The sequence below is a fragment of the Collinsella sp. AM16-21 genome, assembly GCF_003471905.1.
Classification (GTDB): domain Bacteria; phylum Actinomycetota; class Coriobacteriia; order Coriobacteriales; family Coriobacteriaceae; genus Collinsella.
The window spans coordinates 1-57,671 of sequence record NZ_QRKJ01000014.1 but is presented as its reverse complement, the minus strand read 5'-3'; the positions used below and the strand labels follow the sequence as shown (position 1 = coordinate 57,671).

Below are 57,671 nucleotides of genomic sequence, written 5' to 3'. Positions count from 1 at the left end.
CTTGGCGATGGCCACGGCGGTGTCGATGTGGTCGCCCGTGATCATGACGGTGCGAATGCCAGCGTCGTGGGCCTCGCGGATGGCTTCGGCGACCTCGGGGCGGACCGGGTCGATCATGCCGGACAGGCCGCAGAAGACCAAGTCGTGCTCGAGCGCAGCGGGGCTGCAGTCGCTCGGGACCTCGGTGTAGGTGCGGCTTGCCAGCGCCAGCACGCGCAGAGCCTCGTCGGCCATGGCCTTGTTGGCGGCCACGAGCTCGGCGCGACGCTCCTCGGTCAGCGGGACGACCTTTTCGCCCTCGTAGATATGGGTGCACAGGCCGATCACCACGTCGGGCGCGCCCTTGGTGTACTGCTCGTACTCGCCATCCAAGGTCTCGACGATCACGGACATCATCTTGCGGCCCGAGTCGAACGGGGCCTCGCCCACGCGCGGATGCTCGGCAGTCAGGCCGGTGAGGCCAGCCTTGCCGGCGTCGTTGACGAGCGCGCACTCGGTCGGCTCGCCCACGGCCTCGCCCAGCTCCTCGTCCCACTGAGCATCGGAGCACAGCGCCATGCCGGCCAGGAACTTCTCCTTGGGCGCAGCGAGCTCGTGCTTGACGACGGTCATCTTGTTCTGGGTAAGGGTACCGGTCTTGTCGGAGCAGATGGTCTGTGTGCAGCCAAGGGTCTCGACAGCAGAGAGCTTGCGGATAATCGCCTGGCGCTTGGCCATCTTGGTCACGCCAAGCGAAAGGACGATGGTCACGACGGCAACAAGGCCCTCGGGGATGGCGGCGACGGCGAGCGAGACGGCGACCATAAAGGTGTCGAGCAGGGCAGTCGGATCGGTAAGGACGTTGCCCACGCCGTGGCGGAGGATGTCAACGCCAAAGATGACGACGCAGATGACGATCACCATGATGGTGAGGATGCGGCTGAGCTCGGCGAGCTTCACCTGCAGCGGCGTGAGCTCTTCCTTGGCCTCGGCCAGGGCGCCGGCGATCTTGCCCATCTCGGTGTTCATGCCGGTGCCGACCACGACGGCGCGACCACGGCCGTACACGACGGTGGAGCCCATATAGCACATGTTCTTACGGTCGCCGAGCGGCACGTCGTCGGTGCCGGCGGCGAGCTCGATCACGTTGGCATGCTTCTCGACGGGCACGGACTCGCCGGTGAGCGCGGCCTCTTCGATCTTCATCGTGGCGCTCTCGAGCACGCGGCAGTCGGCCGGGACGGAGTCGCCCGCCTCGAGCATGATCACGTCGCCGGGCACGAGCTCGGCGCTCGGCAGGTGCACGAGCTTGCCGTCGCGTAGCACCTTGGACTGCGCCGCACTCATCTCCTGCAGGGCCTCGAGGGCCTCCTCGCTCTTGGCTTCCTGGACCACGCCCAGCACCGAGTTGACGATAACGACGAACATGATGATGGCAACATCGGCAAAGTCGGGCTCGCCCTTGACCATGCCCGTGAGCGCACTGATGACGGCGGCAACGATCAGCATGATGACCATGGGGTCGGCCATCTGCTCAAAGAAACGCTTCCACAGCGGCGTCTTCTCGGCTTCCTCGAGCTTGTTAGGGCCTGTCTTGGCGAGGCGCGAAGACGCCTCGTCGTTGCTCAGGCCGAGGTTCTCATCGACACCTTGGTCGCTGAGCACCTCCGCCGCGGCGGACAGGTATTCCTTTTGCATATAGAGTCCCCTCCTGGGATTCGGGCCACTCAGCAGATTGATGCCCGATCATAATTCCCAGGAGAAGGGCAAGGGCTCATCAAGGCTGCCGTGCTGAGCGGCAGTTGATAGTGGAGCTATGGTACCCCAAAGAGACGCGTCTAGCCAAAACAATCGGTTTGGAAATATGGTCCGCACGCAACGGTGCAGACCGTGTGATGCTCAACATTGGTAAAACGTTTTTTCTTCGGCACATCGCCAAACTGACATATCGCCCAGATAGCAGCGGTTGGAGTGGTTGGTAAAGATTTTTCATATACCGTTTTTCCCGCAAAAAATGAACTTCCATTTCGGCATACGGTCGATTTTTTGGGGTATTCGGTCGGCATTTCGTTATAATCATCTCGGTTTTATTTCTTATGGTTTATCTATCAGCGCAAGACGATGTCAGATGGAGGTCTGAATGTACAAGCGCACTAAGATTGTATGCACCATGGGTCCCGCCTGCGATAGCGACGAGACCATCCGCGAGATGATCAAGGCGGGCATGAACGTCGCCCGTTTTAACTTCTCGCACGGCTCCTACGACGAGCACCACGGTCGCATCGAGCGCGTCCGCCGTATTTCCAAGGAGCTCGGTCTGCCTGTCGGCATCCTGCTCGACACCAAGGGCCCCGAGGTCCGCACCGGCCTCCTGGTCGACGGCAAGAAGGTTGCCGTCAAGACCGGCGATAAGATCGTCGTCACCGCTCAGCCCACGTCCGAGGATTTCCACGGCACCGCTGAGCACATCTCCCTCGACTACCTGGCTCTGCCTTCCGAGGTCGAGAAGGGCTCCCTCATCCTGATCGATGACGGCCTGGTTGCCCTCGAGGTCGAGTCCGTCAGTGGCCAGGACATGACCTGCGTCGTTAAGAACGACGGCCTGATCGGCGAGCGCAAGGGCGTCAACATGCCCAACGTCAACATCTCGCTGCCCGCCATCACCGAGCGCGATCGTCAGGACATCCTCTTTGGCCTGACCGAGAACATCGACTACATCGCCGCTTCCTTCATCCGTGACGGCGAGTCCGTCCGCGGCATCCGCGAGCTTTGCCGCGAGAACGGCGGCGAGCACGTGACGATCTTCCCGAAGATCGAGTGCGCCTTGGGCGTCGAGAACTTCGACGAGATTCTCGAGGCTTCCGACGGCATCATGGTCGCCCGTGGCGACCTGGGCATCGAGATCAAGCCCGAGCTCGTTCCGCACATCCAGAAGGAGATCATCGCCAAGTGCAACGCGGCCTACAAGCCCGTTATCACCGCTACGCAGATGCTCGACTCCATGCAGCAGAACCCGCGCCCGACGCGCGCCGAGGTTGCCGACGTTGCTAACGCCATCTACGACGGCACCGACGCCGTTATGCTCTCTGGCGAGTCCGCTGCCGGTAAGTACCCGGTCGAGGCCGTTAAGATGCAGGCCAGCATTGCTCTCGAGACCGAGAAGTACCTCCCGGCTCACGCTCCGCTCGAGGTTCCGGCCGATGCTCACGGCACCCGCGTCGTCAACAACGTTGTGGGTATGTCCGCTGTGAACATGGCCACCACCGTTGGCGCCAAGTGCATCACCGTGCCGACGACCACCGGTCGTACCGCTCGCTTGATCTCGCACTTCCGTCCCAACATGCCGATCTGCGCGTTCTCCCGCCACGAGTGGGCCGTCCAGCAGATGATCATGTACTGGGGCGTTATCCCGCATCAGGCCGAGATTACCCAGGGCACCGTCAACGGCACGATCGTCAAGGCGATCGAGACCGCTAAGGAGCTCGGCTACGTCGAGGCCGGCGATCTGACCGTCGCCACCGCCGGCGATCCCCGCATGAGCGTCCAGCTCGAGGACAAGGTCTCCTCGACCAACGTCGCTTACGTCGCTCAGGTCCGCTAAATCGTACTTGCAAGCATGTTTGCATTGCAAAGGGCCTGGAAGGCTTCGCCTTCCGGGCCCTTTTTCTGTGTCAATGCCGGCACACGGCAAAACACGCACCCATTTCTTTACCAAAAGCGCGAAATCCACCTTTCGAGGCCCAAAAATAAAGTCCCAAGTGCTAAAAGTGTTCGCCCGATGGCGAAACCACACCTTACCTGACGCTGCTAAATCGTTTTAGCAAGAGCCAGATCGACCGCGTTTTCGGAAGTATGCGGCAAATTCTGAGACCTCCGAGCACACCCCGTTTTTTCGCAACAAAATGCCTGATAAACTGGCATCAAAAGCCAGGTCTGCTCACAGGGTTCAGATTTTGCCGCATACTTCCGAATTGACGCTGGCATCGCACGGTCCAAAAGCACATTTCGACCAGGAGGATATCATGGACCTGACGCTATGCGGTCAATCCGCTTTTTACTATCACCGTATCCCGCCGCAGGTATTAGGGCTTTACCCCGCCATTAGCCTTGGCAATATGGATCGCAGATGTTGCGGCCTCGGAAGTCATGCAGTTGTAAAAGACCTGCTTCATGCACCGCTTCACAGGCTTGTATTCACTCGAGCACAATCCGGGTCGCGAAGCCTGTTTAAATCGCACCTCCTGACCCAAGAGCCGCCTCCCGGGTCGTTTAGGCAAACTGAACATGGATTTGATGTCACGTCGCCCGAGTTTACGCTGCTCAGCCTTGCTACGCAGGTCTCACGCAACCAGTTACTCATGGCTTGCCACGAGATGTGCGGCTCCTTTGCAGTGTTTAAGCCCTGCGAGCGAACGCAACAACAACTCGATGAAGCCATTTCGCTTAAGCTCATTCCACCCAACTGCGGTTGGGAGCGTGTTGTCGACACCAAGGGCAATGACACCAATTTGTGGAAGCGCCCGCCGCTCCTCAGCGCGGCGGATATCGCCGCGTTCGCCAAGCAGGCTGCAGGCCTGCGCGGCGTTAAACAACTGCGCTGGGCGGCCGAGCACATGACGGGGCAGACCGCCTCGCCCTTCGAAGTACAGACCTCCATACTTGTCTCGCTCCCCCGCAACGAGGGCGGCATGGGTATCAACATCGCAAACAACGTGCGCATCCCACTCAGCGACGCCGCGCGCTCACTGTATGACAAAACCTGCTGCTACGCCGATATCCTCATCGAGAGCAACACCGACAGCATGGGCGTCATCCTGGAATGCCAAGGCCGCTCCGCCCACGATGGCGAAGCCGCAAGTCTCTCCGATGCCGAGCGCACCACCGCCCTCACAAGCATGGGCTATGACGTTATCCAGATAACCTATGAGCAAATCAAAGACACGAAGAGCTTTAACAACATCGCCGAACTCATCCATAAAAAGGCAGGGCTCCCCTACATCCCAAAGACCGATCAGGAACGCACCACCGAAGATGCCCTGCGGCGGGAGCTATTGGTCGATTGGGATGAGCTGTTCGCCGTCAAGCCGGCCGGCTAGCAGCTAGCGATCAGGGGGACTGCGGGAACGTCAGAAGAGGCAACGCGAGTCGCAAAGCCCACCTCGGTCAGCTCGATGACCTCGGTAAACGTTGCATCGAAAAACTCCTCAGTTAGCAGGCGATACGGCGGATGATCGGGCTCGCCGGGGTTTTCGCGTACAATCTCGTGCATGACGCCGATGGTCTTGAGCACATACTCCTTATGGATGGGATACTGCCCAAAACGCGTCGCAGCGGTATACAGGCGATCGGTCGCACGCGGGATGGAAACAATGCCCAGCGTCTTGCCAAACCAGTCAAAGTCGCCTTGCTTTTTAATGCGGAACTCCTCGCACGGCTTGCCGCCGTGTGCTTCCAGATACTGGTTCACACGCGTGTTCCATACCGTGTCGGCCACCAGATGCGACCAGACGCCCAGCGTTAAATCGAGCAGTGACTGCGCCACATCTTCGGACGCAAGCGAGAACTCACAGGCGCTGGGACCGGCAACCGGCTCGGCATCCTTGTAGCGCTGGGGATAATGCACCCGATTGAGTCGCTCGCGCTCCTCGGCGATCGAGGTCGCGGCAGCCGGCGTACCAACAGGCGCCCCTTTGAGCAGCGGCGCCACATAGGTATCCCAGAACTCGTGCTCGCGCGGCTTAGGGATAGGCTCGGGCTTTGCAAAGTGCGTAATGCGGTACGGGATGGGATCGGCGATGCCAGGGACCATATAGCCCACGAAGATATCCGGAACCACGCAGCCAAACAAAAAGGCATTGCGGTCGCGCACGCTATTGGCAAGCGCACCGGTGCGCTCCAGCAAACGCTCCGTCTGAGCGATATGAATGTTCCAGCTTGGCATAGCCACCCCCATAAAAACCTGGATAACTATACCATCACGGCAAAGCCGCGCGGGCGGCTACGCACGCTCTACGCAGCAACTAGTCCGTAGCACCGCTTTCGGTCCCATACGACGGCGAAGGCGCCTCGACCACATGGTGATATCGATCGATATAGATTGCACGGGCACCCAGGCGTCGCACCAAATCCTGGTGATGTGTGCTCATCAAGACCGTCTTGCCCGCCGCGACGTAAGCCAGCAAGAAGTTAACCACGATGTCGCATGAATCCTCGTCGAGCCCATTGGTAGGCTCATCGAGCACTAGGATATCGGGGTTCATCGATACGACCGCCGCCAGCGCAACGCGTTTCTTTTGCCCGCCCGAAAGCTGATAGGGCGAGGCATCGACCAGATCGGCAACCTGGAACAGCTCCATGGCATCGCGGACGCAGCGCTCGAGCTCGTCTGTCGGCAGCCCCATCTGCGCGGGACCAAAAGCAACTTCCTCGCCCACCGTGGCACAGAACAGCTGGGCGTCGGCATTCTGGAACACAAAGCCCACGCGCTGATGAAAACGCTGAGCGGCTGCGGAATCCTTGAGATATGCCGCATCGACCACGCGCCCATCGAACAGGTACGCACCCGCGTCCGTAAGCTCAAGGCCGTTAATAAGGCGCATGATCGTCGTCTTGCCACAACCGTTAGGACCAAGCAGGGCAACGAGTTCACCACGATCGACCTGCAGCGAAACGCCGTCGACCACCGTATGCCCCGTATATGAGAACACCACGTTGCGCAGCTCGATGAGCGGCGCGGCCTCGCCGCCCGCACCGTTCGTGCCCGCCGCACTATTCATATCGATCGTCAAAACGTCGCCCTTCCCTATTTGCATCCCCAGCAAGAACCAGCAGCGCCTACAGCACGGCGCACAACACTGCCAGCAGTGCCACGCCGGCCGCATAGACCGCATCGCGCCAGCCAAACCCGGCGCGCGCGGGCGCCGGATACGCACCGGCAAAGCCACGGCAAAGCATAGCCTCGTCCATCGCGTGGCTACATTCCATCGCCTTGATGAACGTCATGCCCATGATACCCGCCAGCGAGTCGGTGCGCGAAAAACCCGCAGGCGCACGACCCACACTGCGCAGCATGACCGATTCGCACAGATCGTGCGCCGTGCGTCCCAGCACTTCGATATGCTTGAGCGTCATATCAAACGTAAAGATGACCTCGTCGGGCAGATGCAACGTCTTGAGCGCCGCCGACATGCGGCTCCAGGTAAGCGTCCATGAAACGCCCAGCACAAGCGACACATTAATGAACGTCTTGAGCGCGATCTTGAGCATGGCGCCCGCGGCAGAAGCGCCCAGCAGCAGGGCAGGCAGCGCCAAAACCACCGCGAGCCCCGCAGCGCCAAGTGCCGGCACAAAGGTTGCCCGCAGCCCGCGTACGGGGCGCACGGCAACGAGCACCAGCGCGATAGCCGCCATCAACATCAGATACAGCGGGCTTTGCGTCAGGCACACGCACAGAACGCAGACGAACATCCCCACCAGGCGCACCGGAGCCGAAACGCAAGAAAGGGCGCGGTCGACCATCGACCCGCCCTCGTGCGCGCCTCCACCCAGGCGAACCCGCTCAAGCAGGCTCGTCAGGTGCAGGACGTTCTTTTGCATCCCGCGATGCCGAGCCCCCGTGGGCTCGTAACGCTGCTCGACCGCAAGCCAACTAGGCAGCTCGGCTATTGCCATGAGCACCGCTTTCCTTGACCGTAAGCGAGACCAGACGGAATGCGATGGTGAGCACCGCCACGCCAATCACGCCGGAAAGGATATACATCGCGGCCTGGCCGGCAAAGCCAAGGCCCTGCTCCTCGGAATAGGCCTGCAGATAATCGCCCGTGGGCAGGGCATCGGCAAAGGTCGGGGTATCGAGGCCGACCGAAGCCTGCAGGCTGTCATCGCCAGCCTCCTGAACGGCGGTCGCGGCGCCCTCGGCGTCCCACTCACCCCAGGCGTCACCCGTGGCCAGCAGGCCCAGCGGCGTAGCTACGACAAGCACGGCGATCAGGATGAGCGTGGGGACCAGCGAGGTCTTCTTGGCAGCAGCGCCCTCGGCAGCAAGCTGGCCATCGGCGGCCTCGGGCCCGACGATAATGCTCGGCGCCGTCTTCTTAATGAAACCGTAGATGGCGGCCGTCGCCACGCCCTCGATCACGCCGGCAACCAGCATATGCGGGATCAACATGGCCGGAATAGCCACGGACAGCGGGAAGGGGCAGTACAGCGGCGCGCCCGAAGCGTTGGTGAAGAGCATCGGCTGAATACCAAACTCGATTGCCGCGCACAGGGCCGCCAGGCACAGGCCGACCCAGCCGCTCACGATGGCAGAAACCGAGGTGCCCCAGCTCTTGTCGTGCAGACGGCTGTTGAGCGCACGGAACACGATAGCAGCGACAAACGGCAGCACAAAGGCCATGTTAAAGCAGTTGGCGCCAAACGACAGAACGCCGCCGTCGCCAAACAGCAGCGCCTGCAGCGCCAGCGCGACCGAGACAGCGATAGCCGCGGCCTCGGGGCCCAGCAGCAGCGCGATGAGTGCGCCGCCGACAGCGTGGCCTGTGGTGCCGCCGGGCAGCGGAACGTTAAACATCATGAGCAAAAAGGAGAACGCAGCGCAAATACCCAGAAAGGCCATATGCTCGCGATCGAGCGTGGCGCGCACTTTCTTGATGCAGTGAACCCATACGGGCACCGTCGCCACCGCCATAACGGCATCGGTCTGCGGGGACAGATAATTATCGGGAATATGCATGAGCCCTCTCAATCAGAACGTTGCGTATTACGTTTCTAACAATCCGTAACACCGACTCTGCATACTAACAAAAAGGCGCCCCGCCCACAACGCAGCACGCCCTTGCAATACGTACGTTATTAACCCAGGCCCACGCACCGCCCAATAAAGGGCCCTTGCACTCCCAACTATCCGGTCACCCGGAAGAAGGTGCGGTCCGCTCGCAACAAGGTTAGCGCAGGAACCCGCCCCCGAGAGGGGTTTTCTAAGGCAACATCCCGCAGCCGCGAAGCGGCGAGGACGTTGCCGTGAAAACCCCGCAGGGGGCGGGTTCCGAACAGCAAAGATTACGAGCGGACCTCGCCGTTTACGCCCTTGCACACCTTGGTGACAATCTTCTGGTGCGCTTTCTCGACCTCTTCGCTGGTAAGCGTGTGGTCGTCGGAGCGATACGTAAGCGCAAAGGCCATGGACTTTTTGCCCGCTCCGATGCGGATGGGATCGCGGTAGACGTCGAACAGGCGCACGCCCTCGAGCAACTTACCGCCGGCGCTCGTAATGCGGCGCTCAAGATCCTCACAGGTCACGGAGTTGTCAACCACAATGGCAAGGTCGTGCTCAACGGCCGGGTACTGCGAGAACTCGCGATAGTTCTCCTGGTTGCGGGCGCCCTTGATCAGCTTGTCCAAGTCGAGCTCAAAGGCAACGACGACCTCATCGATGCCCATCGCCTCGCGCGCCTCGGGGTGAATCTCGCCGACCCAGCCCAGCACGGTTCCGCCGGACAGAACCTCGGCCGCACGACCCGGCTGCAAGAAAGCGTAGCCCTCGCCCTCGACGGGACGGAAGCGAACCTTCTCGATGCGCAGCTGGGCGAGCAGCTCCTCGACAATGCCCTTGCCAAAGAAGAAGCGCAGCTTACGGTACTTCATGTTCCAGGACTGCTCGCTCCACTGGCCCGAGAGCACACCCGCCACGGACTTGGTCTCCTTGGGCAGGCTGGCGTTCTCGCGACCGTGGAACAGGCTGCCGACCTCGTACAGGTGCACGTTGGGCGTACCGTGCGCCTCGTTGTAGGCCACGGACTGCAGCAGGCCCGGCAGCAGCGAACGACGCATCTCGGTCTGCTCGGCCACCAGCGGGTTCATGAGCACCACGGGGCAGCCGCGGCCTTCGGTGGACATGCCAATCTTCTCCAGGTCGCCCGGGGCGGCAAAGCCAAAGGTCGTGGTCTCGTTGAGGCCGCAGGCGCGCAGGATCTCGCCGACCTTGCGGGTGAGCTTCTGCTCGCGGGTCAGGCCGCCGATGTGGTTCTTGGCAGCCGGGATGGTCGCCGTCACACGGCCCATGCCCCATAGGCGCAGGATCTCCTCGATCAGGTCAATCTCGCGCGGCAGGTCGGGACGGAAGCTCGGCGGGGTAACCATAAAGTCCTCGCCGTCGCGCTCGACGGTGCAGCCCAGACGGGTAAGCGAACGCTCGATAAAGTCGGGCTCGATGTCGGCACCGCAGATGGCATGCACGCGGGCCAGGCGCAGCTTGATGCTGTCGATGGTCTTGGGCGCGGGGAAAACATCGACATAGCCGGGAGCAACCTCGCCGCCGGCGATCTCCTCGATGAGCGCGCAGGTAACGTTGGCGACATCCACGCAGCCAGTCTCGTCAACCTGGCGCTCAAAGCGAATGGAGGCGTCGGAGATCAGCGACAGATCGCGGCTGGTGTGCGAGGTGCGACCGGCGTTGAAGCAAGCGCTCTCGACCATCACGTCGACGGTGTCGTCCTCGATCTCGGAATCCATGCCGCCCATAACGCCGGCCAACGCCACGGGGCGCTCGCCGTCGGTGATAAGGCCCATGCCGGCGTCGAGCACGCGCTCTTCGCCATCGAGCGTCGTGAATTTCTCATCCTGCTGGGCGGCGCGAACCACCACGCGACGGTGGCCATCGCGCTCGGCAAAGGTGTCCAGGTCAAAGGCGTGCAGCGGCTGACCGGTGAGCATCATCACGTAGTTGGTGATGTCGACGATGTTGTTGTGCGGACGCACGCCCAGGGCGTTAAGGCGCTTGACCATCCAGTCGGGCGACGGGCCGACCTTCACGTTGCGCACGATGCGGGCGACATAGCGGTCGCACAGGCCCTCGTCGGCAATCTCGACGGAAAGCTCGTCGTCGGTCGCGCGGCCAGTCTCCGCCTTGATGACGGGCAACTCAACGTGGAAATCGCGATCGAAAATGGCGCCGGTCTCGCGGGCCATGCCGATCATGGACAGGCAGTCGGGGCGGTTGGGCGTGATCTCGCAGTCGAGCACAGTATCACTCGAGCCCACATACTCGGCAAACGGCATGCCGCAGGGCGTGTCCTCGGGCAGGATCATGATGCCGGAGTGGTCGCCGCCCAGGCCGAGTTCGCGCGCAGAGCAGTTCATGCCCATGGACACGACGCCGCGAAGCTTGCTCTTCTTGATCTTGACGTCGCCGGGCAGGACAGCGCCAATCATGGCCGTGACGATGTGGTTGCCGGCCTCGAAGTTCTGCGCGCCGCAGACGATCTGCAGCGGAGCGGGGTTACCGTCGGCGTCGAGATTCTTGTCGCCCACATCGACCGAGCACACATACATGTGGTCGCTATCGGGGTGAGGGGTCTTGGTGAGCACCTTGGCGGTCACCACGTGGTCGAAGGATTCTCCCACGGTGTCAATCGCCTCGACCTCGGTGCCGGTACGGATATATTCGTCCGAAAGGGTCTTGGGATCCTCCGGAATATCGATCATGGTCTTGAGCCAGTCGTAAGAAACACGCATTTAGCTCTCCTTTCATACTGAAAGCCTGCGAAGAGATGCAGGTGGAAACTTCAACTTTGTGAACATTCCTTACAAAGCGAGGGTTGTCCAAGTGCGGCAGATCGGCCCGAAAGAGGAGCGCCGCGTACTTTGGTACGCAAGCGACGAATGAGCGCCGAGGTGCCGTGCTTGGGCAAGCCGCAGCCTAGAACTGATTCAAGAAGCGCATATCGCCTGTCATGAGAGTTCTGAGGTCGGGCAGGTCGTAGCGCAGGGCCGCGACGCGCTCGGCGCCAATGCCAAAGGCGAAGCCGGTGTACTTCTCGGGGTCGATGCCGCAGTTGATCAGGACGTTGGGGTCGACCATGCCGCAGCCCAGGATCTCGATCCAACCGCTGTGCTTGCAGAAGTTGCAGCCCTTGCCGCCGCAGACGTGGCAGCTCACGTCCACCTCACAGCTGGGCTCGGTGAAGGGGAAGAAGTGCGGGCGGTAACGCGTCTTGCGATCCTCGCCAAACATGCACTTAACAAAGTAGTCGAGCGTGCCCTTAAGGTCGCCAAAGGTGATGCCCTCGTCAACGACCAGGCCCTCGATCTGGTTGAACTGCGGCAGGTGGCAGGCGTCGGCCGTGTCGGGACGATAGACGGTGCCCGGGCAGATCATGTAGATGGGCGGCTTCTGCGACTCCATAGTGTGGATCTGCACGCCCGAAGTCTGGGTGCGCAGCAGCACGTCGGACTCGCCGTGGGCGTGAGCCTCGGGGTGCGCGACGCTGCCGGGGTTGTTGTCGACCACGTAGAAGGTATCGCGGGCCGAGCGGCTCGGGTGATCCATGGGGGCGTTGAGCGCGGTGAAGTTGTAGTAGGAGGTGTCGACCATGGGGCCGGACTCGACGGTGTAGCCGATGCCGCAGAAGATGTCCTCGGCCTCCTCGATAATCTGCTTGATCAGGTGCTGATGGCCGATCTGCGGACGGATGCCCGGCAGCGTGATGTCGACGGCGTCGTGCTCCAGTGCGCGCTTGAGGGCGGCGGCCTTCATCTCGGTGTTGCGCTCGTCGAGCATGCCCTCAATCAGCTGGCGCATCTCGTTGGCGCGCTTGCCCATCACGGGACGATCCTCGGGGGCGAGCTTGCCCATCATGCGCATCAGGCCGGTGATGCGGCCCTTGCGGCCGAGCAGCTCAACGCGCGCAGCCTCGAGCTTGGCTGCGTCGTCGGCGCCTGCGACGAGCTCCTTGGCCTCTTCCTCGAGTTTGACCAGATCATCAATCAGACTCATGTCTTCCCTTTCGTCTCTCGCGCTCCCCGCTCGCCGGGACGACTGCCGCCGCCTGGCGTTGTGAAAACGCGGCCCGGTTCGGTAACAAAAAACCGCCCTCGGGCATGTACATTGCCCAAGGACGGTTGAATTCCGCGGTACCACCTTGTTTGACGCGGCGGATGTCTAGCCCGCCGTGCCCACTCTGCGCCCCTTATCGCGAGGCTCACGGCTTCCCTACTGGGGACATCGCCGCCGCTGGCCGCGTGCCCGTTGAGGTCGCTGCTCGGGAGTGAACGCTTGGCCCTTGTCACCGCAGGAAGGCTTGCAGCCCATGACCTTCCCTCTCTTGCCGGCGACGCGGCGGGCAAAACCCTCTCCGTCAACGCATTGGGCTACAGGATACCACATTGTGTGGGCGTATCGCCGCGTTCCGTTTTGTTCGTGCTGGGTACAAGGCAGGTAGCTGTGCAAACTGGCCGCGCGCCCACCCGAAGCGCTCGGCTCACGAGATCAAGGATATGGTATGGGAAAGAAACTCGATAAGAAGGCCAAGCCCGCAGCGGGCAAGATGCCCAAAGGCATGAAGGTCGATAAGGCCGTCAAAAAATTCCGTAAGCTCGAGGGCAAGCTGTGGACTCGCGAGTACCTGCTCAAGATTGCCGAGTTTGACGGCGCGACCATTGCCCCCGCCAACGGCGCCGCAGCGCGCGCCGATGCCATGGGCACCCTTGCCGGCGAGCACCATAAGCTCCTGACCAGTGAGAAGTCCGTTGAACTCGTGCGCTCGCTGGCACGCGAGACCGTCGCCGGCGGCAAGATCGACGACCCGCAGCTGCTCGACGAGATCCGCGTGCTCGGCCGCGACCAGCGCGAGGCAAGCGCCATCCCCACCGAGGAGGCCGCGGCCTGGACCAGGCTCACCTGCGAGGCCGACGCCGTGTGGCACAAGGCCAAGACGGCCAATGACTGGGCGAGTTTTGAGCCCTATGTGGATAGAATCGTCGCCCAACTTAAGCATCAGGCCGAGCTCATGGACCCCAAGCGCGACCCATACGACGTTTGGCTCGACCAGTACGAGCGCGGCCTTTCCACCAAGAGCTTCGACGCGTTTTGCGATGAGGTCAAGGCGACGGTCGTGCCGCTCGTGCACGCCATCGGCGAGCGCGGCCAGCAGCCCGCTGCCGACTTTTTGCACGCCCGCGTGCCCGAGGCCGCCCAGCGCGCCATGAGCTTCGACCTTATGAAGCTCGTCGGCCTGGACCTGAACGACACCACGCTTGCCTTTACCGAGCACCCGTTTAGCGAGGGCTTTGCCGTGGGCGACGCGCGCATCGCGACGCACATCTACGAGGACGACTGCATCTCCAACGTCTACAGCATCATCCACGAGGCGGGCCACGCCATGTACGAGCTGGGCGTCAATCCTGCCTATGCGCGCACCTGTCTTGAAGGTGGCACCTCCATGGGCATCCACGAGAGCCAGAGCCGCTTTTTCGAGAACACCGTGGGCCGCAGCCGCGCCTTTATGGGCCCGCTGCTTGAGGTACTGCGCCGCCACGCGCCCGAGGTCTACGGCGACGTTGACGAGGACACGCTCTACCGCGCCGTGAACATCGCGCAGCCATCGTTGATCCGCACCGAGGCCGACGAGCTCACCTACCCGCTGCATATTATGGTGCGCTACCAGATCGAGCGTATGCTGTTTGCCGGCGAGGCCACGGCCAAGGATATCCCCGCGCTTTGGAACCGCTTTATGGACGAATACCTGGGCATTCCCGTTCCTGACGACACGCGCGGCTGTCTGCAGGATACGCACTGGAGCGGCGGCTCGTTTGGCTACTTCCCCACGTATGCGCTGGGTAGCGCCTACGACGCCATGTTTGTGCCGGCCATGTGCCGCGACGGCGTCGACCTTACCGGTGCCTGCGCGAGCGGCGACTTGGCACCCGTCCGTGCCTGGCTGGGCGAGCACATTTGGCAGTGGGGCCGCGCCAAGGACGCGCCGGAACTCATCAAGGGCGCCTGCGGCATGGACTTTGACGCCCGCTACTACTGCAGCTACCTGCAGGACAAGTTCACCACGCTGTACGAGCTGTAAGGATTGACCAGCACGCCATCGCCAACGCCAACCATGTTGACGCCGATGTCTTGGCAACGTCAGCGAAAACGGCCCCAAGCGAGCAAGGTGACGTGAAATGAAAGGGCGCTGACCTTCTGGTCGCGCCCTTGAAATTGAGCGTCAGATTGCCGCTTGGGGCCGTTTGCAGCGTCGAGCAGCTACGCGGTTTGGTAAAACCGCGTAGCTATAAAGCCTCGAGCGCGTTGGCAATGCGCTTCATGGCGGCATCGGCGGATGCTTGGTCGGGCGCCTCGGCCAGCACGCGGATAACCGACTCGGTTCCACTCTTGCGTACGAGCACGCGGCCCTCGCCTGCCAGCGCAGCCTCGGCCTCGGCGATGGCGTTCTGCACGCCCATGTTCTCGAGCGCGGCGTCCTTGTCCGCCACGCGCACGGCCACCTGCGCCTGCGGCAGCAGCTTGCACGGAGCCGTGAGCTGCGAGAGCGTCTCGCGCTCGGCACGAATCACTTCCATCACGCGCAGCGAGGTCATAATGCCGTCGCCCGTGCGCTCGATATCGCCAAAGATCGTATGGCCCGTCTGCTCGCCGCCTAGGCTGTAACCGCCCTCGCGCATCTTGGCATACACGTGACGGTCGCCCACACCGCTGGTCACGGCACTTAGGCCGGCAAGCTCCAACGACTTGATCAGGCCAAAGTTGCTGGCAATCGTCGGAACCACGGTACCGCCCGAAAGGCGACCGTGCTTGTTCAGGTACACGCCGCACACGTACAGGATCTGGTCGCCATCGACCACGCGCCCGCGCTCGTCCACGGCCAGGCAGCGGTCGGCATCGCCGTCATAGGCAAAGCCCACGTCCAGGCCCTGCTCCACCACGTGGCGCTGCAGACGCTCCATATGCGTGGAGCCGCAGTCGACGTTGATGTTAAAACCATCGGGCGCGGCATTGATCACGCGCACGTCGGCGCCCAGCGCGTCGAACACCGGCTTGGCCACCGAGGACGCCGAGCCGTTGGCGCAGTCGATGCCGATCTTGACGCCCTGCAGCGAAAAGTTCGCGCTGGCGATGAGCGAGGCAATGTAGCGGTTGCGGCCCTGCATGTAGTCCACCGTGGCGCCGATGTGGTTGCCCGTGGCCAGCGGCACCTCGCTCTTGCCATCGACGTAGTCCTCGATGAGCTCCAGTACGTCCTCGTCCATCTTAAAACCGTCGCTATTGACGAGCTTAATGCCGTTATCGCAAAACGGGTTGTGGCTCGCGCTGATCATGATGCCGCAATCGAAGCAGCCTTCCACGGTCTGATGCGCTACGCCCGGCGTGGGGATCACGTGCAGCATATAGGCGTCCGCACCGCTCGCGACCAGGCCACTCACCAGCGCCGCCTCGAACATATAGCTCGAGCGACGCGTGTCCTTACCCACGATGACGCGCGCCTTGCGCTCGCGGTTGGCGCCGTAATACCAGCCCACAAAACGGCCAATCCTATAAGCGTGCTCTACCGTCAGCCCAACGTTAGCCTCACCGCGAAAGCCGTCGGTGCCAAAGTACTTCATGCGCTCTCCTTACAAAATAGGGGCGAACAGATTGCCTGTCCGCCCCAAAATGTTACTCGATTATCTGCGCTACCAGAAAAACCCTACGCCGACGCGCTGTCGCGAGCCGCCTGGCATGTAGGAGTCTGACGCAGCGTAAGCGGCTTGTCCCCCGCCTCGGCTGACGTGGTCAGCGTATATGTGATCGTCGTCGTCTCGCCAGCATGCAGGTCAACGGTGCCCGAATAGAAGGGGATTCCATGCCATGTAGCGGCGCCAAGACCAAACTGGGTGCCCTCGACGGTCAGGTCAGTAATGTTGCCGCCCGTCGGGGCAAACAACGAGACATTCAGACGCTCGTCGTCGCGCGCGGCATCAGGCGCGCTCGCCGCGACGTAGTCGGGCAGCTTGCCGGCCTCCTCCTGCGTCATGATGTTCGTCAGGGTAACGGTGATGCGATACGAGCATGTGCCGTCACCGTTCTTGATGCCCTGGCCAATCTGCGTATCGGCATTCAGGTACCAGTCGAGCTTGGAGAAGCTCAGGTTGTTAAAGTAGACACCAGCAACGGGATCTTCACTCGGGTCATCCGGATCGGGCAGCGAGGCGTCGATGTTCATCTCCTTGATAGCGTTCTGCTCGTCATCGTTTTTCATCCACGCGATCAGGCGGCCCTCTTCGGCACCGCGCTCAACGGCGCTGACAAGCTTCGTAACATCGACATCGCCGATACCGCCAAGGATCTTGTCGAAGGCAGCGCTGGCGACGGATGCAAAGATGCCGTCCGACTCCTCGACCGGATAGTTCCAGTACACATCGTGCATGAGGACCTTTGCGGCGTTGGTGCCGTCGACAACCGTTCCGTCGGGCAGCGACACGTTACCGACCAGGCCCAGTAGATACTGCAGGAACACCGGGTCGATACCCACGACGCCGTCAACGTCCTGGCCATATTGAGATTTCCACAGGGCTGCGACACGCTGCGAGTTGCGGGGCCAATCAGGCGAATAGGTATTGCCCGAGTTGTACAGGTTACTGTGGTTGCCGAACAGCGCCTCATCCTCTTCGTCGACGCTCTCGACTGCCTCATCCTCGCTGAGTCCAATGCGGGGGACAAACTCGCCAATCGACATCTGGCCGTCGGTGACCGAAATCAGGCCCTGCGAACCGCCAAAGCCGCCGCAGGCACGAATCTCGACGTTGTTCATGGCGTACACAAGATAGTTGCGCGTCTGGCCGTTGGCGCCGAGCATCTGGGGAAGGACGGGGGCGACCTTCTCCGCCGCGTCAACCGCGCCGTTGAGGGTGGCAAAGCCGTCCTTGGCCTTATCGACCAGCTCGGTCACCTGGGAAATATGAGTATCGCCAATGCCCTGGATCTTCTCGTTGGCGCTCTTGAACACCTTCGAGCTATCGGAGAGCGAATCGGCGACCGCCTGCAGCGCGGACACGTTGATAGTCCCATCCTGGAACAGCTTGCCGGGCGTGGCCTGCGAAAGGTTATCGGCCATGGGAACCAGCGCATTGCTCGAGACATCGGACAGGGCGTCGATCATGGTGCGGGCAGCATTGATGTCGCCGCCATACACCGGGATAAACGAAGCCGCCGTCCACAGCGGGCTCGAAGTCTCCGCCTTCATGCTGTCGCAGAGCTCGTCAATCTTCTTCGCGTCGTCAGGCAGCGTCGAAAAATCGCCCGACGTGACCTTGTCCTTAAGGCCACCGACGATCTCGACAGCCTCCTTCGCTTCGCTCTTTACGGTCTTTGCCGAGTTAAGCAGCATAAAGCCGCTTGCGCCAAGCGCAACGAGAAGCACCGCGACTACAGCGGCAATAATGGCGCCAGTGTGACGCTTTTTGCGCTCGCCCTTGCGATGGCGATGACGGACCAGACCGTCAGAGGTCGAACTCGACGAAGCGTCGCTACCGTAGTTCAAGCCAAAATCGTAATAATCTTCCTTGGAACCCGAGCCCGCAAACTGGGCACCGCCATCATCCAGGCGGGCGAACGTGCCAGTCTCGGAGGCGCCGGTGTAAATCGTGCCAAGGTTACCCGTAAGCCCCGCGCCACCGGCAGAGGGAGTATTGTTGGCGGCCTTGCTGGCATTAACGTCGCCGGCGGTATTCGCGGCGTTGGCAGCGCCTGCGTTGTTCGCAGGTGCCGAAGGAGCCCCGCTCGGCTGCGACGTAGAGGTTGCACCGCCCGCAAAGACATTCCCTCTTGCACGGCCGGTCTTTTTTGCCTTTTGAGACTGCTCGTACAGAGCGGTAAACATCGCCGTCTCGCCCGGGGACACGCGCTTACCGGAACCGCCCTGTCCAGCGCCGCCCGGCGTGCCGGCCTTACCAGCCCCGTTCGGGCGCGGCGGAACTGCAGGACGGCCGCTATCGCTGTCCTTAAAGTGATTACCAGCCATAAAGAAATCCTCGCAATTGAGTCGCAATGAAAAAGTCCATAACGTTACTAGTTTATGGCATTTTGGGCATCGACAGCTAAACTCCAGACACGGACATCAATTGGCGAAAATGTGGCACAACACCTTTTCCGTCTTGGCGCCAGCTACACCGTCAAAAACACCATCGCGATAATCATGGCAAAACCTGCCAGGTCGGTGGGCAAAAACACCGTTCCCAGCATAAGGGCGCTGGTGATGGTGGCCGAAACCGGCTCCATGGTTCCAAGAAGGCTCGCGCGCACCGAGCCAATCTCCTTAACGCCCTGCATGTAGAACATATAGGCGAAGAACGACCCCACCACAATAAATATCGCGAGCGCGCCGACACCCGAGGGGCCGAGCGCCGGCATGTGCGCCCACGGCTGGGTAAAGATACTCATCACGATTCCCGCCGAAAGCATGGCCGAGCCCGTGACGACCGAGCTGCCGTATTTGTTGAGGATTCCGGCAGGGATGATTGCTATGCAGGCACCGCCCACTGCGCACAAAAGGCCCGCGAGCAGGCCCATTGGCGAGATACTGAGCGTACTAGGGTCGCCGCCCGTGGCAATTAAAAACGTTCCGCCCAAGGCGAGCAAAATGCCAAGCGCCTCGCGCGTGCGCGGCAGTCGATGCGCGGTGACGCAGGCATACCCCATGACTACCACCAGCTGCAGACACTGAAAGACGGTCGCGGTGCCCGCGTTGGTCAGACGCACGGCTGACAGATAGCAAAGCTGGTTGAACAGCAGGCCAAAGATCGTAAATAGGATGAGCTGCTTGCGATCGGCAGGGGTGGTCCACAGCCTGACCAGGCGGTCGCGATCTTTTCTGAGCACGACGAACATAAAGAGCAGGCCAGCGATAACTTGGCGCACGCTCATCAGCCAAAATGTCTCGATATGGCACACGTCAAAGAGGTAGCTGGCACTGGTGCCAGAAAAACCCCAAAACGTACCGCCGGCAAACGCGGCGAGCGTGCCCAGGGCCATCTTGCGCGCCTGGGCGTCGTTGAGGCGGTCGCGCCATGCGCGGCGGGTGCTGCGGCTCAGCTCGTCAGTCCCCTCGGGCACGATAAAATCAGACGCCGCCGTCATCGGTACCGAAGCCCTTTCACGTGCACACTGCGCCGAGCGCTTCTGTTCCATCCCACTCCCCCGAAATCAATTGGCAATAAAGCGTCCAAACTGTAGCACGAATATTGGTATGAAATAGCAGATGATGCGGAGCATCTGCGAGCGTCCAAATTGCAGGGACGAAAGGCACCGATGAGCTATGCCGAGCGGTTGGAATCGCCTGGGGCGCCGGGATCGGCTTCCGCACTTTCATCGGTATGGCCACCGTCGGCATCGCCCTCGTCACCGGCGTCGCCCTGCTCCTCCTGCTCGCGGCGGCGCTTTTCGCGAATCTGCTCCACAGCCGCGCGCAGGGCAGCCTCGTCTTCAGCGCGCGCCACCTCTTGCGTGGTCTTGACCATATGGCGAATTTCGAGCACCAGCAGCACGATCAGCGGCACCACGATGAGCGGAAAGAACAGCAGCGGATTGGTGAGCAGCGACACCACAACGCCCAGGCCTGCCGAGACAAAGACCACGCGGCCCACCACGTCGGCGGCGGGCACGGGCGCGGCATCCTCGACCGGATTGGCATCGCCCTTGGTGCGGTAGATCGGGGCGCCGTCGGCGGCGGCCTCCACGGCAACGATGCGGTGCGTGTTGAGCGAACCCTCCAGCGCGTCATCGGACGAATGGAAGGTGATGATGTCGCCCACCTGATAGGCCTGGCCGTCGCCGGTATCAACGACGATAAACGAGTGCACGGGAATCGCCGGCTCCATCGAACCGGTCAGCGTGCGCATAAAGCCATAGCCCATGATGGTGGGGATCTCGCCGGCGGGCGTGAACACCGTGCGCAGCAACACCACAAAGGCGACCAGGATCACCACGGTCGCCAGCACGTTGATCACGCGGAGCACGTGCTTCATCACTTGTCGTCGTCCTTTGCGGAAGTCTCGGGGTCGGCAGCGACCTCGCCCTCGGTGGCATCCGCCGCAGAAGCGCCATCCTCGTCAGGCGCGGCGACCACGCCCTCGCCAGCCTCGCCGCGCAAGCGGGCCAGCAGATAGCGCGACAGGCTGTTGCCCTCGGCACGGCGCTCGGCACGCTCACGGTTGCGCTCGGCCCGCTCCAGCTCTTGCGCCAGCGCGTCCAGGCGCTGCTGCATCTCCGCGCGAGCAGCTTCGACCTCGCGCTCGCAAGCGGCACGGACGGCGGCGACTTCCTGCTCGATGCGCTCCCCTGCCGCAAGCTCGGCTGCGGCGGCACGCGCGTCGGCGTCGGCACGAGCCTCCTCGGCGGCACGCACGGCGGCATCGCGCTCGGCAGCGGCTGCGGCGACCTTCTCGCTGGCGTCCACCGTAGCCTGCTCGACGGCAGAATCGGCGGCCGCACGCGCGGCGTCGATCGCGGCATCGGCTGCCTGCTGAGCAGCGGAAACCTTCTCCTCGGCCGCGGCAACGGTGTCGGCGAGCTTCTGCTCCGCCTCGGCCGCGGCGACGTCGGCAGTCTCCTGCGCGGCACGGGCATCGCGCTCGGCCGCCAGCCGCACTTCCTCGATCTGCAGCTTGGCGGCGTCCAGCTTGGCATGCACCTCGGCGAGCTCCTTGGCAGACGCCTCGCGCACACCGGCAAGCTCGGCTGCGGCGGCGTCCTTGGCGGCCTGCAGCTCGGCGGCCTCGGCGGCCGTCTTGGCGGCCAGGGCTGCGGCGGACTCGCTCTTGACCCGCGCGACTTGCTCGGCAGCAGCCTGCTCGGCAGCCGCGACCCTAGCATCTGCGTCGGCGCGGGCGACTGAGACCTCGGCATCGGCCTCGGCGCGCATCCGCTCAAGCTGCGCCGCCGCGGTCGAGCGTGCCTCAACGGCAGCATCCTCGGCAGCCTTCTTGCCGGCCTCGACATCCTCCAGCGAGCCACGCAGCTCCTCGGCATCGGCCTCGGCAATCTGTGCGCGCTGCGTCAACGCCAGCTCACGCGTCTTTGCCTCGTCCAGCTCGTCGGCCAGGTCGTCGCGCTCGTCGGTCAGCGCGTGTGTCTGCACCTTCCAGGACTTCAGCTGCCCCTGCAGCTCCTCAATCTGCTCGCGAGCCTCGGCCAGCGCCTGCTCGGCGTCGAGCTGGGCCTGCGTGACCTCCTCCACAAACACGCGCCGGACCTCAACATCGGGCAGATCAGGACTATCGACCTGCTCTTCCTTAATCTCCTTAATAAACTTGGGCGCCACCGGCGCGTGTTGCACGCTCTCAAGCTCCTGCAGGTTGCGCTCGTCATCGGTCAGGCTCTTAAAGACGGTGTAGTTGTTGATGAGGTTGGTGTACATCTGCACCATGTACTCGTCATCGAACGCCAGCGCCTGCTGCTGCACGTCGATGTTGTATCCCACCTTGTCGTAGCGCTCCATAAACTGCCACAGCTGGTAGCACTTGCGGTAGTTGGGGTCCTTCATGATGAGGTTGGTGCGCTGAATGGGGCTGCGGACCGCGCTGCAGCCGTTCATGATCTGGCAGAACGACGCACCGCGCAGCGCCATGACCAGGCGGCGCACGCGGTCGATGCGCATAAAGACGTCCATGTTGTCGGCATCGTTCTCGGCAAAGCTCTGGTGGTTCTTGACCGTCATCTCGACGTTGTACTCGATCTCTTCGTACGCATCGTCGATCTTGCTGTGCATCTTAAAGCGGTTGCGGATCTCGTTGCCCGTCGACCAAAAGATCACGTCGGTGCGCTTGTCCACAAACGTCAGCAGGCGCTGAATCAGGTGGTAGATAAAGCGGTTCTCGTACAGGTCGTACGTCTCAACGGTATTGACGTTGAGGATGCGCGTTGGATGGACGCCGCCGTCCTCGCTCGGCGCCAGGAACTGCGTGTTCTGGCTCAGATGACGGACGCTGTCGGCGCTGATCTTTTTAGCGCGCGAGACCGGCACCACCTCTTCCTCGGTGGTGATAAAGCGGCGCGGCTTTTCAATGATGGTGTTGATGGCGTCGAGCGAGTCCTCGATCATGCTGATCCACTCCTCGTCCACCACCTTGACGAGCTCCTCGCGCTGCTGCTCGATCGTGGTGCCCGAGGCCTGCGCCATCTCAAACAGATAGCGGAAGTAGCGGCTGTCCTCCTGGATAGGCTCCATCTGCTCGGAGAAGCTGGTATAGAGGTCCTGAATGGTCTCGGACATGGGTTACTCCATAGGTTGGATCGATCGGAAAGGGGCGGGGCGACATCACGCCGCCCCGCACTTACGCCATTAGTAGAAGTTCTGGATCCGCTGCAGGTACATGACGGAATCGGGCAGGCCGCCCTCGCCAAAGGTCTTCTCGATATACTCGATCAGGCCCTTCATCTCGTCGCGCACAAAGCTCACGTTCATGGACTCAAACTTCTTAAGCACCTTGCGGGCGATGATGTAGTCCATGCCGCCCAGCTCGGTGCCGCCGCACGCCACGTACACGGGGATAAAGTCGTACATCTGCTTGATGATACGGTTGCCAAAGGCCAGCTTAAAGCGGGTCTGCAGGTACTGGTCCAGCTTGTGCATCTTCTGGAGCAGCTCGTTGTCGATCACGTACTCGACCTTGGCCTTTTGGAACAGATACTGCAGGTGGTCGGCCGTCACGTGCACGCGCTCGTGCGGCTCGCACTCAAACGCGTCGGCACGCTCGTTGAGCTCGATGGGGATCGCGCGGTCGTACACCTTGTCCGTGATGGTAAAGGTGGAGTCGTCGTTGTTGGCGGTGCCGATAAACCATAGGCTATCGGGGATGGTGAGCTTGCCGTCGTGCAGGCCCTTGGGGTCGGCGGCCCACTGGGTGGGCACCAGATCGAGCACCCACTCGTCGTGGCTGGGCATCTCGAGCACCGACAGGATCTCGGCAAAGTAGTACTCCACGCGGGCGAGGTTCATCTCGTCGAGCACGATCATGGACGGGTCCTGGCGAAGGCCCGCCTCGTACACGGCGCGGAGGAACTCGGTCTCGTTAAAGCGCTTGGAGAACTCGTTAAAGTAGCCGAGCACCTCGGTGCGGTCGCGGAAGCTCGGCTGCACCGACACGATGGTCGCGGGGTTGTCCAGGTAGCGGCTAAAGCTGTAGGGCAGCGAGGTCTTACCGGTACCCGAGATGCCTTCCAGGATCAGCAGTTTGGAGGCGGCCATGCCGGCCACAAAGCGGCGGATGATCTCGGGCGTGTAGTAGAGCTTCATCTGGCTGCAGGCGAACGCGCGGAAGCTGTCGACAAAGTCCTCCAGCGAGATGGCATCGTCGTAAACCGGCGATTCCCAGTCGCGGTACTTAAGGTCCACAAGGGACAGCTTGGGGAAGCGGTTGGCCTGGGCGATCTCTTTTTCCTCGGCAAGGGTCTTGGCCTCGACGGTGGCCTTGGCCATGGCGGCCGCGGCGTCCTTGACGCCCTCGCCATCGAGCGCGAGCGACGCGTTGCCCGACATGACGGCCGTCACCGCAGCGCCCTCGCCAGCAGCCGCACCGGCGCCCGCAGCGGCGCCCACCACGTTGCCCACCGTGGGCAGGTGGTCGTCGGCCAGGGCCGAGGCACCCACGTACGGAATCTGCTTGGTGCCGCCCATGGCGTTGACCTTGAGCGCCAGCAGCTTGTTCTTCTCGTCCATCAGGTCGAGCACCTGCTTGTTCAGGCGACCGATCTCGCGATAGAGCGCCTTGTTGGACGTGTCGTCGCGATGCAGGCGGCGGTTGATACGGTAACGGTGAACCAGGATGGCCACGATCAGCACGGGGACCGCAATGAGCATGGCAAACAGAATGACCGCACCGATCTTGCCCACCAGGTCAAACGTGGTGAAGTAGGTCATAAAGATGTTGAAGTACTCAACCCAGCCAAACACCAGCAGGTTAAGGATAGAGCTCACGACGGCAACGACGTTGTAGACGACCTTTGCCAGCAGCTCCCAGGCAAATCCCAGAAACTCACTCACCGTCGGTACCCTCCTGCTTGGTCGCGTTCATCGCCGCCTCGGCCTCGGCCTTCAGACGACGGGCTTCCTCGAGCTTGGCCTCGGCCTGGGCAAGCTGCTCGGCGGCGTTATCGGCGGTGACGGTGGCAGTGTCACCCTTGCCCTCGGCGTCCACGATGGCAGCCGCGGCGGCCAGGCGGTCCTCCTCGGCCATGGCGCGCTTAAGGTTCATGCCCACCACGATGAGGTGATACACCTGGTAGATAAAGAACAGCAGCATGGGCAGGACAATCACGATGAGGAAGCCCATGGAGCTGGACAGGAAGTCCATGACCTTGCCCATCTGCGGCAACGCGAACAGGTACTTACCAACGATGTCTCCGTCGCTGATGATGTGCGTATCGGCCACGTCGTTGTTATCGCCCTTGGTGGTAAAGCTGCGCATGCCGTTGACCTCGTCGATGGCGGCGATGCGGTGCGTGTTGAGCGCGTACTCGTTGTCGATGATGGTGTGGAACGTCACGATGTCGCCCACCTCGAGCTTGGAGGTGTCGCACTTTTGGATGATGATGAGGTCGCCCTTGTTAAACGTGGGCGCCATGGAGTCGGACTGCACGGCGAGCGGGGTAAAGCCGGCGATGTCGGAGACGCTGCCGTCCTCGCGCGTGGCGAGCGTGGTAAACGCATACAGGGCCGCCACCAGGATGATGATCCACATGACGACGCTCAGTGCGATGGATGCGACTTTTTTAACAGATTGCATGATGTCCCTTACTACCGTGTCTGACTAGGTCGTGCGCGGCCCGGTGGCCGCCGTGCGTATCTACTGTTCCTCGATGCCCTCAAAGCGCATCGAAACCGAATAGTTAGCTCCCTTTAGCATATTAGTGCAATTTGGGTCCGTTCCCTCGAGCCATATGCGAACGGTTACCGGCTTATCCGTATCTTTTATCAGGTCGAACATATCGCTGGCCGCGGTGGCCGTGCCCGAGTCGAGCCCAAAGACGGTGGCCGCGCCGGATGAGCCCCCGCCCCCGTTGGGGTTGTAGACCCAGGTGTGGCCGTCGGCAGTAAAGCTCATGCGCATGGCGCTGGCCATGCCCTGCGTATCGGAGCTAAACCGCGTGCCGGACACGCCGCCGTCGCCATCCTGCCCGGTCAGGCGCACACGCAGGTCCGTGCTACTCATAAAGTGCAGCGTAAACTCCAGGTAGGCGCCGGTGGCAGGGTCGGCGGTGGAGCCGTCTTCGAAGGTGAAGGTCTGGTAGTCGCTCGTAGTGACGGGTTTGAGCTTGGATGCGTCGATGTCCACGCCCTTTTCGCTGGCGATGCGTGCCGAGATCTGGTCGAAGCCCAGGCTGTGGACGTACTCTTCGAAGGTGGCGTGCTCGTCCAGGTCAAAGCGCAGCGAACCGTCGGCGTTGGCGTCGATCATGAGCATGCGGGTCTTGGCGCTATCGGCGATGGAAAACCAGGCAAACGTTGCCATGGCTATTGCCACCAGGGCAAACAGCACCAGCACCACGGTGGTGGTGAGCTTGCGGCGCAGGTCGGTGTCGGCGGGGGCGTTGGGCTTACCGGTGGCGGACGCACAGTTGGCGGCGGGTTGCTTACGCGTCATGGCTACTCACCGTCCAAGGTCGCAAAGAGGGCCAGGTGCAGGGTGCCCGGGTCTTGATGCAGGTAGTCAGCGCTATCGGGGTCGGTGCCCTCGATGTAGTAATAGATATCCAGACGATAGGTCTGGCCAAGCCCCAGCGTGGCAAGCGTGTTTTGCGGACGCGTGGCCGTCTCGCTCGTGTCCAGCGTAAAGGCGGCAGGGTCCTGCGTCACGTTGGTGCCGCAAGCGAGCTGGCCGTTTTGCCAGCCCAGGAGCATGCCCTCGGTGTAGCCCGCCAGGCCTGCAGGGGCAGTCGCCGGGTGCTCGGCGCGGTGACCACTATCGGAGCCGTCGAGTTCAAAGATGTTGGTGGCAAGCACCTGGTTGCCGCTCGAGATCTTTATGCCCACGCGGGCCGCGCGCAGCAGCTCGGCATCGGCACCCTGGGGAACCAACGACTCGGCCAGATACAAGCTGACCTTACCCTTTACTTTGCTGGCGCCCGTTCCGGTAATGGTGGGGCGCAGATTGATCCAGCCGTGGTAGAACGCGGAGCCGTTGTCTTTTCCTGCTCAAACACCGTGGCATCGCCGGCGGAGTTGTTTTGCGCGCAGGCAGCAAAGCCGTTGAGATCGAAGGTCGAGACCGGGTAGAGCGTCACGGCGCCAGCCGCATTGGAAGTCAGGGAAACATCGCCCTGCTGCGACCAGCTGCCGCGATCGGCGTCGCCCAGCTCCAGCACCAGCTTGGACGTGTCGCTGTGCACGCTCACCGAGTTGGTATTGACCTTCATGTTGCTCGTGAACCACGCGTAGGTGGCGGCGCCCAAAGTGGCAGCGAGAGCCACCATAACGAGTGCAATGTAAGCACACGCGCGGCGGGTGTGGCGGCGGGTGGTGGTTGCGGGCTCGGTGGGCTCGAAGGCGGCGGTTGCCGCCGTGTTGACGCGCGCCGTCTCTGCCTCGCTGCCGTCTAGCTGCACCTGCTTCTTATCTTGCATGCCACTCGCCCCCTTATGCCTTGGCCGCGGCAAAGGCAAGCTGCAGCACCACATCGCGGGCCTGGGCCTCGTCGATGCAATTGGCGTCGCAGCCTTCCATGTACACAACGTAGCGAACGCTTGCCACCTCGTTGGCGGCCAGCGTGCAGATGGGCGTGGCGGCTGCGCGCGCCGTGGGCGTGTCGCCGGTGCCGTCCATGCTGTAGGCGCTTATGGCGCGTGCGGGATCGGCGGTGTAGGTCCAGCCCGAGGCGCCAGCTGCCACGACCACGCCGTCTTGCGCGGTGGTGCGCCTACTGGTGGCGCCCGCGGTATTGCCCAGATCGTCGCAGGTAAAGATATGCGTTTGCGTGCCCGACTGGGTTGTAATTACCAGACCCAGGCGCAGCGCGGCCAGCAGCTGCGGGTCGCTCGTCACGCTCATCTGGCCCTGATACAGGTACACGTTGAGCGCGCTATCGCTGCCCTTAAGGTACAGCGTGCCCGAAAGGGCGTAGTCGTCCAGCTGCGCGGTGCAGTCGGCGTAGTCGGTCGTAACGCCGGCGGCGTTTTGGAACGTGCCGCGCCAAAAGCGGGAAAGGTCTGCCGTCGAGATGGGATAGAGTGTCTTGTCGGCGGCGGCAAGCGTTGCCGTCGTGTCCCAGGGCCCGTTGGCCGAAAGGCCAATCTGCAGGTCGGAGCCCTCGTCGCTTACCGTGTGCGCCACGGGCGTCACGTTGGTATAGCGCGAGTTGCTAAACCAAGCGTAAGTGGCCGCGCTCAGGGCTGCCACCAGCACCAACATCCATGCGGCCGCGGCAACCATGCGACGGCGCGAACCCAGGATGTCTTTGATGTTCGATGCACTCATGTCCAGCCCCCTTACGAACGCTTGCCGGCAAAGCGCAGCGCCAGAGATTGCAGGCTGGTGGCGGCCAGGTTGTTGGTGCAGTCGGGGTCGCAGCCTTCCAGCCACACGTACACATCCACGCGCACGGGCGTGCTGCGGTTGGCGCCCTCGGCAGCGGCGGGCAGGCTGCAGATCTTGGTCGTGGCCTCCTTGAGGCTCACGATGCCGGTGTCTTCGTTATAGTCGCAAAAGTTTGCGCTAGTCAGCTGGTCAAAATGAACCGTTGTTCCATCGGAGCGGGTGCTGTCGAGCACCAGGTGATTCTGCTCGTTCTCGCCGGCATCCTTGCCGTCGAGTGTGTTGTAGCGCGCCTGGGGATTGCGCTCGCTCGAGACCTCAAAGATGTACTGGCCAGTTACGGTGTCACTCTTGCCTGGGGCATAGGCTACCAGCCCCACGCGCAGCGCGGTGGAGATGGGGTTTGCCGGGTCCTGTTCGGTAAAGTCGATACCCGACAGGTACACGTCGGTCGCGGCCGAGTTGGTGGCCAGGTACAGGGAAGTCTTGTAGTAGTCGGAATGCTCGGCCGCGCCAAACATGCTGGCAAAGAGCGAGTCCTGGGTGGTTCCGCCGGTAAAGCCCGTAACCTTTTGGAAGCCGTTGAGCACGTTGTCGGTCGAGACGGGATCGAGCAGGCCCGCAAAGCTCAAACCGGCGTTGGTCTTGTACTCGCCATCGTATTCGTTGGAGATGAGGAAGGTCACGCCCGTGCCCGCGGCCATCTTGACGTCGGTGATATGGCGGTTGGCGTTGTAGATGTACCAGGCATACGTTACGGCTCCGGCAGCAGCAAGGGCCACCAGCAACGTGGCGAGCATGCGATTGAACTGTTTTCGCAGCGAGCGCGCGTCTGACATGCCCCTCCCCCAGATGCCGTGTTGTAAACTACCTGGACACCATTTGCCCATAATGGAATTATTTTACGCGAACATGCAGTTCATCGGGGGTACAAACGTGACTTTCCGCGTGCTGTTCGCGCTGCATCGGGGCGGACAGGGTCGCAAATCGCCGCTTTTTAAAAAATAGTTCTTGCCACTGGGCGGGAGCTCCGTTATATTATTCCCTGCGCACCCGCGCACCCTTGATCGGGCGTTTAGCTCAGGGGGAGAGCGCTTCCCTGACACGGAAGAGGTCAGAAGTTCAAATCTTCTAACGCCCACCAAATGTTCGCAGCTCAGAGGCTTCGCCTCTGAGCTGTTTTGTTTTACGCCGCCAAGCCAAAAGGGCGCCGCGGCACCCAAAGTCGCCTCAACAACGCCAGCAACCACCCCAACCAAGCCTAAAGTCGCCCAAACAACCCTCAACGAGCGCCCCGATCGGGCCCGAATGGGCCTCGATGCACATCCGGACAACCTTCCTATAGTCAGGTCTAATACTTTTCCGCGAAGTGAACGAGCTTATTTGGATCCCCGAAGCATGCACACTTTTCGAAGCCAAAACCGCAGGATCCCAATGGCAAAACTGCAGGAAACGAGTCGCCAAAAGTGTCGCTGCTTCGGGGCCCCGTTTTGACTCGTTCACTTCGCGGAAAAGTATTAGACCTGGAAATAAGGCCGTTAGCCCCCACGACCAACAACCGCCTCTACCAATGCCGATGCGCGTCGATGACGGTTTGCCAAAGCTTAAACCGCTTCGTTTCGACGCGCGCAAGGGCAAGATATCGCTGCTCCTCCGTCATGGGCCTGTTAAAGATAGGTCGCTTATTCCGATGCAGCTTGCGCCGGATGCGTTCGCACAGGCGAACGAGCTTTTCGTAGTCGCTCGCCTGGTCAGTCGTCACCGTAAAGTACGCGACCCCATTGAGCATCTGCAGCTCGTTGCGGCGCTCGGCATCCTTGTGGATTTTCTCGCTTCCATCATGGATAGTGTCGCTGTCGTAATCGACCAGCGCGGTAAGCACCTCGGGCAGCAAGCCAGCCCTTACTTTATCCAGGCCCACCTCCGCTTTCACCGTAAGCGTGATGTCGGGCGTGCGCTCCAACACGCGCAGTTTGCGGTTGCGCCCATCGTTGTAACCGTCACGAATATAGTATTTCTTGTTCAGCTCGGCCTTGCCCAGCGCAAGCCCGCCGTAATGCGCGGGCACCGACATAAACATGCAAAGCCCCGACTCCCTTGGAGACCGCGAGCCCTCTTCCACGTACGGAAGCAACGCCTTCGCCTTGGCGACACCTCTCACCTTTGACGCCCGGTCAAGGTACGCCGCAATGAGCTCCTTGGTCGTGAGCCTGCTATCGCGCATTCCCCCATCCCTGCTTGTCACCCCACCGGGAGCAAGGTTGTCCAGCCGGTAGTCCGATGTCATGGCATAGCCAGCATAGATGGCCGCCGCATCGCCATCGTTCGCGGCCTGCAAATACGCTAGCTCGGGAGAGCACACGTACGCATCCAGGCCGCCCATCCAGTGGCCCAGCGAGATAAACGAGCCCGCCGGGAGCTCGTTGGTGCACAGGTGCGTCTTAACATGCTTGGTCCGCCGGCGGTCGGCGCGCGTCGGCACCAGCAAATCCAGCGTTTGGATCCCCAGATCATAGCGATCGATAAACTCCTGCGCCTCCTGGTCACAGAGCGCGCAGGCGCCCGCGATCGACACGACCTCTGGTTCCGAATCCCCAAAGCGCGGGTTCGGAATGTGCGCCAAAAGCGCCAACGCAGCGTTATGTGAAACGATAAAGTACCCCATGGCGCGAAGATAGCACGCGCGTCGGCGGCGGCCCGCGACCCTGGCGAGTTTTCGGCAAACGACCAGCAGTTTTTTGCTGTGGCGCAACCAAAGTGTTCATTCGTCGACGTCTAAATGCAAATCCGTCAAGCTTTTGGCAAGGTTGCCGCTCAACTGACCAAAAGCTGACCATTTGCTTGCCCATTTGCTTGACGGCACGCCCTCGCCAAAATGCTCCCCGACTTCTCGGACGGTCGAAGTGCTCGTTTAGCGCCCACGCACCTGCCGCTGGGGTATCCTTGGAGCACATGCACCGCAAGCCGCACAAAGGAGCCGCCATGCGCACCGAGCTCGATGTTCCCTTTTCGCACAAAGACGAGGCCAAGGCCCTGGGCGCCAAGTGGGACCGGGTCAAGAAGATCTGGTACGTGCCCGATGGCGTCAACCCCGAGCCCTTTGCCGCGTGGCTGCCCGGCGTGGATCGCTCCGACCCCAGCGCGCCCTACATCTACCTGGTGCTGGGCAAGCGCGAATGCTGGAAGTGCCACGAGCAGACGACGGTCGCGGCCTTTGGCATTCCGTATCGGGTGGTCGAGAACTCGGGCAGCAAGACTGCGCCCAGTGCCGCGCCCGCCATGGATGACGCGGGCCACATCGCGATCGACACCGCCCGCGCCAACGCCATAGCCATCGTCCCCGCACTGGGCTGCGTGCCGTCCGAGATCCGCGACTACCTGCGCGAGCGCTGCGGCTACAAGCCCGTAACGTCGCGCACCACCAAGACCGTATCGCTCGCCAGCACCTGCACCGCCTGCGGCGCGCTGCAAGGCAGCCATTACCTGTTCGAGGAGCCCACGTCGCCGTTTGCGCTCACGGCCATCAACAAACTGCCCGCGCTGGAGTTCGTGCGCGTGGAAGTCGCCGGCGTCTATGGCATCCCCGCCAGTCAGGACAACTTTGACCAGGCGCTCTTCACCTGGGCACGCGACCACCACACCCAGTTCCACAAAACCCTGTGCGAGGGGATTTACCTGTAGGGCAAAACTCGAAAATCGAGTCCAGATTTCCTCGAAAATCGAGTGTGGAAATCCTCGAAAATCGAGTATGATTATCCTCGAAAATCGAGTATGCCCAGGTAGTGAGGTTTATCTAATCATGATTTCCTATGGTTCGGAGCAGCCCAAATCCTACCGTCCTCGCCTTTTGGACGAACGGTTGCAAACTCTGCTCCAGATATTTGGGGCTGTCGAGATTCGGGGCACCAAATGGTGTGGCAAATCATGGACAGCGCTTGCATTCGGCGAGAGTGTCATCCATCTTGACGACCCAAACGTAAAGTCGCTGGTCGAAGCCGATCCTTCGCTCGCCCTTCAGGGCAATAAGCCGCATGTCATCGACGAATGGCAGGAGACCCCCGCAACATGGGACGCCACACGCCGCGCCGTAGATGCATCCGGCGGCGAAAAGGGCCTCTATATCCTCACTGGATCATCAACGCCAGCAAAAAACTCTGTTACCCACAGCGGTGCCGGTCGCATAGCGCGTCTCGACATGAGCACCATGACGCTTTGGGAACGCGGACTTTCAACGGGGTCCGTTTCGCTGAAAAACCTATTCGAAGGATCATTCGAACCTTCCGCCTATACAGGATCGCTCCCGATGTTGGCCGACGCAATTTGTTGCGGGGGATGGCCGGCGCTTGTCGGAGCGAGCCCCCAGATGGCCGCAGAGGTCGTTAACCAGTATCTCGATGCCATGTACGAAGTCAGCGTTCCGCAAAAAGGAGGCGTGGGGTCTACGGCGCGACACATCGTGTCCTCGCTCGCGCGCAACGTTGCGACATCTGCCACGCTCAACACCATTGCGGCAGACGCCTCGTTGGGCGACAGCGATGCCCAGCCGGCAACTTCAACCGTGGCGTTTTACCTCGACATGTTGGAGAGCATGTATGCGATCGTAAATCTGCCCGGTTGGGATGCGCCCGTCCGCGCCAAGTCTCGCCTGCGTACCAAGCCAAAACGTTATTTCGTCGACCCCTCCATTCCCGCAGCCGCACTCGGAATGAACCCCGAGAGGCTCCTTGCAGACGGCCAAACATTTGGCCTGCTCTTTGAGTCTCTGTGCATTCACGATCTGAGCGTCTACACCTCGTGCCTGCCCGGCTCGTATCCGGGCTCACTCCACTACTATGGCGACTCCGACGGGCTTGAAGTCGATGCCATCATCGAGCTGAACGATGGCCGCTGGGCGGCGATAGAAATCAAGCTCGGCGAATCCAAGGTAAGCGACGGAATCCGCAACATCGAACGCCTGCGCCGCAAGGTCGCTCTGAACCCTGCCGCACGCAACCCTCAGCCAGAGTTCTGCGCCGTCGTTACCGCGACCTCGCCCTTCTGCCGCTACGATGCCGAACACGATGTCTACGTGTTCCCCATTGGGGCGCTGCGGGCATAGCGCACTGCATGTCGAACCACTTGATTTTGTTGACTGGCAATTGGGCCATCGAAGCTACGGTTCCACCTCGTCATAGGTGATGGCGCATCCGCAGGTTGGGCATTGCTGAGGATAGACCGGGAGACGCAGACCCGTTCGAGCCCGCGGGTCAGTAGACTGCTTGTCGCGAATGTCGATGAAGTTGATGTCTAGGCATGGAAGGTCTGCGCCGCAGCTTGGGCAGGGCAGACAGATTTGGCTGCAGGTGGCCTCGACGAGCGGGAACAGGCTCCGGTCCATTAACGCTCGCGGTAGGTTTCCGTACACGCCTCGCGCGATATCGCTTCGCCATCCCATGGTCTCCCCTTTCCTGTTTTAACCGTTGAGGAGAGGATGGCAGGATCGAATGGCTTCGAATGGTGGCCTGTTGCGATCCGATCAATCGACATGATCGGGTTACAGCGGACCGCACCCGACTAATACGGAGCAACAGCCTCTGCCCGGCGGCGCGATTCCGAGAAATCGAACTCGGCGCGATGGGCTTCGAGGAATCGAGCGTTGGGGCGCAAGCGATGTTCGTCTGGCTCGCGCAACACCGAACCTGCAAACGCCGCATAATCCGTATGCTGCAGAAGATACGACCCGCAAAGTTGATAGTCGCCGCGTACCAGCTCAAACGAAATCAGATGGGCGTCGAACAGCGAGTGCAGGTCGCGGCGCAGCAGAATACCGTTGCTGACAATCTGCGACTTGGGACCCGAATAGTTCTCGATATGCGCGGCTTCGAGCGCCTCGTCGACATTGCAGCCCGAGACGGCGCATCGACCGGTATAGGCCTCAAAGAGCTGATTGCGGAAACGCTGCTGGCCGATTCGTTCGCGACGCAACGCGTAGCGGACCTTATCATCGTCGCTCACGGGAGCGCCAGAAAACTCCGCCGCGACCGGAGCCTCCTTCATGTAGCTCATATCGGGGAAGAAACGCGCGTCGGGTCCGCCCTTATGGACGGGGCCGTGCAGTACAAACCAGCTGTTCTCCGGCTCGTAACGCTCAACAAACGCTAGGCCCAGAACCTTGTAGCCAGCGCTCGTTGCAAAGAAAACGCCAACGGGAACGCCGCACTCCATGCAGTTGATCATCTTTTGGTTGTAGTCCTGGTCGCGCCAGTTTTCGACCGAAGCACTTTGCGACGAGTACTTGAGCACCCACGTGCCGTCCTCAAGATAGAGCGGCGGAACATCAGGGTAGGCGCCGCGCTTGGAATTGTGCACCGAAAGGGCAAAGGTCTTCTTGCGCGGATGCTTAACGCGCCCGCGACCAGGCCAAAAGATGCCCGAATCGCGCGGCACCGGAAAGAGCTCGGAATCAATCGTCAGACGGAAGGGATATTGAGGGCTATCGGCATTGGTGCGATGCGGAAGCTTGTCCCACAGGCCGCCACGCTGCTCCTCGCGCAAGAACCGCTCCCAGGCCTGGACATATTCGGACGGCACAAAGCTGCAAGCGCGGTCGAAACTCGGCCGAGCAATCAGCGGAACACTAGAAGCGATACCGTCCATAAGGAACCTCCAGGAAGAACAGTTCTTCACATTATCGCCGATCCACGCGGGCTCATATGCAGCTGTTTTGCGCAAAGTCGCCACAAAAGAAAGGGACTGCTTCGATTGAAGCGGCCCCTATCAATTTCGAGTAGATCAGGATAATGGATGCTATTCAGCAGAAACGCCGGCAAGACGGACGGTTACGTTGTATGTAGCCGTATCTTCTGCAGCTTCGTTATTAACGCAATCCGCGTCCGTACCTTCCATCCAAATATACACTCGAAGAATCACTCCGTTGTAACCAACCCGTTTGGCTATCGCTTTAGAGCCCGCGACGTAATCTTCTCCGACTTTCGAGGCACACCAACCGTCATAGTTGTCTGCCTCGATATGCTGGTAGGAAGGAGTAACAGGCGCAGCAGAACCGTTGATGCACGCCCAGCCGTCAATTGCCGAAGCATCATTTCCCTTGCCTTCAACTGCATAGGGGGCATAGACGCATTTCAGAGTCTCTGCTCCAGTACCGTTACCATCCGCATCGGCATTCTGAATCGTCAATCCAACGCGCAAGGATTTGGGGATGGTGTCAGTCGTAGCATCACCGTTGACCGTTACTTCGACGGGATTTTCAGAAGGATCCGCAAGATATACGTCTGCAAATCCGGTATCCGAAATCGTATAGAGGATGTACTCACCTTTTAGAAACGCATAGTGCGTCTCTCCGCCAGCTTCGTACTCTCCAGCCTTGCCACCTGCGGTGAAATTGAGCTTGGTATAAGTGGTGACCTTTCCATCTTCACCCCAACCCTGGCAGGCATACCAATCCGCCATATTGTCAGTCGAGGAAGGAGTGATTTTGCCTCCAAGCTCGGTCGCCGCGAGAGAATCCTGAGCGCCACCATGCTGGGCGCCTTTCGACTTCTGAGCGATCTGAAGAATAAACCCGTTCGTGGTGGCACCGATCGTAGACGTTTTTGCGCTGACCGTATTGTTGGCAACATACCAAGCATACGTGGCGGCGGATAGTGCGAAACCAGACAGCACAACCGCGGCAGCCGCGGCAACGAGCTGAACCTTTAATTGTTGAGATCGTTTTGCCATCCGATTAACCTATTCTAAAAAACCAGGGGCCGACGGTTCGGCCCCCGGCGAAAGTCGAGCTTTATGTATAAATGGATTGATTACTTAAACTCGGTCGGCGTCGCCTCGAAAGTAACCGTCACGCCGCAATCCTTTGCGATGTTCTCCAGGTTGGTGGTATAAACCTCGGAGTCAGCGCCATCGTAGTAGACATAGACCTTTACGGTAGCATCCTTGTTCTTTGCAATACCGTCGGCCTTGATGATTCCATTAGTGTTCGAGCTGCTCTCTTTGCCTGCTTTTGACCAAACGGCCCATTCATTATCGCACATTACAAGCACGCGCATAGCAGAGTCGAGTTTGGAATTAGACGTATTGTTAATCTCAACGCCAGTTACCTTCAAGTTGGTAAAGGTACCATCATAAGTACCGGTACCGATATAAAAAGTATTTGCAAGGGTGTAATCCTTGGTCGCAGCCGTTTCAGGATTACCAACGGCGAAACGCGTGTCATCCTTCTCATCGGGCTTGGCCTTATCCTTTGCATAGGCACTTTCGAATTGCCAGACGCCATCCGCCTCACTGGCAGCTTTATTACCAGTGTTATCGAAATTCCTCTTCCACTGAGCGGGATAAAGCTTGGTATCAGCATCAAACGTCTCAGAAGCGGTAGCCGAACCCGTGGACGTTGTCTTCGTAGAACCGGCATCCGCATTATCAATCACCAGATATGCAGAATTCGACTGCGCGCTAATGTTGGTAGTCGTCGCCTTAACCGTGTTGTTGCTGACAAACCATGCGAAGGTGGCGGAGCCGAGGGCTACGGCTGCCACGAGGACCATGGCGATGGCGGCGCCCATCTGCTTCTTTAATGCCTTGGTATCCATACGGACCCCTTTCTTTCCCCATTCATCCCAGATGACCCTCGAGAAGCCCGGAAGGGGAGCCCGCGCTTTCGTGTTGGATGTTGCTTGCCCATCCTTTTGATATAGAGTTGAGAATACCATAATTCTTACGATTTCCTTATGAGTTTTCGGCAGCCTACATTCCGGCAGATTCATAGGTCTACCTCGGGTTATATGTGGTGCTATGTGAACATCGTTACCTTATTTGATCTCTCTCCTGCAAAGCCGTAAGTCCCTCTTAAGCCTTGCGACCGCAGTTCCACACCATCGCACACATTCACCCTCCGCCGAGCTTCGCCCTAGTCCTTCCCCACCCGCTATACTGATGTAGCACGTGTAATTTCTGCCTGCTTGTGCGGGCTATTTGCCGGGAGGGCTCTATGGCTGCCGCCAATCAACCCAAGGGAAGCGTTTCTGCCGGATCGATCAAGCCGGTGACGCGCAAAGCCGTTCGCTGCCAGCGCGAGGTCGCCTGGCTGGTCACGCAGGCGGCCGGCAAGCTCGTCGCCACCACCGACGACGTCAACGCGCCCACGCCCAGCTTTGTGCTGGCGGCCGCGTTGTCATACACCCGCGAGCAGGAGCAGGCCGCCCGGGACGGTGAGCACGCGATTGACTACGAGGCCGTCATGGGCCCCGACCTTGCGAGCTTTTGCCTGGCTGCGGGGCTGCCCGCAGCACCCAACGCGCTTTCGGACGCGGGCTACATGTTCACCCTCTCGGGCGCGGATCTGATCCGCGACCTTTATGCCTACTGCGGCGACCTGGGCGAACGCATGGGAGACGCGGCGCAGGTCAAACCGGGCTACGCGATCAAACTCGTGCTGCGGTTGTTCTTGCTGGACGGCGCCGCTGGCGACGTCGCCTCCTCCAAAGACAACGCCTCCGCATAACAAAAGCGCCGGGCCGGAAAATCGATTCCGGCCCGGCGCCTGTTCGTTCTACTTGTCCCCGTCCCCTGCGGGCGAGTTCTTTTGGTTGCGACGGTTACTCCAAGTCACGTTGTGTTCCTTGTAGTAATCAGGCGCCTCGTTGCCGCTCGCGCTAATGGGATCGCTGCCGGTCAGGGTATCGGCAATATCCTGCACGAACTTAACGAACAGGCTCGAGTCGTCGGTCTCGGACGAATCAAAATCAAAACCGAACTCCACAGCGCCGCCGATGATCTTGTCCACGCACTCCGGGTCGTCGCCGTCCAGCCAAATGACCACGGTGTACTTGTCCACATCGCCCACGCGGAAGTTCGCGTGGCTAATGGTCGTCACCACGTCTTTGGACGCAAACGGCTCGGTGTTGGGCTCGGGGTTACCGTCGGCCGCGGCGGCCGCGTAGGTGGTGGGCTCGCCGTTACGATACACCCTCACGCGCGCCGCCTTCTCCACGCCCTTGCTGGCGCTGACCACCTTGAGCTTGGCGCTGTAGCCCAGATCGGTCTTGCCGGCGTTGCGGATATAGAAGGTGTACGCCACGTAGTTCTTGCCGTTGTGGCTGCCGTCGATATCGTCCAGGTTGTCGGGCAGGTCCTCGGCAGCGATATTGGTGCCGTTGTCCAAGGCGTCGGCGGCCAGGCGCGCGGTGGCGTTGTTAAAGTCGCCGTTGTCGGCAATGGCCACGCCGCGGCGGAACAGCTCCAGGCGGTTGAGGTTGATAGTGAAGTTACCCATGTTTTCCTGCATAAACGACAGGGCGAACAGCACGCCAAAGGCAAGCGCCAGCACCACGAGGGCCTTTTGCAGTTTGTCCATGCGCAGCAGCGCCGCGCCGATGCGCTCCATGCGGCGCTTGGGCATGTACATGGAGACGACCGCGTCGGGGTCGATGTCCTCGAGGTCCTGGTCGGCCAGTGCCTGCTCCAGCTCCTCGATGCGCACCACGCCGCGAAGGTCGCGCTTGGGTTTGCGTTTGGGTTTGCCGAGGCGCTTGCGCGGGGCGGGATCGGTGCTGGGGGCGTCCTCGGGCTGACCCTCGGCCAAATCCTCAGCCGCGCCCTCGGCCTGGCTCTCGGCCAAATCCTCGGCAGCTTGATCTTTGTTGTCGTTACGCTTGAGCAGAGCCATGGCGATCAGAGCTTATATTTGGCGCGGATGTAGCCGACGTATTCTTTGACGAGCTCGCGCTCCATGTCGTCGGCGTAGCGGAACTGCAGGCCGCAGACGTTGCGGTACAGGCTGCCCTTGGGCGCGCGGCGTACCCAGCACACGATGCCCAGCTGCTCGGGCAGCTCGTGGCGCTCGCCCTGCAGGCGGATCGTGGGCATTTGCACGGCCAGGGCCTCGCCCACATCGGGATAATCGTTGAGGTAGACGGCCAGGCCGCCGGCCGAGACGTCGATGGTCATGGCGTCCTCGGGCTCGGGGGTCGGCGCGTTGTCGCGCTGGTAGGTCAGGCGCATGGCGACCTTAAAACGCTCGTCGCGGCGCTTGACAAAGGTGCGCTGCTCGGCGACTTTGCGCATTTTCCAGTAGGTGCGGATGCCCTTTTTCTCGACCGACTCGGGGTAGCCGGCGAGCACGAACGTCTCCTCGCCCACTTTGTATTGCAGCAGCAGCTTTTGGTTTTCGTCCATGATGAGCGGCTTGCCGGCGAGCATGGGCGCGCTCATAAGAAAGTACGCGTCGTCCAGGTTCTCTTTGTACGTGGCGAGCATGTTGAAGTCGGTTTTTTGGCCCATGGGCACGTCGAATGCCACCTGAAGCTTGGTCCCCGGCGTTATCTGTTGCTCTGCCATGTTGTCTCCCCCAGTCGCGGGCGCCGATATCATCGTCGTGCGCGATGCACATTGGGCTATTGTACCTGCTTTGCCGCAGGTTTCGGTGGGCAGTACGCGAAATGGCGGGATGCAGGGCGCGGGTGAACGTGCAGCTGCTCCGCGCGCGGCATCAATCTAACAGCGATGCATGTCCCCGACAGGCCGTCTGTCTATCTCTCAGCCATCTCTCATTTATCTCTCAGCTTAGAGATGAGTGAGAGATGAGAGACAAAAATGCCGTTATCGGTTCAAGCAAATCACGTTCGCGCAGGTAAACTCATGTATACCGGAACTTTGACTCGATCCCCTAGCCACCTTGCAGCATTGTTATCTCTCATATTTATCTCTCGTCTTTCTGTTATCTCTCGTATTAGTGACGAATGAGAGATGAGAGATGCGTGAGTGATGGACGAGTGTGATTTTTTGGACGGTCGGAAAATCCCTCAAATAAAAAACGGGGCCGGCCTTACGCCGAGCCCCGTTTTCAAACGGTCAGTTAGTTATCCAACGCGCGAGCATAGCAGTCAACATTACGCCGCCGCGAACACTCCCAAGCCCGTTCCGATGATGCAGATTGCGAAGATGCCCAAGATGATCCAAATGGTCTTGACGCCCTTTTTATAGAGGGCAACGCAAGCGAACGTTGCCAGCAAGGGCAGCAGACCGGGGAAGATCGAATCGAACAGATCCTGCAGGACAATCTCCGAACCACCCACGTCAAAGGTCAAAGCCGTGGACAGCGAGACCTGTGCCGCAATCATGGCGCCGATAACGGTCATTCCGAGAACACCGGCAGCATGCGTCATGCGAGACATAAGGTTGCTCTCTTCGGACTGCTGCAAAAACTTGGTTCCCAAGTCGTAACCCAGATGGGCGGCGACGATACGCGTTGCAAAGTTAATCACGGAGTAGATGAGCGCGTACACGATGGGGCCGAGCGGGTTGCCCGTCGAAGCGATGCCAATACCAATGCCGGCGGCAACCACGCGGAACGTACCCCAGTAGAACGAATCGCCGATGCCGGAAAGCGGTCCCATAAGGCCGACCTTCATGGCGTTAATCGAGGACGTGTCGAAGTTCTTATCGGCAGCCGCCTGCTCTTCCATCGAAACCGTTAGGCCGGCTACAAACGGAAGCACATGAGGCGTGATGTTAAAGAACTCGGTATGGCGATCGAGCGCCGCATAGTAATCGTCGTCGTTGGGATAGATCTTTCGCAGGGGCTTCTGAATGGTGTACATGAAGCCCATTGCCATCATCTTGTCGTACGACTGCGAGCACTGGCTCGTAAACTGGCGAAGGAACATGCTCCGATACATATCGGGAGTCATAATCGCGTCCTTCTTGGCCTCTTTGAGGTCGGTGTTCTGGATAGCCATTAGAAGTCCTCCTCTTCATCTGCAGCAACCGTCTGCGGACCGGACGAGCCCTCGCGGAAGGCCAGGAGCAGCGCGACGCAAATGGCAGCTGCGGCGACGCCGACCACGTCCATCTTGAGGTAGATGACCATAATGAAGCCCAGGAACAGCCAGGGAAGGAGCTTGTTATCGCCCATGGTCCTGATAAGAAGAGCGAAGCCGATGCAGACCATGACGCCGGACGCAACGTTGAGGCCGTCCATCACAAACTGCGGAATCGCGTTGAGCGCATTGTTGATAAGGTCGGCACCAAAGAACAGCGAGCCAAACACCAGCAGTGCAGACGGAATGCCAATCGACAGCGGCACGATGGTCAGATGGTACAGATTCGCCTTGGCAAGATCGCGATTTGCCAGAGCGGTCTCAATCTTCTTGCAGGCAAAGGCACCCGGAACGGCGTAGCAGAAGTTGCGCCACACCTGAAGGAAGACGGAGACGGGAAGGGCGAGCGCGACGGCAGTTGCCGTGCCCGTACCCGTAATGACGGCAAACGCGCAGCCAAGCACGCCGGAGGCATAGACCTCGGGAGGAACCGCCGCGCCGACCATGATGGCGCCCATGAACATGGACTCCAAAGCAGCGCCGACGATAACGCCCTGCTGGACATCGCCAAGGATCAAGCCGACAAACAGGCTCGTAAACAGCGGACGACCAAGCATCGTAATGCCAAATAATTGCTCGTCCATGGACGCAATAAATGCGACCAGTGCAACTAGAAGATACTGGACAACCATTTCGATCAACCCCAGAAACAGGTCTGCAGGCGAGGCATTCTGCGCAGCTCGCCTGCAGACAACCGCAGCAATTTGAGAGGATTAGTAGTTCATCTGGTGATAGTAACGACGCGTGGTGAGCGGGTGGTTACGGACGTGCTCGAGATGGCAGCTCAGACGCTCGGTGATGGTGTAGGTGACCATCGGGGAGACGATCTTGCGGAACTCGGGGTCGCTGAACGGCAGCTCGACCTCGGCGGTGTCAAACTTGTTCACGCGGACGTTGACGCCCTTCTCGTCGGCGAGCATGTGAGTGAAGTTGTCCACGCGGTCCATGAGCTTACGGGTGTCGTCCTCGCCGTAGAGCATGATGAGGCTCGTGCCTTCCTCGCACAGCTCGATGGTGCCGTGGAAGAACTCGGCGGCGTGGATGGACTTGGTCTTGATCCACTGCATCTCCTCGAGGATGCACATGGCGTAGTCGTAGGCCTCACCCCAGAGCATGCCGGAGCCAATCACCATGTGGTAATCGGTGTCCTTGAAGTCCTCGGCCATGGCGGCGCAGCGCTCGTCCTGAGCGTCCTTGGCCTTGATGAGGTACGGAGCGATGTTGCCGAACTCTTCCATGAAGGTGTCGTACTTGGGGAAGGCGCCGGCGTTCTTGAGGAAGCGGGCGACCAGCGTGATCTGGTAGGTGTAGATGGCCTCGCACAGAACGTCGTCCTCGGCGAAGCTGAAGAACTTGTAATCGGCGTACTCGGTGGCCGGGGTGTTGTCGTTGGAGACATACATCAGCGTGCGGGCGCCCTGCTCCTGGCAGAACTTGGCAGCCTCAATGATCTCGGGGGTGGTGCCGGTACGGGTGGAGAAGACGCAGACAGAATCCTTGTTGAAGGTCTTGGGCGGGCAGGCGAGGAACTCTGCGGCGATCTCGCAGTGGACATCGACGTCGGCCGTGGTGGTCTCGACCCAATACTTCATCGGGAGCGTGTGGGCCCAGGTGCCGCCGCAGCCGATGAAGAAGATGTTGGAATAACCCTGCTCGCAGACCTCGTCCACGGCAGCCTCAATCTGAGGACGGAGAGCGAGGGCATCGCTCACAACCTTCTCGTAACGAGGCTCATCGAAATTGAACATCCCTTACTCCTAACTCACTTGGATGAACCCTTCATTCATCCCATGACGTTATAATACTTTATATAACTAACTATGCAAGAACTATTTCAGATTTTTTTGATTTTTCTTTAATAAAAAGCCCGCCGATCAAATGATCGACGGGCATAGGCATAGAGCATTGGTTCAATAAATGCCGAGCATCAACGTGTTTCCGGCTAGAAAACGTCCTTGGCAAACACCTTAGCGTCATTGGGGACCTGACGGATTTCGATGGCCACGCCATCGCCCAGGAGCTCTTGGATATGCTCGGCATCTTTCTCGGTCGCAAAGATCGCAGGGGTCGGATGAAGCGTGGTCTCAGGGGTCTTTCGGGTTCCGCCCAGATTGATCTCTTTGATGTCTTTGCAACCCTTAGCGAGACGATAGACATCTTCAATCGTCTCAGTGATGATAAACAGCGAATACTTGTCGGTAACGCCGCTGTTGAGCGCCTCGATAGCAGCGTCAACATCCTTGATGACGAGTTTAACGCCGTTGGGGCGGGCGAGCCTCAAGGCCGCCTTCCTCATGTCGTCTTTTGCCACAGCATCGCTGGCAAGCAAGATGCAATCTACATCCAAAGCGTGAGTCCAGGACATGGCAACTTGGCCGTGAATCAGTCGGTAATCAACTCTCGTAAGCTTAATCATCGTTATCATCTCCGCACGTGATAAAGGGAATGACAGGTGTGGCCCCTAGCTAGGGCTCGAACCAGAACTAACTAGAACTCTTCTTCCTCGGCGCCGGCAAGCATGTCCGCCGCCTCGCAAAGCTGAATAAACGAACGCGATCCCTCGACCGCGGCTTTGGCCTTGTCCGCATCCAGGGAGTCCAGCTGTGTAACCATTTCCACCAGCAGCGGCAAGTTCATTCCAGCGATTAACGTAAACGATCCGTCGGTCTGCCTCTGAATGAATTCGTTGTTTACAGAGCCGCCAAAGATGTCAGTCACGACAAACCAAGAGTCGGCAGGGTCCCTCGTCTCCATCCATGCATCAATCAACGCCGCGACGTCCCTTGAATCGTCATCGACATAGGCGCACAGGCACTCGATTCGGTCGTTGGTGCCCATCAGAATCTCCAGAGAGCTTTTCATGCCTTGGGCGAGATAACCATGACTCGCTAGCAATATCTTATTCATAGTTCTCCAATACCAATAGGACGTACTATATTGTCATAACAAAGTATATTAGCAATCTACCCTACGTGGTGTGTCTATTTTCCAAATCCGCGAACGGTAACAATTGGTCGGTAAATCGACCAATCTATCGCTAATTTACAAATAGAACTTCAGTCGCTCGGTGCAGTACACCTGACGGGAGATAAAAAGCGGCTCGCCACTTGGGGCATAACGTCTATCGACAAACAGAAGCAGCGAAGAGTCCAGCTCCACGTTAAGGTATGCCGCCTCGAGCTCGCTCGCATAGCAGACCTCGAGCGTACGCGTGTTGGGACCCATCTTGATTCCCTGGCGATCGAGTACCGCCATCAGCGAATCGTCGAGGGACTCATGCTCCAAAAAAGAAAGCGCAGCGGAATAGCTATTGGTTTCCAGCATCGTGGGCTTGCCATCCACAAGGCGCAGACGACGGCTACGCAATACCTTTTGGGTATCGTCTACGCCCAGGAACTTCGCGTCTCGCAGACTTGGGAAGTCCCAGCCCATTTCGAGAACCCTGGTAGACGCCTGTTTGCCCGCAAGCTGGCACGAATGGGTAAAGCTCTCACGGTCGTCCGCGGCATACATCTGCGTGTCCGACGAAACGAACGTGCCCTTACCGCGGGCCCTCTCAACAAGCCCAGCATCTTCCATTTCTTTAATTGCGGAGCGAACCGTTATTCGGCTCACGCCAAATTGCTCGATAAGCTCCGCCTCGGTCGGAAGCTTATCTCCCGGGCGGTACGTGCCGTTGGCGATTGAATCAGAAAGCGCACGAACAATCTGTTTGTACAGGGGGATAACGCTATTTGCCTCAACCATATCAACCATACCTTTACAAGGAATCAGCAGCCTATAGATAAATGACTTATATTGTATTAGAACTTTTTAGCACTCCACGCCATTTCTTATAATGTTTTAGCAAACGAGGGGTTATTTTGCGTAAACGGTGTAGAGTCCATCCATTTCCGCATACAGCTTCAATCTGATGGCGGTATATGCATCCGATAAGCCGATTGATTTTTATCTTCTACCTGTCTCACATTCATCCCTCGTCGTAGAGATGAATGTGAGGTGAGAGATACGTACTTGACACGCGAGCGTGGATATTTGGACGGTTTTTGGGCTTTTGGCGGCCGATTTCGTCCGAAAATCCACGCTCATGCGGCAGACGTCCGAATTTCCACGCTCGTGTGCCAGAAAATCCACGCTCATCCCGCAGATTGGTCGAAGGCCCCATATGGGTATACTCTCGAGGATTCGACTCGATTCGCCCCCGTTGGGGCGTCAAAGGAGACTGCATATGTCCACTACCTCAACCGACCCGCGCGCCGCTGCTGCCGCGCTGCTGGTGCCCGGCACTACCTGCCACGGCTTTACCGTCGAGCGCTGCGAGACCGTGCCCGAGCTCGACTCGGACGCTTACGTACTGCGCCATACCACCTCGGGCGCGCGCCTGCTGTACCTAGCGTGCGACGACGAAAACAAGGCCTTTGCCATTGGCTTTAAGACGCCGCCGGCCGATTCCACCGGCGTGTTCCATATTCTTGAGCACTCGGTGCTGTGCGGATCGGCCAAGTTCCCCGTCAAGGAGCCGTTTGTCGACCTGATCAAGAGCTCCATGCAGACGTTCCTCAACGCCATGACCTACCCAGACAAAACCATCTACCCCGTCGCCACCACCAACGAGCAGGACCTGTACAACCTGATGGACGTGTACCTGGACGCGGTGTTCAACCCGGCCATCTATACCAAGCCCACCATTTTTGAGCAGGAGGGCTGGCACTACGAGCTGGACCTGCCGGAGGGCGCCGAGGGCGAGGGCGACGACAGCTCCGCGAGCCTGCGCGAGGGTACGCTGCGCTATAACGGCGTGGTGTTCAACGAGATGAAGGGCGCGCTGTCCGACCCCATGAGCGTGCTGGACGACGCCGTCAACGCCGCGCTCTATCCCGACACCGCCTATGCGCACGAGAGCGGCGGCGACCCGCGCGCGATTCCCGCGCTCACCTACGAGCAGTTCCTGGACACGCACGCGCGCCACTACAATCCTTCCAACTCTTATATAACGCTCTATGGCGACCTGGATGTGGACCGCGCACTGGCGTTTTTGGACGAGCGCTATCTGTCGCAGCCGAGTGCCGCGAGCCGCCGCATGGACTCGGCCGTTGCCGCCGGCGAGGACCCGTCCGCGCTGGCGCCCAATCCGCTGGACGTGCAGGCGCCTGTGACCTGCGAGTATAAGCGCGTCGAGATGGCCACCACGCCCGAGAACGCCCTGGTGGGCCTGGGCCTAGTACTGGGCAGCGCACTCGACCGCAAGCGCACGATCGCGGCGGATATCCTGTTCGAGGCGCTGCTGGGCTCCAACGAAGCGCCGGTTAAGAAGGCCATTCTGGCCGCCGGCCTGGGCGGCAACGTGGTGAGCTACACCGCGGCCGAGAGCCTGCAGCCCTACGAGCTCATCATGCTGCAAAACGCGCAGCCCGGCGTGGCGCGCGAGCTGCGCCGCGTGTTCCAGGACGCCTGCCGCGACCTGTGTGAGCGCGGCGTTCCGCGCGAGCGCCTGGAGGCCATCATCAGCAGCAACGAATACGACCTGCGCCAGCGCGACTACGGTATCGCCGACGGCGTGGCCATTGCGTGCGACGCGCTGAGCACCTGGCTCTACGATGACGACGCCGCGACGCTGGCGCTCAAGTATGGCCCGGTGTACGAGGAGCTGCGCGGCGAGCTGGAAGGCAGCTACTTTGAGGACCTGCTGCGCGAGCTGGTGCTGCAGAACGATCACATGGCACTGGTCGAGCTGGTGCCGGTGGACGCCGCCGAGGGCGCAGAGGGAGCCGAGGCCGCCGAGCTGGCAGCCAAGCGCGATGCCATGACCGATGCCGAGCTGGCCGACGTGGTCGAGCGCACGGCCGCGCTGCGTGCCGCGCAGGAGGCAGAAGACACGCCCGAGGCCAAGGCCACGCTGCCGCGCCTGCGCGTGTCCGACATTGGCGAGGCGCGCCCCGAGCCGCCGCTGGTCGTGGACACGACCGCGCCCATCGTCTGTCTGCGCCACGACATCCCTACCAACCGCCTGGCCTACGCCATGCAGTATTTCGACCTGAGCTGCGTCGCGTTTGAGGACCTGCCCTACGTGACGCTGCTCTGCCGCCTGCTTAAGCAGCTGCCCACGCGCGAGCACTCGGCCGAGGAACTCGACAACTTGCTCGCTGGCAAGCTGGGCTTTTTGAGCTTTACGACCGAAGTCATGACGCAGCCCGAAGTGGACGGCGTGCGCCCCTACCTGCTGGTGAGCGCCGGCGCCCTGTCCGAGAAGATCGATGCGCTGGCGAGTCTGCCGCGCGAGGTGTGGTCGAGCACGCTTTTGCTCGATGCCGACGCCGACCGCGTGCGCGACGTGCTCACGCAGATTCGCATTGGGCTTGAGCAGGGCTTTATCAACAACGGCCACTCGGCGGCGCTCGGTCGCGCGATGAGCTACAGCTCGCCTTCTGCCGTGGTGCGTGAACAGCTCTCGGGCGTAGACTTCTACCTGTTCCTGCGCGATCTGCTCGAACACTTTGACGAGCGTCTGGACGACCTGCGCGCCAAGCTTGCCGAGCTGGCAGGCCGCATCTTTGTGGCCGATGGCTGCATGGCGAGCTTTACCGGCAGCGATGAGGACTTTGACGCGTACTGGGATGCCGCGGGCAACCTGGGGCTTGGCGCGGGCGATGGTGCCGGCCGCGACGCGCTCGTGGTGCCGGCGCCGTGCGACCGCCACGAGGCTTTCGTGATCCCCAGCGACATCTGCTTTGCCGCGTGTGCGTGCGATCCGCGTCGCTTGGGGCTCGACGTGACAGGCGCTTGGGCCGTGGCTGCCAACGCGCTCTCCTACGACTACCTGTGGAACGAGATCCGCGTGAAGGGCGGTGCGTACGGCTGCGGATTCCGCGCAGCCGGCGAGCGCCAGACGGCGTTCTACACCTACCGCGACCCGGCGATCGATCCTTCGATTGAGCGCGTGGAGCGCGCGGGTGCATGGCTTGGCAGCTTTGAGCCCGACGAGGCCGCCTTTGAGGGCTTTATCGTGAGCTGCGTGAGCGGCATGGACGCGCCGGTGAAGCCGTACGCGCTCACCAAGCGCCGCAACACGACCTACCTGGCCGGGCTCGATCCGCACGCACGCGAGGAGCGCCGCGCCCAGATGCTCGCTGCCACGCCCGGTGAGCTTCGCTCGCTCGGCGCCGACGTGACGCGCATCGCAGCCGAGTCGCCCACCTGCGTCTTTGGCGGCCGCGACGTCATCGCCAAGAGCAACGCCGGCTTTAACGTCGTCGACCTGTTCGCTTAACGCACAAAGGTAGATTTTTAGGACATGCCTAAAAATCTACCTTTTTCTTTAACGGGCGGGGTGGAGCGAGCCGGCTTTGGCACGGGATGCACCGCACCGCCCGCCGATTTGTCTAAATCTGTAACAGTTGGGCAGGAATATGGGCTCAAAACGTTACAGATCGAGACAGTTCTGGATGACACCAGCCCTTTGTCTCGATCTGTAACATCTGAGCCCATTTTTGCCGAGTAACTGTTACAGATTTAGACAAACCACTACGGACGCTAGCCTCAGCCCAAACCACCACAAAGGTGCCTGTCCCCTTTGGGTGGTTTGCGAGTGGGCTGTTACTTGATGAACGGGTTCAGCCTTGCCGCCAGCGGATCGAGCTTGTACATGGTTGCAAAGCACTCACGACCATAATCGGAGTCATTGTTCCAGCTACCCTGGTCGACGTCGTACTCTGCATCCAGACGAATCCACTCCTCCGGCTTGTTCTTCTCGTGCTTGCTGCAGAAGTAGCGCTGGTACTCGACCTCGTGCTCAAACTCAAACTCGGCATCCGAACCGCGGCCGGCATACTCGTCGACCGACGTCAGGTTGCCGTGGTCGTCGTAGTAAAACTCCGCATAGCCGCCGCGCTCGGAATCGATCCTGTCGAGCTTTCCGTCGCTGTACGAATAATCCACCGCGGCATACGAGTTCAGCGAGCCGTAATCGTTGCCGTGCGAGTCATATGCCACAGGCGAGATACGCGAAATGTTGCCATCCTTGTCATACTCGTAGCCAGCGGTGATCGTCCACCTGGTGCCCACGGTGTCGCCCTGACAGTCCAGCGTAAAGGACGTCACGCGATCCTTGTCGTATCCGTACGAATACACGACCGTCCGAGGATTGCCCGGGCTGGTATCGGTGTCGGTCACCATGTTGCCGTCCTGGTAGACATACGTGCTCGCACTCTCGCCGTAACCCGCATGGGTCGTCTTGTTGATCAGGTTTCCGTCCGCGTCGTAGGTAAACGTCGTGGTGCTCGACGAATCGCTAATGTCGGCATCGCAGTCGATGCGCGTGACGTTACCGTCAGCGTCGTACGTAAACGTGTTGACGTTCTCGTAACCGCCCGCCAGATCTTCCTCAATCTCAGAGATACGATGCGACTCATCGTGCTCGACGCTGTAGCTTACGCCGCCACCTTGCTTGACGGCAGACGTGAAGCCCGTGACGTAACCGTTCTCGTCACGCTCGATCTCGTAGATATCGCCGTACGCATCGCTCTTATCGGTGCCTTCATAGGACATCGGCAGCCACAGCTCGTCAAGCTGTGTGTCCTTAATGCCGGTAATCTTCGTATCCTGCGGCAGCGCCAACGTGGCGAGCTTCTTTTTGCCCGAAAAATCGATGCTTTTAAGGTTTTCGGCATTTTTGAGGTCGAGCTTCTCGATGTCGTCGCAACCGTCCAGATTAACGACGGTGACATTACTCGCCGAGTTAAGCTCGACGGTCTTAAGGTCGCCGCAGCCCGAAAGATCCAGGTTGACGAGTTTGTCCCCGCCATTTTCCACACTGGTAACGTTGGGGAACACCTTGCCCAGGCCCTGCGTCGACGTGATGTCGTCCAGCTCGACCGACGTCACCGCCTTGGCCTCGTCGCGTGAGATGCGGCCGTCACCGTTAGTGTCGTACTTGGTCGAGACAAGCGCACGCATGCCGCTGTCCGGGAAGGTTTTCTCGTCAATTGGGGTGGTCGCGATCTGGGTGAAGTAGAACAGCGCGCCACCGCCGACACCCGCCGCCACGGCAAGCACCGCGGCAAGGGCGATGAGGGGCTTCTTGGAACGCTTGCGCCGCGCGGGCTGCTGCACGGGCACGTATTGCTGGGGAGCGGGCGCGGCAGGCTGGGGTTGCTGCGTGGCCGCGACCTGGTCGGGTGCTACGGGCGCGCCGCAGACGGGGCAAAAGAGGGCGTCGTCGACAAGCGGCGTGCCACACGAGCGACAAAACATGGCGGGTTCCTTTCGGTTCATTCCTTCCACCCTGAAGGTAAACCCAAAAATGCAGCCCTTGTTGCGCAACAAAGCCAAGCGGGAGCCAAACCGCCACAAAGGGGACAGGCACCTTTGTGGCGGTTTGGGGTGAATCCGTCGCGTTTGCCCAGATAAAACCTGCCAAAATAAACCTGTCCCTTTTTGGAAGGTTTGGGAGATGAGACTGGGATGGATAAGGCTGAGTTGCGGCGGGCGGTGATTGCCCGGCGCAACGCTATTGATTTGGATGTTCGGGCGGCGAAGTCTGCTGTTGTATGCGCGCGGCTTGTTGAGCTGCTGGATCGCTTGGGTGCCGCGGCACCGCACACCGTTGCCGTCTATGCCGCGATGGGTTCCGAGGTCGACCCAGCCGCGTTTGCCGCTGCGGCCGCCAAACGCGACTGGCGCGTGGCCTATCCGTGCATGTTCTCGGCAAGCGACCCCGCCGCACGCGGCCAGCGCATGTGCATGCGGGCAGTCTCTGCCGGCGATGTATCCACGGCTCCGTTTATCGCTCATCCCACGCGGGCCTTCGCAGCCACGGACGTCGACAGCGACCGCTTCCCCATTGTGCCTGCCGCCGAGCTCGACATGGCTGTCGTGCCGCTCGTGGCCTTCGACCGCACTGGCGCGCGCCTGGGCTACGGCGGAGGCTGCTACGACCGCTACATACCCATGCTCTCGCCCGCATGCCAAATCGTCGGCATCGCCTTTGACGAACAGCGCGTCGACCACGTTCCCACCGACGCCCCCGACCTGCCGCTGCCCAACATCGTCAGCGCCTAAATGCCGTTGTATCGCACCCGCAAGATGAGCGTGGAAAATTTCCCGTTTTGGGTCTGTTCGGGGGCAAAAAACGGGAGATTATCCACGCTCATTATTCAAACGTCCGATAATCCACGCTCGTGTGTCCGAAAATCCACGCTCGTCACGCCGCGAGCACAGCCACGGCCGTAGCCTAGTGCTCCTCGCCGGCGCGGGCTAGGTCGTAGGGCGTGGTCTGGTAGACATAGTAGTTGAGCCAGTTGGTGTAGAACAGCTGAGCCTGGCTGCGCCAGACGTTGCGCGGCTCGGCAGCGGGATCGTCGCCCGGGAAGTAATGCGCCGGCACCTGAGGGTTGAGCCCGCGCTTCACGTCGCGCTCGTACTCCAGGCGCAGCGTGTCGGTATCGTACTCGGGATGGCCAAAGACAAAGAAGCGACGACTGTCCGTCGACTTGACAATGTACAGCCCCACCTCGTCAGACACGGCCACGACCTCAAGCTGCGGCTCGGCCTCCACGTCCTCGCGGCGCACATCGGTGTTGCGCGAATGCACGGCATAGAAGCGGTCGTCGAAGCCGCGGACCAGCGGGCTTTGCGGCTTCACCAAATAATGCTCGAAAACGCCACTTGCCTTGGCCGGTAGATCGTACTTCTGAATGCCGTAATGATGGTAGAGCCCCGCCTGCGCGCCCCAGCAAATGTGCAGCGTAGAGTGTACGTGCGTGGTGGACCAATCCATGATCTGGCAGAGCTCGGGCCAGTAGTCGACTTCCTCGAACGGCATCTGCTCCACGGGCGCGCCCGTGATGATCAGGCCGTCGTAGTGGATGTCGCGGATATCGTCGAACGTGCGGTAGAACGTCTCCAGATGACCGGCGCTTACGTGCGTGGCCTCATGCGTCTTGGTGCGCAGCAGATCTACCTCCACCTGCAGCGGTGTGTTGGAGAGCTTGCGCATGATCTGCGTCTCGGTGGCGATCTTGGTGGGCATGAGGTTGAGGATGAGCACGCGCAGCGGACGGATGTCCTGGTGCAGCGCGCGGTACTCGGTCATGACAAAGATGTTCTCGCTCTCGAGCTGCGCGGCAGCAGGGAGGGCGTCGGGGATGCGAATGGGCATGGATGCTCCTTACGAGTCAGTTGCAGTTATGGTACAACGAGCGGCCCCATCCGCGCGAGTACATCGCTCCGAGACACCGCCAGCGGCCCAAATCACTCCAAAAGTAGAGATTAAGGCATGTCCCAAAAATCTGCGGCGCTTTAGCCTAGCAAAGTGACAGCAGGACGCTACAATGGTTCGACGCGAAAAACTCGGCCGAAAGGATGCATATATGTACCAGACGCGTAAGATCGGTGTGGTCGGCCAGGGCCACGTAGGAGCACATGTTGCCAACAGTCTGCTCATGCAGGGCATTGCCGATGAGCTGTACCTGTGCGATATCAACGAGGCCAAGGTGACGTCCGAGGTCCAGGACCTGCGCGACTCCCTTTCGTTTGTCCCGTACAACACCAAGATCGTCAACTGCTACGACCACTACGAGGAGCTTGCCTGCTGCGACGTCATCGTCAACGCCGCCGGCAAGGTCGCGCTGGCCGCCGGCAACCGCGACGGCGAGCTGTTCTTTACCACCGACGCCGCCCGCACCTTTGCCAAGCGCATCGTCGACGCCGGCTTTGACGGCATCTTCGTGAGCATCTCCAACCCCTGCGACGTCGTGTGCACCGAGCTGTGGCACCTGACCGGCTACGATCCCAAGAAGATCATCGGCTCGGGCTGCGGCCTGGACTCCGCCCGCCTGCGCACCGAGATCTCCAAGAAGGTCGGCGTGAGCCCCAAGTCCATCGACGCCTACATGATCGGCGAGCACGGCTTTAGCCAGCTGGCCGCCTTTAAGGCCGCAACCATCGCCGGCAAGAGACTCAACGAGCTTCAGGCCGAGAACCCCGACAAGTATGCCTTCGACCACATGGAGATCGAGGAGCTCGCACGCAAGGGCGGCTATGTAACCTACCAGGGCAAGCAGTGCACCGAGTACGCCGTTGCCAACTCCGCCGCGCGCGTCTGCGCCGCCGTGCTGCACAACGAGCACGCCGTGCTTTCGGCATCCACGCTCATGACCGGCCAGTATGGCGAGGAGGGTATCTTTACCTCCCTGCCGTGCGTGATCGGTGCCGAGGGCGTCGAGGAGGTCTACACGCTCGACCTGTCCGAGCACGAGCTCGAGGGCTTCCACAAGAGCTGCCAGCACATCCGCGACAACATCGCCCAGCTCGACTGGTGGGACGCCGAGGCCTACGACGCGAAGTAGTCCGCCGCTTGACGCGACACCTCGCTCATACGGACGCCATGCAAAGCGGGCCGCGCCGGAAATCCCCGGCGCGGCCCGCTTTTTACGCACGCTATTCGCTTGCGAATCGAAGGTGGATACTTTTTTCCCGGTACCTAGTACTGCTCGATGCCCATGTAGCGACGAACCTCGGGGCTGTGGTCGAACACCTTGCCGCGTGCGGCGCGCAGCTCGCAGCTCATGTTGTAGAAGAAGATTGGCTCCAGGAACGAACGCACGCTGGCAGGCACTTCGCCCACGCCGTACTCAAGCGCGTCGAGCACCATAATCGTATCGGTGTGCGTGTTGAGGAACGCGAGCGCACGCTCCTCCATGGGGCGGCACTCGCCCGCGCCAAGCTGCACAAAGTAGAACACGCCGGGCTCGGTGGCTTCGAACGGGCCGTGGAAATACTCGCCAGAGTGGATGTAGCAGCAGTGCTGCCACTGCATCTCCATGAGCGAGCAGATGGCCATGGCGTAGGTCTGGCTAAAGTTAGGGCCGGATCCCAGGATATAGAAGAACTTGTGCTGCTGGCAGAGTTCAGCAAAGCGATCGCCCAGCTCGGCGTTGACCTTCTCGCGGGCAGCGGGCAGTAGGGCATCCATCTGCTTAAGGCCGGCGTACATGTCGGCAAGCGCCTCGTAACCTTCCTGCTGGTCGAGCAGCTCGGCAGCAATCAGGGCGCCGATGCCCTGCGGGACCTCGGCCTGCGGCACGCCTTCGCCCCACGGATAGACCCAGGTGGTCCACTTGCCGTTATCGATCTTTGAGCCCTCGCAGTCGGTCATGGCAACAACCTCGGCACCGGCAGCCAGCGCCATCTCGCAGCCGTCAACGACCTCTTGCGTGTTGCCGCTGTGGCTGCAGGCAATAACGAGCGACTTCTCGCCAAGGCTCTTAGGAGCCATCAGGCAAAACTCGCGTGCCGTGTAGACCGTCGAGGTAAACGTGGTGGCCTCGCGCTTGAGCAGCTCGTTGGCCGGCATCAGGTCGATCATCGAACCGCCACAAGCGATCCAAAAGACATTCTCGATCTTACCCTTGCGCTCGATGATTTCCTGAACCAGATCATGTGCGTTCATGCTGATGCTCCTTCTTGTGTGGCGGTTTTGAACGACTACAGCTCGTACCTGCGGTCGTTCTATATTGTCCTATTTATAGCACGCACGACGACGCCCGTGAAGTCATTTCACCAAACTTGTTCTATATTGTTCTATCTGTGGACGTTAGATGTCGAACACGTAGCGCGAGCCCACGATCTTTTGGCGGCCGAGCAGTAGAGGGCGCCCGCCGGCGTCGGTAAAGTAGGCCTCCATATAGAAGAGCGGCTCGCCGACCGGCACCTCCAGCAGCGGGGCCGTCTGAGCATCGGCAAGCGCAATCTCCACGGTGCAGGGGTCGGACTTGAGCGGCGCGCGACCCGAATGCTCGGCAACGAGCGCAAAGATGGAATTGTCCGTGAGGTCCTTATCGGCAAGTGTCTGCAGATAGGGATGGTCAGCCAGCACAAAGGCGTTGTTCTCGAGCATGACGGGGATGCCGTCGGCCGTGCGCACGCGCTCGACAACGATGAGCTCGCAGCCGGGTTCCACACCAAAAAACGCCGCGTCCTCACGCGTCGCCGCAACCACCGTGCGCGACACCAGGCGTGCTCCGGCCACCATGTCGTTGGCGGCGCAACCCTCGGAAAAGCTCTGAACGTCACCCTTCTGGACAATCTTGCGCTTGAGCTTGGGCGCGCACACAAACGTGCCCCTCCCCTGCTGGCGGTTGAGATACCCCGCGCGCGACAGCTCCTCGATGGCGCGGCGCACGGTGATGCGTCCCACGCCGTAGGACTTCGCGAGCTCCATCTCGGAAGGAATGCGCGAGCCGGATGCGTACACGCCGCGCGCGATCTCGCCCTTTAGGTCGTCCATAACCTGCTGGTACAGCGGCACGGCGGGCACCTCGGCGCGCTCGGAACGTTCGGTCTTGCTATCGGCTGCCATCATTACGCTCCCTCCCGCGCATGCTCGGACTCAAATTCTTCAATCGCCGCCATAAACTGCTCGCCAAAGGCGTCGGCTTTTTTCTCGCCAATGCCGTTGACCTGGATCAGCTCCTCGCGCGTCTGTGGACGCAGGCGGCACAGGCCGCGCAGGGCCTTGTCGGAAAAGACCATATACGGTGCCATCTCCAGCTCCGTCGAGATCTCCTTGCGGAGGGCACGCAGGCACTCGAACAGCTCGGCATCGTCGCCCACGCGCGGGCGCTGATCCAGCTCGGCCTCCTCGCGCAGCAGATCCACCGCACGGCGGGCGCGGGTCGAGGCCTTGCGCTTGGACGCGCGGCGCTTAACGGTAAAGGCAAACGTCTCGTCCTCGACCTCGCCAGCGCGCGGGCCAAGCCCCACGACCGGGTACTGCCCCTGCGAGGTGGCCAAATAACCGCGGCCGCACAGCTGGCCGATGATGTCCTTGATACGCCCGACCGATTCGCTCGACAGCTCACCGTAGCCGCGGTCCTCGTCCAGATGCATCTGGCGAATGCGCTCGGTGTTGCCGCCGTGGAGCACGTCGGCAATGAGCGACTTGCCAAAGCGCATGGGACGCGTGGCCACATAGCGCACGGTGGCGCGGGCCATATCGGTGACGTCCTCGACCTCGAACTGCGTGAGGCAATTGCTGCAGTTGCCGCAGCCCTCGGCGTCGTCTGCGGTGCCGCCCGCAGCAGCCGCAACCGCATGCTCGGCCGCGGCTTCGTCGCCAAAGTAGCGCAGCATGTATTCGCGCAGGCAGCCGGTGGTATTGCAGTAGCCCTCCATCTGGCTGAGCAGGCGATAACGGTTCTGGAGCGCCCACGCGCGCTGCTCGTCGTCAAGCGCCTCGTCGGCCGCATCGCCGCGGTCGATCAAAAAGCGACGCATGCGAAAATCGTTACCGTTCCACAGCAAGTGACAGCTGGCCGGATCGCCATCGCGGCCAGCGCGGCCCGCCTCTTGGTAGTACGCTTCAATGCTCTCGGGCACGTTGTTGTGAATCACATGGCGCACGTTGGGCTTGTCGATGCCCATGCCAAAGGCGTTGGTGGCAACCATCACCTGAATGTCGTCGTCGATAAAGGCACGCTGGCTCTGGCGGCGGGCGTCGTTGCCCATGCCGGCATGGTAGCGGCCAACGCGAATGCCGCTGGGGCCCAGTGCCTCGGCAAGCTCCGCGACCAGCGCGTCGACCGTCTTGCGGGTCGAGCAATACACGATGCCGCTCTCGCTCGAATGCGCGATCACATAGTCGCGCACCCACGCGGTCTTGGCCTTGTCGCCCATCTCTTCGCAACCAAAGTAGAGGTTCTTGCGATCGAAGCCCGTCACCACGGTCGCCGGGTTTTGCAGGCCGAGCATTTGCTGGATATCGGCGCGTACACGCTCGGTCGCCGTGGCGGTAAAGGCCGCCACGATGGGGCGCCGCGGCAGCGAATCGATAAACTCACGAATCTGCAGGTAGGCGGGACGAAAATCCTGGCCCCACTGGCTCACGCAGTGGGCCTCGTCAATGGCCACGAGCGGCACGCCAATGCCACCGTCCGCCGCGGCTTCCTGCGCAAAGGCTAAAAAGCGCGGCTCGAGCAGACGCTCGGGTGCCACGTACATAAGCTGATAGCGGCCCTCGCGCGCCCGCTTGAGCACGGTATTTTGCTGAGCCGGCGTAAGGCTGGAGTTGAGATAGCTGGGTCGCGCACCCGCCGCGAGCAGCGCGCGGGTCTGGTCCTCCATAAGCGACAGCAACGGGCTCACCACAAAGGTGATACCAGGCAGCATGAGCGCAGGCACCTGGTAGCAAATGGACTTGCCGGCGCCCGTGGGCATAACACCCAGCGCATCGCGACCGGCAAGAATCGCATCGACCATGCGGTCCTGTCCCGGGCGAAACGAGGTGTAGCCAAAATAGGCGCCGAGCGTGTCGAGCGCCATCTGCTGCATGCTATCGGTCATGATTTCCTAACGTCCAAGTCATCTGCCGCCGATTATACGCCGCCACGCGGACCGGTGCCGCACGGCTATCAGCCACGCTCATTCTGCGGGTAGTCATTGGGTGTTCCTATAGTTTTGTCAACCGTCGGGGCTACTCCCGGTAAGGCACCCGGTCGCGCATCACGGCGTATATCGCCCTGAGCCGCTTCCT

The 57,671-nt window shown here is 60.8% G+C and carries 45 protein-coding genes, 1 tRNA gene and 1 pseudogene (1 of these 47 running past the window's edge); 11 read left to right on the top strand and 36 right to left on the bottom strand.

Going from position 1 to position 57,671, the window contains the following annotated elements; all coding sequences use genetic code 11:
- On the bottom strand, positions 1–1,677 hold the 5' portion of the coding sequence (locus tag DW180_RS08205) for a cation-translocating P-type ATPase (RefSeq protein ID WP_118238371.1). It extends 1,005 nt beyond the left edge of the window; only the first 1,677 of its 2,682 coding nucleotides appear in the window; the start codon lies at positions 1,675–1,677; its stop codon lies off the left edge, out of view.
- 442 nt (positions 1,678–2,119) lie between these two features.
- Between DW180_RS08205 and pyk the strand changes: the two genes are divergently transcribed.
- Together pyk and DW180_RS08195 are read left to right on the top strand one after the other, a co-directional pair.
- A complete protein-coding gene (gene pyk, locus DW180_RS08200; RefSeq protein WP_117634311.1) occupies positions 2,120–3,580 on the top strand; it encodes a pyruvate kinase in 1,461 nt (486 codons plus the stop codon).
- A gap of 421 nt (positions 3,581–4,001) precedes the next feature.
- Positions 4,002–5,075, top strand: a complete 1,074-nt coding sequence (locus DW180_RS08195) for a hypothetical protein (protein ID WP_147336400.1) — start codon at positions 4,002–4,004, stop codon at positions 5,073–5,075.
- Here the strand turns inward: DW180_RS08195 and DW180_RS08190 are convergent.
- From DW180_RS08190 to pheS, 6 genes are all read right to left on the bottom strand, one after another.
- Entirely contained in the window at positions 5,072–5,920 is an 849-nt protein-coding gene (locus DW180_RS08190) for a hypothetical protein (RefSeq protein WP_117776655.1), read from the bottom strand. The two genes, DW180_RS08195 and DW180_RS08190, sit on opposite strands and share 4 nt — an antisense overlap.
- A 79-nt stretch (positions 5,921–5,999) precedes the next feature.
- Entirely contained in the window at positions 6,000–6,767 is a 768-nt protein-coding gene (locus DW180_RS08185; RefSeq protein WP_233545230.1) for an energy-coupling factor ABC transporter ATP-binding protein, read from the bottom strand.
- A 46-nt stretch (positions 6,768–6,813) separates the two neighbouring features.
- Positions 6,814–7,650 (bottom strand): energy-coupling factor transporter transmembrane protein EcfT, encoded by an 837-nt coding sequence (locus DW180_RS08180; protein WP_118238369.1) that lies wholly within the window; start codon positions 7,648–7,650, stop codon positions 6,814–6,816.
- Complete coding sequence (gene cbiM / locus DW180_RS08175) at positions 7,628–8,713, bottom strand: cobalt transporter CbiM (RefSeq protein ID WP_118238368.1); 1,086 nt, start codon at positions 8,711–8,713, stop codon at positions 7,628–7,630. Before cbiM ends, DW180_RS08180 begins: the two co-directional genes overlap by 23 nt.
- Before the next feature lie 326 nt (positions 8,714–9,039).
- Entirely contained in the window at positions 9,040–11,493 is a 2,454-nt protein-coding gene (gene pheT / locus DW180_RS08170) for a phenylalanine--tRNA ligase subunit beta (RefSeq protein WP_118238367.1), read from the bottom strand.
- A 184-nt stretch (positions 11,494–11,677) separates the two neighbouring features.
- Positions 11,678–12,754, bottom strand: coding sequence for a phenylalanine--tRNA ligase subunit alpha (pheS, locus tag DW180_RS08165; protein WP_055250566.1), 1,077 nt, complete (start codon positions 12,752–12,754; stop codon positions 11,678–11,680).
- Between the two features lie 505 nt (positions 12,755–13,259).
- On the opposite strand from pheS, the gene DW180_RS08160 reads away from it, so the two are divergent.
- On the top strand, positions 13,260–14,834 hold the full coding sequence (locus DW180_RS08160) for a carboxypeptidase M32 (protein WP_118238366.1): 1,575 nt from the start codon (positions 13,260–13,262) through the stop codon (positions 14,832–14,834).
- 205 nt (positions 14,835–15,039) lie between these two features.
- On the opposite strand, the gene glmM is transcribed toward DW180_RS08160, so the two are convergent.
- The 12 genes from glmM to DW180_RS08100 all read right to left on the bottom strand — a co-directional run bounded on the left by glmM (position 15,040) and on the right by DW180_RS08100 (position 29,110).
- Complete coding sequence (glmM, locus tag DW180_RS08155) at positions 15,040–16,371, bottom strand: phosphoglucosamine mutase (RefSeq protein WP_118238365.1); 1,332 nt, start codon at positions 16,369–16,371, stop codon at positions 15,040–15,042.
- Between the two features lie 83 nt (positions 16,372–16,454).
- Positions 16,455–18,767 carry a DUF4012 domain-containing protein gene (locus tag DW180_RS08150; RefSeq protein WP_118238364.1) on the bottom strand — a complete coding sequence of 771 codons (2,313 nt, stop codon included), beginning with the start codon at positions 18,765–18,767 and terminating at the stop codon, positions 16,455–16,457.
- Between the two features lie 143 nt (positions 18,768–18,910).
- The gene (locus DW180_RS08145) at positions 18,911–19,882 is read right to left on the bottom strand and encodes a DMT family transporter (protein WP_118238363.1); all 972 of its coding nucleotides are present in this window, start codon (positions 19,880–19,882) and stop codon (positions 18,911–18,913) included.
- 176 nt (positions 19,883–20,058) lie between these two features.
- Positions 20,059–20,769, bottom strand: coding sequence for a signal peptidase I (locus DW180_RS08140; RefSeq protein ID WP_117776663.1), 711 nt, complete (start codon positions 20,767–20,769; stop codon positions 20,059–20,061).
- Positions 20,769–23,015, bottom strand: a complete 2,247-nt coding sequence (locus tag DW180_RS08135) for a DUF2357 domain-containing protein (RefSeq protein ID WP_118238362.1) — start codon at positions 23,013–23,015, stop codon at positions 20,769–20,771. Before DW180_RS08135 ends, DW180_RS08140 begins: the two co-directional genes overlap by 1 nt.
- 69 nt (positions 23,016–23,084) lie before the next feature.
- Positions 23,085–24,785, bottom strand: coding sequence for a hypothetical protein (locus DW180_RS08130; RefSeq protein WP_118238361.1), 1,701 nt, complete (start codon positions 24,783–24,785; stop codon positions 23,085–23,087).
- Positions 24,778–25,527 carry a signal peptidase I gene (locus DW180_RS08125; protein ID WP_118238360.1) on the bottom strand — a complete coding sequence of 250 codons (750 nt, stop codon included), beginning with the start codon at positions 25,525–25,527 and terminating at the stop codon, positions 24,778–24,780. Before DW180_RS08125 ends, DW180_RS08130 begins: the two co-directional genes overlap by 8 nt.
- A gap of 60 nt (positions 25,528–25,587) precedes the next feature.
- Positions 25,588–26,385: a hypothetical protein gene (locus tag DW180_RS08120; protein WP_118238359.1), complete on the bottom strand. Its 798-nt coding sequence runs from the start codon at positions 26,383–26,385 to the stop codon at positions 25,588–25,590.
- Between the two features lie 2 nt (positions 26,386–26,387).
- Positions 26,388–26,837 (bottom strand): hypothetical protein, encoded by a 450-nt coding sequence (locus tag DW180_RS08115; protein ID WP_118238358.1) that lies wholly within the window; start codon positions 26,835–26,837, stop codon positions 26,388–26,390.
- Between the two features lie 14 nt (positions 26,838–26,851).
- Entirely contained in the window at positions 26,852–27,364 is a 513-nt protein-coding gene (locus tag DW180_RS08110) for a hypothetical protein (protein WP_118238357.1), read from the bottom strand.
- A 13-nt stretch (positions 27,365–27,377) separates the two neighbouring features.
- A complete protein-coding gene (locus tag DW180_RS08105; protein ID WP_118238356.1) occupies positions 27,378–28,214 on the bottom strand; it encodes a hypothetical protein in 837 nt (278 codons plus the stop codon).
- Between the two features lie 11 nt (positions 28,215–28,225).
- Positions 28,226–29,110, bottom strand: coding sequence for a hypothetical protein (locus DW180_RS08100; RefSeq protein WP_118238355.1), 885 nt, complete (start codon positions 29,108–29,110; stop codon positions 28,226–28,228).
- A 230-nt stretch (positions 29,111–29,340) separates the two neighbouring features.
- Between DW180_RS08100 and DW180_RS08095 the strand changes: the two genes are divergently transcribed.
- Positions 29,341–29,415 (top strand) — tRNA-Val (locus tag DW180_RS08095).
- A gap of 420 nt (positions 29,416–29,835) precedes the next feature.
- Here DW180_RS08095 and DW180_RS08090 read toward each other — a convergent pair.
- Positions 29,836–30,846: a hypothetical protein gene (locus DW180_RS08090; RefSeq protein ID WP_118238354.1), complete on the bottom strand. Its 1,011-nt coding sequence runs from the start codon at positions 30,844–30,846 to the stop codon at positions 29,836–29,838.
- A 407-nt stretch (positions 30,847–31,253) separates the two neighbouring features.
- On the opposite strand from DW180_RS08090, the gene DW180_RS08085 reads away from it, so the two are divergent.
- The 3 genes and pseudogenes from DW180_RS08085 to DW180_RS10520 all read left to right on the top strand — a co-directional run bounded on the left by DW180_RS08085 (position 31,254) and on the right by DW180_RS10520 (position 33,369).
- Positions 31,254–31,952 (top strand): DUF5710 domain-containing protein, encoded by a 699-nt coding sequence (locus DW180_RS08085; protein ID WP_118238353.1) that lies wholly within the window; start codon positions 31,254–31,256, stop codon positions 31,950–31,952.
- Positions 31,846–32,478 (top strand): annotated as a pseudogene (locus tag DW180_RS10680) (AAA family ATPase); the annotation flags it as partial. The gene DW180_RS08085 and the pseudogene DW180_RS10680, both read left to right, overlap by 107 nt.
- Before the next feature lie 156 nt (positions 32,479–32,634).
- Positions 32,635–33,369 (top strand): ATP-binding protein, encoded by a 735-nt coding sequence (locus tag DW180_RS10520; RefSeq protein ID WP_233541134.1) that lies wholly within the window; start codon positions 32,635–32,637, stop codon positions 33,367–33,369.
- Positions 33,370–33,824: 455 nt separating this feature from the next.
- Here the strand turns inward: DW180_RS10520 and DW180_RS08075 are convergent, their stop codons facing one another.
- From DW180_RS08075 to DW180_RS08065, 3 genes are all read right to left on the bottom strand, one after another.
- A complete protein-coding gene (locus DW180_RS08075) occupies positions 33,825–34,907 on the bottom strand; it encodes an HNH endonuclease (protein WP_118238351.1) in 1,083 nt (360 codons plus the stop codon).
- A 150-nt stretch (positions 34,908–35,057) separates the two neighbouring features.
- Positions 35,058–35,990: a hypothetical protein gene (locus DW180_RS08070; RefSeq protein ID WP_117759725.1), complete on the bottom strand. Its 933-nt coding sequence runs from the start codon at positions 35,988–35,990 to the stop codon at positions 35,058–35,060.
- An 80-nt stretch (positions 35,991–36,070) separates the two neighbouring features.
- Positions 36,071–36,856 (bottom strand): hypothetical protein, encoded by a 786-nt coding sequence (locus DW180_RS08065; protein WP_118238350.1) that lies wholly within the window; start codon positions 36,854–36,856, stop codon positions 36,071–36,073.
- A gap of 398 nt (positions 36,857–37,254) precedes the next feature.
- Here DW180_RS08065 and DW180_RS08060 point away from each other — a divergent pair, with 398 nt between their 5' ends.
- Positions 37,255–37,767 carry a hypothetical protein gene (locus DW180_RS08060; RefSeq protein WP_117759729.1) on the top strand — a complete coding sequence of 171 codons (513 nt, stop codon included), beginning with the start codon at positions 37,255–37,257 and terminating at the stop codon, positions 37,765–37,767.
- A 48-nt stretch (positions 37,768–37,815) separates the two neighbouring features.
- Here DW180_RS08060 and DW180_RS08055 read toward each other — a convergent pair whose 3' ends face one another.
- The 8 genes from DW180_RS08055 to DW180_RS08020 form a co-directional block, all read right to left on the bottom strand.
- Positions 37,816–38,931, bottom strand: a complete 1,116-nt coding sequence (locus DW180_RS08055; protein ID WP_118238349.1) for a hypothetical protein — start codon at positions 38,929–38,931, stop codon at positions 37,816–37,818.
- A 5-nt stretch (positions 38,932–38,936) separates the two neighbouring features.
- Positions 38,937–39,602, bottom strand: coding sequence for a PilZ domain-containing protein (locus DW180_RS08050; RefSeq protein WP_158570967.1), 666 nt, complete (start codon positions 39,600–39,602; stop codon positions 38,937–38,939).
- Between the two features lie 551 nt (positions 39,603–40,153).
- Positions 40,154–41,002, bottom strand: coding sequence for a PTS system mannose/fructose/sorbose family transporter subunit IID (locus DW180_RS08045; protein ID WP_192924133.1), 849 nt, complete (start codon positions 41,000–41,002; stop codon positions 40,154–40,156).
- Positions 41,002–41,775, bottom strand: coding sequence for a PTS sugar transporter subunit IIC (locus DW180_RS08040; protein ID WP_117563725.1), 774 nt, complete (start codon positions 41,773–41,775; stop codon positions 41,002–41,004). The genes DW180_RS08045 and DW180_RS08040 overlap by 1 nt, the downstream gene beginning before the upstream one ends.
- A gap of 81 nt (positions 41,776–41,856) precedes the next feature.
- Positions 41,857–42,891 (bottom strand): SIS domain-containing protein, encoded by a 1,035-nt coding sequence (locus DW180_RS08035; protein WP_117640663.1) that lies wholly within the window; start codon positions 42,889–42,891, stop codon positions 41,857–41,859.
- A 194-nt stretch (positions 42,892–43,085) separates the two neighbouring features.
- Positions 43,086–43,559, bottom strand: coding sequence for a PTS sugar transporter subunit IIB (locus tag DW180_RS08030; RefSeq protein WP_117634363.1), 474 nt, complete (start codon positions 43,557–43,559; stop codon positions 43,086–43,088).
- 71 nt (positions 43,560–43,630) lie between these two features.
- Positions 43,631–44,050 (bottom strand): PTS sugar transporter subunit IIA, encoded by a 420-nt coding sequence (locus DW180_RS08025; protein ID WP_117629024.1) that lies wholly within the window; start codon positions 44,048–44,050, stop codon positions 43,631–43,633.
- A gap of 135 nt (positions 44,051–44,185) precedes the next feature.
- Positions 44,186–44,890, bottom strand: a complete 705-nt coding sequence (locus DW180_RS08020) for a GntR family transcriptional regulator (protein ID WP_117563729.1) — start codon at positions 44,888–44,890, stop codon at positions 44,186–44,188.
- Positions 44,891–45,371: 481 nt separating this feature from the next.
- Between DW180_RS08020 and DW180_RS08015 the strand changes: the two genes are divergently transcribed.
- Entirely contained in the window at positions 45,372–48,410 is a 3,039-nt protein-coding gene (locus DW180_RS08015; protein WP_118238347.1) for an insulinase family protein, read from the top strand.
- Positions 48,411–48,736: 326 nt separating this feature from the next.
- Here the strand turns inward: DW180_RS08015 and DW180_RS08010 are convergent, their stop codons facing one another.
- Positions 48,737–50,392 (bottom strand): zinc-ribbon domain-containing protein, encoded by a 1,656-nt coding sequence (locus DW180_RS08010; protein WP_158570966.1) that lies wholly within the window; start codon positions 50,390–50,392, stop codon positions 48,737–48,739.
- Between the two features lie 210 nt (positions 50,393–50,602).
- Between DW180_RS08010 and DW180_RS08005 the strand changes: the two genes are divergently transcribed.
- Positions 50,603–51,199, top strand: coding sequence for a 5-formyltetrahydrofolate cyclo-ligase (locus DW180_RS08005; RefSeq protein ID WP_118238346.1), 597 nt, complete (start codon positions 50,603–50,605; stop codon positions 51,197–51,199).
- Between the two features lie 172 nt (positions 51,200–51,371).
- On the opposite strand, the gene metA is transcribed toward DW180_RS08005, so the two are convergent.
- A complete protein-coding gene (metA, locus tag DW180_RS08000; protein ID WP_118206081.1) occupies positions 51,372–52,298 on the bottom strand; it encodes a homoserine O-succinyltransferase in 927 nt (308 codons plus the stop codon).
- Positions 52,299–52,509: 211 nt separating this feature from the next.
- Between metA and DW180_RS07995 the strand changes: the two genes are divergently transcribed.
- Entirely contained in the window at positions 52,510–53,487 is a 978-nt protein-coding gene (locus tag DW180_RS07995; RefSeq protein ID WP_118238345.1) for an L-lactate dehydrogenase, read from the top strand.
- 134 nt (positions 53,488–53,621) lie between these two features.
- On the opposite strand, the gene DW180_RS07990 is transcribed toward DW180_RS07995, so the two are convergent.
- The 3 genes from DW180_RS07990 to DW180_RS07980 all read right to left on the bottom strand — a co-directional run bounded on the left by DW180_RS07990 (position 53,622) and on the right by DW180_RS07980 (position 57,481).
- Positions 53,622–54,590 (bottom strand): SIS domain-containing protein, encoded by a 969-nt coding sequence (locus DW180_RS07990; protein WP_118238344.1) that lies wholly within the window; start codon positions 54,588–54,590, stop codon positions 53,622–53,624.
- 144 nt (positions 54,591–54,734) lie between these two features.
- Positions 54,735–55,502 (bottom strand): GntR family transcriptional regulator, encoded by a 768-nt coding sequence (locus DW180_RS07985; RefSeq protein ID WP_233545229.1) that lies wholly within the window; start codon positions 55,500–55,502, stop codon positions 54,735–54,737.
- The gene (locus DW180_RS07980) at positions 55,502–57,481 is read right to left on the bottom strand and encodes a RecQ family ATP-dependent DNA helicase (RefSeq protein ID WP_118238343.1); all 1,980 of its coding nucleotides are present in this window, start codon (positions 57,479–57,481) and stop codon (positions 55,502–55,504) included. Before DW180_RS07980 ends, DW180_RS07985 begins: the two co-directional genes overlap by 1 nt.
- Positions 57,482–57,671: the final 190 nt, after the last annotated feature.

Excerpts from the sequence above, each read along its gene's own strand:
- DW180_RS08010 (WP_158570966.1), bottom strand. The coding sequence starts at position 50,392 with ATGTTTTGTCGCTCGTGTGGCACGCCGCTTGTCGACGACGCCCTCTTT.
- DW180_RS08025 (WP_117629024.1), bottom strand. The coding sequence starts at position 44,050 with ATGAATAAGATATTGCTAGCGAGTCATGGTTATCTCGCCCAAGGCATG.
- DW180_RS07985 (WP_233545229.1), bottom strand. The coding sequence starts at position 55,502 with ATGATGGCAGCCGATAGCAAGACCGAACGTTCCGAGCGCGCCGAGGTG.
- DW180_RS08035 (WP_117640663.1), bottom strand. The coding sequence starts at position 42,891 with ATGTTCAATTTCGATGAGCCTCGTTACGAGAAGGTTGTGAGCGATGCC.
- DW180_RS08040 (WP_117563725.1), bottom strand. The coding sequence starts at position 41,775 with ATGGTTGTCCAGTATCTTCTAGTTGCACTGGTCGCATTTATTGCGTCC.
- DW180_RS08120 (WP_118238359.1), bottom strand. The coding sequence starts at position 26,385 with ATGACGCGTAAGCAACCCGCCGCCAACTGTGCGTCCGCCACCGGTAAG.
- DW180_RS07995 (WP_118238345.1), top strand. The coding sequence starts at position 52,510 with ATGTACCAGACGCGTAAGATCGGTGTGGTCGGCCAGGGCCACGTAGGA.
- DW180_RS08065 (WP_118238350.1), bottom strand. The coding sequence starts at position 36,856 with ATGGATACCAAGGCATTAAAGAAGCAGATGGGCGCCGCCATCGCCATG.
- DW180_RS08070 (WP_117759725.1), bottom strand. The coding sequence starts at position 35,990 with ATGGCAAAACGATCTCAACAATTAAAGGTTCAGCTCGTTGCCGCGGCT.
- DW180_RS08195 (WP_147336400.1), top strand. The coding sequence starts at position 4,002 with ATGGACCTGACGCTATGCGGTCAATCCGCTTTTTACTATCACCGTATC.
- DW180_RS08005 (WP_118238346.1), top strand. The coding sequence starts at position 50,603 with ATGGATAAGGCTGAGTTGCGGCGGGCGGTGATTGCCCGGCGCAACGCT.
- DW180_RS08125 (WP_118238360.1), bottom strand. The coding sequence starts at position 25,527 with ATGCAATCTGTTAAAAAAGTCGCATCCATCGCACTGAGCGTCGTCATG.
- pheT (WP_118238367.1), bottom strand. The coding sequence starts at position 11,493 with ATGCGTGTTTCTTACGACTGGCTCAAGACCATGATCGATATTCCGGAG.
- DW180_RS08150 (WP_118238364.1), bottom strand. The coding sequence starts at position 18,767 with ATGGCTGGTAATCACTTTAAGGACAGCGATAGCGGCCGTCCTGCAGTT.
- DW180_RS08100 (WP_118238355.1), bottom strand. The coding sequence starts at position 29,110 with ATGTCAGACGCGCGCTCGCTGCGAAAACAGTTCAATCGCATGCTCGCC.
- DW180_RS08020 (WP_117563729.1), bottom strand. The coding sequence starts at position 44,890 with ATGGTTGAGGCAAATAGCGTTATCCCCCTGTACAAACAGATTGTTCGT.
- DW180_RS08160 (WP_118238366.1), top strand. The coding sequence starts at position 13,260 with ATGGGAAAGAAACTCGATAAGAAGGCCAAGCCCGCAGCGGGCAAGATG.
- DW180_RS08180 (WP_118238369.1), bottom strand. The coding sequence starts at position 7,650 with ATGGCAATAGCCGAGCTGCCTAGTTGGCTTGCGGTCGAGCAGCGTTAC.
- DW180_RS08085 (WP_118238353.1), top strand. The coding sequence starts at position 31,254 with ATGCGCACCGAGCTCGATGTTCCCTTTTCGCACAAAGACGAGGCCAAG.
- DW180_RS07980 (WP_118238343.1), bottom strand. The coding sequence starts at position 57,481 with ATGACCGATAGCATGCAGCAGATGGCGCTCGACACGCTCGGCGCCTAT.
- pyk (WP_117634311.1), top strand. The coding sequence starts at position 2,120 with ATGTACAAGCGCACTAAGATTGTATGCACCATGGGTCCCGCCTGCGAT.
- DW180_RS08055 (WP_118238349.1), bottom strand. The coding sequence starts at position 38,931 with ATGGCTCTGCTCAAGCGTAACGACAACAAAGATCAAGCTGCCGAGGAT.
- DW180_RS08050 (WP_158570967.1), bottom strand. The coding sequence starts at position 39,602 with ATGGCAGAGCAACAGATAACGCCGGGGACCAAGCTTCAGGTGGCATTC.
- pheS (WP_055250566.1), bottom strand. The coding sequence starts at position 12,754 with ATGAGTCTGATTGATGATCTGGTCAAACTCGAGGAAGAGGCCAAGGAG.
- DW180_RS08190 (WP_117776655.1), bottom strand. The coding sequence starts at position 5,920 with ATGCCAAGCTGGAACATTCATATCGCTCAGACGGAGCGTTTGCTGGAG.
- DW180_RS08145 (WP_118238363.1), bottom strand. The coding sequence starts at position 19,882 with ATGACGGCGGCGTCTGATTTTATCGTGCCCGAGGGGACTGACGAGCTG.
- DW180_RS08060 (WP_117759729.1), top strand. The coding sequence starts at position 37,255 with ATGGCTGCCGCCAATCAACCCAAGGGAAGCGTTTCTGCCGGATCGATC.
- DW180_RS10520 (WP_233541134.1), top strand. The coding sequence starts at position 32,635 with ATGGCCGCAGAGGTCGTTAACCAGTATCTCGATGCCATGTACGAAGTC.
- DW180_RS07990 (WP_118238344.1), bottom strand. The coding sequence starts at position 54,590 with ATGAACGCACATGATCTGGTTCAGGAAATCATCGAGCGCAAGGGTAAG.
- DW180_RS08075 (WP_118238351.1), bottom strand. The coding sequence starts at position 34,907 with ATGGACGGTATCGCTTCTAGTGTTCCGCTGATTGCTCGGCCGAGTTTC.
- glmM (WP_118238365.1), bottom strand. The coding sequence starts at position 16,371 with ATGAAGTACTTTGGCACCGACGGCTTTCGCGGTGAGGCTAACGTTGGG.
- DW180_RS08135 (WP_118238362.1), bottom strand. The coding sequence starts at position 23,015 with ATGTCCGAGACCATTCAGGACCTCTATACCAGCTTCTCCGAGCAGATG.
- DW180_RS08140 (WP_117776663.1), bottom strand. The coding sequence starts at position 20,769 with ATGAAGCACGTGCTCCGCGTGATCAACGTGCTGGCGACCGTGGTGATC.
- metA (WP_118206081.1), bottom strand. The coding sequence starts at position 52,298 with ATGCCCATTCGCATCCCCGACGCCCTCCCTGCTGCCGCGCAGCTCGAG.
- DW180_RS08105 (WP_118238356.1), bottom strand. The coding sequence starts at position 28,214 with ATGAGTGCATCGAACATCAAAGACATCCTGGGTTCGCGCCGTCGCATG.
- cbiM (WP_118238368.1), bottom strand. The coding sequence starts at position 8,713 with ATGCATATTCCCGATAATTATCTGTCCCCGCAGACCGATGCCGTTATG.
- DW180_RS08045 (WP_192924133.1), bottom strand. The coding sequence starts at position 41,002 with ATGGCTATCCAGAACACCGACCTCAAAGAGGCCAAGAAGGACGCGATT.
- DW180_RS08015 (WP_118238347.1), top strand. The coding sequence starts at position 45,372 with ATGTCCACTACCTCAACCGACCCGCGCGCCGCTGCTGCCGCGCTGCTG.
- DW180_RS08030 (WP_117634363.1), bottom strand. The coding sequence starts at position 43,559 with ATGATTAAGCTTACGAGAGTTGATTACCGACTGATTCACGGCCAAGTT.
- DW180_RS08110 (WP_118238357.1), bottom strand. The coding sequence starts at position 27,364 with ATGCAAGATAAGAAGCAGGTGCAGCTAGACGGCAGCGAGGCAGAGACG.